The sequence below is a fragment of the Paenirhizobium daejeonense genome (assembly GCF_014280875.1).
GTDB classification, from domain to species: Bacteria; Pseudomonadota; Alphaproteobacteria; order Rhizobiales; family Rhizobiaceae; genus Allorhizobium; species Allorhizobium daejeonense.
Map to the genome: position 1 here is coordinate 1 of NZ_JACLAL010000016.1, position 47,912 is coordinate 47,912.

The 47,912-nt window shown below is 59.9% G+C and carries 43 protein-coding genes; 29 read left to right on the forward strand and 14 right to left on the reverse strand.

Annotation, left to right across the window (positions count from 1 at the left end; translation table 11 throughout):
• Positions 1 to 219 precede the first annotated feature (219 nt).
• The gene (gene hutC / locus H4I99_RS23810; protein WP_163902495.1) at positions 220 to 948 is read right to left on the reverse strand and encodes a histidine utilization transcriptional repressor HutC; all 729 of its coding nucleotides are present in this window, start codon (positions 946 to 948) and stop codon (positions 220 to 222) included.
• A gap of 69 nt (positions 949 to 1,017) precedes the next feature.
• Positions 1,018 to 2,364 (reverse strand): formimidoylglutamate deiminase, encoded by a 1,347-nt coding sequence (locus H4I99_RS23815; RefSeq protein ID WP_163902497.1) that lies wholly within the window; start codon positions 2,362 to 2,364, stop codon positions 1,018 to 1,020.
• 101 nt (positions 2,365 to 2,465) lie between these two features.
• On the opposite strand from H4I99_RS23815, the gene hutI reads away from it, so the two are divergent.
• Genes hutI through H4I99_RS23840 form a run of 5 tightly spaced genes read left to right on the forward strand, consistent with a single transcriptional unit; the run spans position 2,466 to position 8,382 of the window.
• Positions 2,466 to 3,716 carry an imidazolonepropionase gene (gene hutI, locus H4I99_RS23820; protein WP_163902499.1) on the forward strand — a complete coding sequence of 417 codons (1,251 nt, stop codon included), beginning with the start codon at positions 2,466 to 2,468 and terminating at the stop codon, positions 3,714 to 3,716.
• The gene (hutH, locus tag H4I99_RS23825; protein WP_163902501.1) at positions 3,713 to 5,248 is read left to right on the forward strand and encodes a histidine ammonia-lyase; all 1,536 of its coding nucleotides are present in this window, start codon (positions 3,713 to 3,715) and stop codon (positions 5,246 to 5,248) included. The genes hutI and hutH overlap by 4 nt, the downstream gene beginning before the upstream one ends.
• A 1-nt stretch (position 5,249) precedes the next feature.
• On the forward strand, positions 5,250 to 6,050 hold the full coding sequence (gene hutG, locus H4I99_RS23830) for an N-formylglutamate deformylase (RefSeq protein WP_163902503.1): 801 nt from the start codon (positions 5,250 to 5,252) through the stop codon (positions 6,048 to 6,050).
• A 24-nt stretch (positions 6,051 to 6,074) separates the two neighbouring features.
• Positions 6,075 to 7,751: a urocanate hydratase gene (hutU, locus tag H4I99_RS23835; RefSeq protein WP_163902505.1), complete on the forward strand. Its 1,677-nt coding sequence runs from the start codon at positions 6,075 to 6,077 to the stop codon at positions 7,749 to 7,751.
• A 52-nt stretch (positions 7,752 to 7,803) separates the two neighbouring features.
• Positions 7,804 to 8,382 carry a HutD/Ves family protein gene (locus H4I99_RS23840; protein ID WP_163902507.1) on the forward strand — a complete coding sequence of 193 codons (579 nt, stop codon included), beginning with the start codon at positions 7,804 to 7,806 and terminating at the stop codon, positions 8,380 to 8,382.
• A gap of 5 nt (positions 8,383 to 8,387) precedes the next feature.
• Here the strand turns inward: H4I99_RS23840 and H4I99_RS23845 are convergent, their stop codons facing one another.
• The 4 genes from H4I99_RS23845 to H4I99_RS23860 form a co-directional block, all read right to left on the reverse strand.
• Positions 8,388 to 9,092: a DUF6030 family protein gene (locus tag H4I99_RS23845; protein WP_163902508.1), complete on the reverse strand. Its 705-nt coding sequence runs from the start codon at positions 9,090 to 9,092 to the stop codon at positions 8,388 to 8,390.
• Between the two features lie 90 nt (positions 9,093 to 9,182).
• Positions 9,183 to 9,926, reverse strand: a complete 744-nt coding sequence (locus H4I99_RS23850) for a metallophosphoesterase family protein (RefSeq protein ID WP_244625285.1) — start codon at positions 9,924 to 9,926, stop codon at positions 9,183 to 9,185.
• A 414-nt stretch (positions 9,927 to 10,340) separates the two neighbouring features.
• A complete protein-coding gene (locus H4I99_RS23855; protein WP_163902512.1) occupies positions 10,341 to 10,823 on the reverse strand; it encodes a glycosyltransferase in 483 nt (160 codons plus the stop codon).
• Positions 10,820 to 11,269, reverse strand: coding sequence for a glycosyltransferase family protein (locus H4I99_RS23860; RefSeq protein WP_163902514.1), 450 nt, complete (start codon positions 11,267 to 11,269; stop codon positions 10,820 to 10,822). Before H4I99_RS23860 ends, H4I99_RS23855 begins: the two co-directional genes overlap by 4 nt.
• 933 nt (positions 11,270 to 12,202) lie before the next feature.
• Here H4I99_RS23860 and H4I99_RS23865 point away from each other — a divergent pair.
• Positions 12,203 to 13,744, forward strand: coding sequence for an O-antigen ligase family protein (locus H4I99_RS23865; RefSeq protein ID WP_163902516.1), 1,542 nt, complete (start codon positions 12,203 to 12,205; stop codon positions 13,742 to 13,744).
• On the opposite strand, the gene H4I99_RS24850 is transcribed toward H4I99_RS23865, so the two are convergent.
• The 3 genes from H4I99_RS24850 to H4I99_RS23880 all read right to left on the reverse strand — a co-directional run bounded on the left by H4I99_RS24850 (position 13,741) and on the right by H4I99_RS23880 (position 16,165).
• Positions 13,741 to 13,938: a KTSC domain-containing protein gene (locus H4I99_RS24850; protein WP_163902518.1), complete on the reverse strand. Its 198-nt coding sequence runs from the start codon at positions 13,936 to 13,938 to the stop codon at positions 13,741 to 13,743. The two genes, H4I99_RS23865 and H4I99_RS24850, sit on opposite strands and share 4 nt — an antisense overlap.
• Before the next feature lie 186 nt (positions 13,939 to 14,124).
• The gene (locus H4I99_RS23875; protein ID WP_163902520.1) at positions 14,125 to 15,270 is read right to left on the reverse strand and encodes an alginate lyase family protein; all 1,146 of its coding nucleotides are present in this window, start codon (positions 15,268 to 15,270) and stop codon (positions 14,125 to 14,127) included.
• A 277-nt stretch (positions 15,271 to 15,547) separates the two neighbouring features.
• Positions 15,548 to 16,165, reverse strand: a complete 618-nt coding sequence (locus H4I99_RS23880) for a transglutaminase-like cysteine peptidase (RefSeq protein WP_244625286.1) — start codon at positions 16,163 to 16,165, stop codon at positions 15,548 to 15,550.
• Positions 16,166 to 16,423: 258 nt separating this feature from the next.
• Between H4I99_RS23880 and H4I99_RS23885 the strand changes: the two genes are divergently transcribed.
• The 4 genes from H4I99_RS23885 to H4I99_RS23900 all read left to right on the forward strand — a co-directional run bounded on the left by H4I99_RS23885 (position 16,424) and on the right by H4I99_RS23900 (position 21,432).
• On the forward strand, positions 16,424 to 17,626 hold the full coding sequence (locus H4I99_RS23885; protein ID WP_163902522.1) for a polysaccharide biosynthesis/export family protein: 1,203 nt from the start codon (positions 16,424 to 16,426) through the stop codon (positions 17,624 to 17,626).
• 99 nt (positions 17,627 to 17,725) lie between these two features.
• On the forward strand, positions 17,726 to 18,427 hold the full coding sequence (locus H4I99_RS23890; protein WP_164490815.1) for a hypothetical protein: 702 nt from the start codon (positions 17,726 to 17,728) through the stop codon (positions 18,425 to 18,427).
• Between the two features lie 43 nt (positions 18,428 to 18,470).
• On the forward strand, positions 18,471 to 20,750 hold the full coding sequence (locus H4I99_RS23895) for a succinoglycan biosynthesis protein ExoP (RefSeq protein WP_163905988.1): 2,280 nt from the start codon (positions 18,471 to 18,473) through the stop codon (positions 20,748 to 20,750).
• A complete protein-coding gene (locus tag H4I99_RS23900) occupies positions 20,737 to 21,432 on the forward strand; it encodes a hypothetical protein (protein WP_163902525.1) in 696 nt (231 codons plus the stop codon). Before H4I99_RS23895 ends, H4I99_RS23900 begins: the two co-directional genes overlap by 14 nt.
• Positions 21,433 to 21,590: 158 nt before the next feature.
• Here the strand turns inward: H4I99_RS23900 and H4I99_RS23905 are convergent, their stop codons facing one another.
• On the reverse strand, positions 21,591 to 22,100 hold the full coding sequence (locus H4I99_RS23905; protein WP_163902527.1) for a thermonuclease family protein: 510 nt from the start codon (positions 22,098 to 22,100) through the stop codon (positions 21,591 to 21,593).
• Positions 22,101 to 22,263: 163 nt separating this feature from the next.
• Positions 22,264 to 22,515, reverse strand: a complete 252-nt coding sequence (locus tag H4I99_RS23910; protein WP_163902529.1) for a hypothetical protein — start codon at positions 22,513 to 22,515, stop codon at positions 22,264 to 22,266.
• A gap of 558 nt (positions 22,516 to 23,073) precedes the next feature.
• On the opposite strand from H4I99_RS23910, the gene H4I99_RS23915 reads away from it, so the two are divergent.
• The 14 genes from H4I99_RS23915 to glpK all read left to right on the forward strand — a co-directional run bounded on the left by H4I99_RS23915 (position 23,074) and on the right by glpK (position 38,864).
• Entirely contained in the window at positions 23,074 to 24,669 is a 1,596-nt protein-coding gene (locus H4I99_RS23915; protein ID WP_163902531.1) for an ABC transporter substrate-binding protein, read from the forward strand.
• A 180-nt stretch (positions 24,670 to 24,849) separates the two neighbouring features.
• On the forward strand, positions 24,850 to 25,854 hold the full coding sequence (locus H4I99_RS23920; RefSeq protein WP_163902532.1) for an ABC transporter permease subunit: 1,005 nt from the start codon (positions 24,850 to 24,852) through the stop codon (positions 25,852 to 25,854).
• A gap of 16 nt (positions 25,855 to 25,870) precedes the next feature.
• Entirely contained in the window at positions 25,871 to 26,779 is a 909-nt protein-coding gene (locus H4I99_RS23925; RefSeq protein ID WP_099056027.1) for an ABC transporter permease subunit, read from the forward strand.
• A 1-nt stretch (position 26,780) separates the two neighbouring features.
• Positions 26,781 to 27,629, forward strand: a complete 849-nt coding sequence (locus tag H4I99_RS23930) for an ABC transporter ATP-binding protein (protein ID WP_163902534.1) — start codon at positions 26,781 to 26,783, stop codon at positions 27,627 to 27,629.
• On the forward strand, positions 27,626 to 28,489 hold the full coding sequence (locus H4I99_RS23935) for a dipeptide ABC transporter ATP-binding protein (RefSeq protein WP_163902536.1): 864 nt from the start codon (positions 27,626 to 27,628) through the stop codon (positions 28,487 to 28,489). Before H4I99_RS23930 ends, H4I99_RS23935 begins: the two co-directional genes overlap by 4 nt.
• Positions 28,490 to 28,765: 276 nt before the next feature.
• On the forward strand, positions 28,766 to 29,530 hold the full coding sequence (locus H4I99_RS23940) for a DeoR/GlpR family DNA-binding transcription regulator (RefSeq protein ID WP_163902538.1): 765 nt from the start codon (positions 28,766 to 28,768) through the stop codon (positions 29,528 to 29,530).
• A gap of 120 nt (positions 29,531 to 29,650) precedes the next feature.
• Complete coding sequence (locus H4I99_RS23945; RefSeq protein WP_163902540.1) at positions 29,651 to 31,162, forward strand: glycerol-3-phosphate dehydrogenase; 1,512 nt, start codon at positions 29,651 to 29,653, stop codon at positions 31,160 to 31,162.
• A 61-nt stretch (positions 31,163 to 31,223) separates the two neighbouring features.
• Positions 31,224 to 32,306 (forward strand): ABC transporter ATP-binding protein, encoded by a 1,083-nt coding sequence (locus tag H4I99_RS23950; protein WP_163902542.1) that lies wholly within the window; start codon positions 31,224 to 31,226, stop codon positions 32,304 to 32,306.
• Between the two features lie 14 nt (positions 32,307 to 32,320).
• Positions 32,321 to 33,391, forward strand: a complete 1,071-nt coding sequence (locus tag H4I99_RS23955; RefSeq protein ID WP_163902544.1) for an ABC transporter ATP-binding protein — start codon at positions 32,321 to 32,323, stop codon at positions 33,389 to 33,391.
• Positions 33,392 to 33,394: 3 nt separating this feature from the next.
• Positions 33,395 to 34,264, forward strand: a complete 870-nt coding sequence (locus tag H4I99_RS23960; protein WP_163902545.1) for a carbohydrate ABC transporter permease — start codon at positions 33,395 to 33,397, stop codon at positions 34,262 to 34,264.
• A 13-nt stretch (positions 34,265 to 34,277) separates the two neighbouring features.
• Complete coding sequence (locus tag H4I99_RS23965) at positions 34,278 to 35,093, forward strand: carbohydrate ABC transporter permease (protein ID WP_163902547.1); 816 nt, start codon at positions 34,278 to 34,280, stop codon at positions 35,091 to 35,093.
• Positions 35,094 to 35,105: 12 nt separating this feature from the next.
• Positions 35,106 to 35,387: a DUF2160 domain-containing protein gene (locus H4I99_RS23970; protein WP_163902549.1), complete on the forward strand. Its 282-nt coding sequence runs from the start codon at positions 35,106 to 35,108 to the stop codon at positions 35,385 to 35,387.
• 79 nt (positions 35,388 to 35,466) lie between these two features.
• Positions 35,467 to 37,188: an ABC transporter substrate-binding protein gene (locus H4I99_RS23975; protein ID WP_163902551.1), complete on the forward strand. Its 1,722-nt coding sequence runs from the start codon at positions 35,467 to 35,469 to the stop codon at positions 37,186 to 37,188.
• Between the two features lie 179 nt (positions 37,189 to 37,367).
• Entirely contained in the window at positions 37,368 to 38,864 is a 1,497-nt protein-coding gene (gene glpK, locus H4I99_RS23980; protein WP_163902553.1) for a glycerol kinase GlpK, read from the forward strand.
• 3 nt (positions 38,865 to 38,867) lie between these two features.
• On the opposite strand, the gene H4I99_RS23985 is transcribed toward glpK, so the two are convergent.
• The 3 genes from H4I99_RS23985 to H4I99_RS23995 form a co-directional block, all read right to left on the reverse strand.
• Positions 38,868 to 40,493: a cisplatin damage response ATP-dependent DNA ligase gene (locus tag H4I99_RS23985; protein WP_163902554.1), complete on the reverse strand. Its 1,626-nt coding sequence runs from the start codon at positions 40,491 to 40,493 to the stop codon at positions 38,868 to 38,870.
• A 7-nt stretch (positions 40,494 to 40,500) separates the two neighbouring features.
• A complete protein-coding gene (locus tag H4I99_RS23990; RefSeq protein ID WP_163905991.1) occupies positions 40,501 to 41,511 on the reverse strand; it encodes a ligase-associated DNA damage response exonuclease in 1,011 nt (336 codons plus the stop codon).
• Between the two features lie 124 nt (positions 41,512 to 41,635).
• The gene (locus tag H4I99_RS23995; RefSeq protein ID WP_163902556.1) at positions 41,636 to 43,381 is read right to left on the reverse strand and encodes a methyl-accepting chemotaxis protein; all 1,746 of its coding nucleotides are present in this window, start codon (positions 43,379 to 43,381) and stop codon (positions 41,636 to 41,638) included.
• A gap of 312 nt (positions 43,382 to 43,693) precedes the next feature.
• Between H4I99_RS23995 and H4I99_RS24000 the strand changes: the two genes are divergently transcribed.
• From H4I99_RS24000 to H4I99_RS24020, 5 genes are all read left to right on the forward strand, one after another.
• The gene (locus H4I99_RS24000) at positions 43,694 to 44,014 is read left to right on the forward strand and encodes an STAS domain-containing protein (RefSeq protein WP_163902558.1); all 321 of its coding nucleotides are present in this window, start codon (positions 43,694 to 43,696) and stop codon (positions 44,012 to 44,014) included.
• Positions 44,011 to 44,379: a response regulator gene (locus H4I99_RS24005; protein WP_099056040.1), complete on the forward strand. Its 369-nt coding sequence runs from the start codon at positions 44,011 to 44,013 to the stop codon at positions 44,377 to 44,379. Before H4I99_RS24000 ends, H4I99_RS24005 begins: the two co-directional genes overlap by 4 nt.
• Positions 44,376 to 46,412, forward strand: coding sequence for a chemotaxis protein CheA (locus H4I99_RS24010; RefSeq protein ID WP_163902560.1), 2,037 nt, complete (start codon positions 44,376 to 44,378; stop codon positions 46,410 to 46,412). Before H4I99_RS24005 ends, H4I99_RS24010 begins: the two co-directional genes overlap by 4 nt.
• Before the next feature lie 14 nt (positions 46,413 to 46,426).
• Positions 46,427 to 46,930, forward strand: a complete 504-nt coding sequence (locus H4I99_RS24015) for a chemotaxis protein CheW (protein ID WP_244625288.1) — start codon at positions 46,427 to 46,429, stop codon at positions 46,928 to 46,930.
• An 18-nt stretch (positions 46,931 to 46,948) separates the two neighbouring features.
• Positions 46,949 to 47,912, forward strand: a 964-nt coding sequence (locus H4I99_RS24020) for a HAMP domain-containing protein (RefSeq protein ID WP_186663409.1), incomplete at its 3' end; no start/stop codon positions are given.

Sequence of the window (47,912 nt, forward strand, 5' to 3'; positions counted from 1 at the left end):
AGCTCGTCAGGCTCATAACCTGAAGGCCGCAGGTTCAAATCCTGCCCCCGCAACCAAATTCCACATAATAAATCCAAATCTCCTCTCTACATCAAACTCGTCAGAATTTGACCGGCCTCCCAACGGCTAACAAACCATCCCACCTGAACTTCTTGGTCCATACGTCAGGATATATTGGTTTGAGGTAAGAGGTCTCTGGTTGTCGCAGATGCGTTTAAATCAGGCCGAGGCCGGTGTGAAGGTCGCGACGATCGCGTGCTTGTCGCCGGGATAGGTGAAGCGCACGGATGTTACCGGGCCGGAGCCGTTCCAGGTTCTGCGCTGAACAACCAGGCAGGGTGTATGGACGGGCACGTCGAGCAGTTCCGACACGCGCTCGTCGGCTGCGACGGCAGAAATTTTATGTTCGGCTGCGCTCCAGGGCGTTTGCGCTATCAGCCATTCGCCTGCGGGGGTGGCAGAGAAATCCGCCTCCTCGGCCTCGGGAACGGTATCGAGGTTGATCAGCCTTTCCTCGGTGCAGAACGGCATGTCGCCAGCGAAGTGAACGCAGCGCAGTTGGATCAGCCTCGTTTCGGCCGAAACTTCGATTGCCGCGCGATCAAATGGTCCTGCCTTCCGGATGCTCCTGCTCTGGAGGGTGAAGGAATAGGCTTGGTTCATCGAGCGGACTTCCGCTGCGATGGTGTGAATTTCAAGAATTGCCGATTGCACCTGCGGCTGGGCGACGAAGCTGCCGGATCGCTTGCGTCGTTCGATCAGGCCCGCCTTGGCAAGCTGCGTCAGCACCTTGTTCACCGTCATCCGCGAGACGCCGTAGGATTCCGCCAGATCGACCTCGAAGGGCAGGCGGAAACCCGGCGCCCATTCCCCGGAGACGATCCGGTTTTCGATCTCGTTGAGGATCTGCTGGTGAAGCGTTGCTCCGGTCGCTTGTATGTTTGCCATGTCCGTCTCGCTCGGCAGAGCCCTGAAGCCGCGCCGGGCCGGCTCTGTCGTGATTGTTTTCGGGGCAGGCTATGAAGCGAGCAATTCTCGCATCGACGTTTGGAAACGCTGACGGATGGCATCCCGTTTCCGATGTCGTCCTGCAATGACCTGCTTCTCACCGGCCGTCCATACGGTGTCAACCCTGACACCCGAGGCAAAGATCCATTGGTCGATGATCTGTGCCTCCTGAAGGAAGGGAACCGCGCTGGTATCGAGCGCGACGAGATCGGCGCGTTCTCCCGCGCTGATGCGGTCCCCTTCGCCGAGCGCGAGCGCGCCGCCTCGAAGGGCATCGGTGAACATTCTCTGGCCCGTCGACTGTCCCGCATCGGCAATCACGTTTCTGGATCGATGAAGAATGCGTTGGGAATATTCGAGCTGGCGAAGTTCGTGTGCCAGTGAGATGTCGATATTGGAATCCGATCCGATCCCGTATCGTCCGCCGTGCTCGATGAAGCGCCTTGCCGCGAAAGTCCCGTCTCCGAGATTGGCTTCCGTGATCGGGCAGAGGCCAGCGGTCGCGCCGCTGCGGGCCATGCTGTCGATTTCCGCGTCATCCATGTGGGTCGCGTGGATCAGGCACCAGCGTTCGTCCACCGGCGCATTGTCCATCAGCCACTGCACTGGTCGCGCGCCAGACCATGCAAGACAATCCTCGATCTCCTTCGTCTGCTCGGCCACATGGATGTGGATGGGGCCGAAACTAGCGAGCGAGACGACTGTTGCCAGTTCCTCCGGCGTGACGGCTCGCAGGCTGTGGGGTGCAACGCCGAGGCGCGCGCCGGCAAGCGGCGACAGAAGCTCGCGGCAGCGATCCATCAGGCGGGAAAACGAATCCGGAGAATTGATGAAGCGTCGCTGGCCCTCGGCGGAGGGCATGCCGCCGAAGCCGGCATGGGCATAGAAGACGGGAAGCAATGTCAGGCCGATACCGGCCTCAGCACTTGCGCCGGCGATGCGCGAGGCAAGCTCGGCGATATCGCTGTATTGCTCGCCGTTCTGGTCATGATGCAGGTAATGGAATTCGCCGACCCGGGTGAATCCGGCTTCCAGCATTTCTACGTAGAGCTGGGCGGCAACAGCCTCCACATGCTCCGGCGTCATGGACAGCGCGAACTTGTACATGACGTTGCGCCAGCTCCAGAAGCTGTCGTCGGCGGGACCGCGCATTTCGGCAAGTCCGGCCATGGCCCGCTGGAAGGCGTGGCTGTGAAGGTTTCCCATGCCCGGCACGATGACGGCATGTCGCTCGTCGCCGGCTTGTGGGTCGGCATCGACAAGGATCTCCGAGACAAGCCCGGCCGTAATGCCGATCCGCACGTTCTTGCGCCAGCCGTCATGCATGAGCGCGCTTTCCGCAAACAGGATCGTCATGGGTCGTCCTCTTTCATTGCTATCCGGCCTTCGCAAAAGGCGCTTGCCAACCGTTCTTATATGTATATACATATTGATCAGGAAGGAAAGGTTTCGGGCGGATGAAAAGAAAAATATCTGTCGAACAGGAAGCGGCAACCCGGATATTCCGCAATGCGCGCCTCGCGACGCTTCAGGAAGATACAGCCGGTCTGGGCGTCATTGAAAAGGGCACCCTTGTTGTCCAAGCCGGACGCATCGTCTTTGCCGGAGCGGAGAACGATCTTCCCTCGGTTGCTTCGGAACATCTCGAGATCGTCGATCTGGAGGGGCGCTGGGTCACGCCGGGTCTGATCGATTGCCACACCCATATCGTCTATGGCGGTAACCGCGCCCGCGAGTTCGAGATGCGCCTCGAGGGCGCGACCTATGAGGAGATCGCCCGAGCCGGCGGCGGCATCGTTTCTTCCGTTCGCGCCACCAATGCGCTGGATGTCGAAGGCCTCGTCGCGACCGCGCTGCCGCGTCTCGATACGCTGATTGCCGAAGGCGTCACGACCATCGAGGTCAAGTCGGGCTATGGACTGAACATCGAGAGCGAACTGAAGATGCTGAGCGCGGCGCGCAGGTTTCAGGAAATCCGCCCCGTCCGTGTCGTCACTTCCTGGCTCGCGGCCCATGCTGCGCCGGTGGAATACAAGGGCCGCAACGGCGACTATATCGCCGATGTCGTCCTTCCCGGCCTTGAAGCGGCTCGCTCGGAAGGGCTTGTCGATGCGGTCGACGGCTTCTGCGAGGGCATTGCCTTCTCTGTCGAGGAGATGCGGCGGGTGTTCGACAGGGCGAGAGCGCTTGGGCTCCCGGTGAAGCTCCACGCCGAGCAGCTTTCCAATCTGGGGGGGGCTAAAATGGCGGCCTCCTATGGCGCTCTTTCCTGCGACCACCTCGAATATCTCGATGACGACGGTGTAAGAGCCATGGCGAAGGCAGGAACGGTCGCCGTGCTGTTGCCGGGCGCCTTCTATGCGATCAACGAGAAGCGGAAGCCCCCCGTTGGCCTGCTTCGCGATGCCGGTGTGCATATCGCCATTGCCACCGACTGCAATCCCGGCACCTCGCCACTGACTTCGCTGCTTCTGACGATGAACATGTCGGCGACGCTCTTCGGCCTCACCGTCGAGGAATGCATTGCCGGCGCAACCCGCGAAGGCGCACGCGCCCTTGGCCTGTTACACGAGACGGGCACGCTCGAGGCCGGAAAGTCTGCGGATTTCGCGATCTGGGACGTCGAAAGCCTTGCCGAGCTTGTCTATCGCATCGGCTTCAATCCGCTTTATGCGCATGTTTTCAAGGGCCGGAGGATTACGGCATGACCATCACGCTCGTTCCGGGTCGCGTTACTCTTCCGCAGCTCATGTCCATCTACTGGAACGGTGAGGCGGCTGCGCTCGACCGGGCCGCAGATGCCGGAATTGCGAGAGGTGCGGCGCGTATTGCCGAGATCGCGCGGGGCAATGCTCCTGTCTACGGCATCAATACCGGCTTCGGAAAACTCGCTTCCATCAAGATCGACAGTGCCGATGTGGCGACGCTCCAGCGCAATCTGATCCTATCCCATTGCTGCGGCATCGGCGCGCCCCTGCCGGAAAATGTCGTGCGGCTGATCATGGCGCTGAAACTGGTCTCGCTCGGCCGCGGCGCTTCCGGGGTGCGGTTGGAACTGGTTCGGCTCATCGAAGCCATGCTGGAAAAGGGCGTCACTCCGGTCATCCCGGAAAAGGGCTCCGTCGGAGCCTCGGGCGATCTTGCCCCGTTGGCGCATATGGCCGCCGCGATGATGGGCGAGGGCGAAGCGTTTCTTGATGGCGAGCGCCTGTCCAGTGCGGCGGCACTCGAAAAGGCCGGATTGAAGCCCGTCATTCTGGCGGCGAAGGAAGGTCTGGCGCTGATCAATGGCACCCAGACCTCTACCGCGCTGGCGCTGGCGGGACTTTTTCGGGCGCACCGGGCAGCACAGGCCGCGTTGATTACCGGAGCCATGTCGACGGATGCCGCCATGGGCTCTTCGGCGCCATTCCACCCGGATATCCATGCGCTGCGCGGCCATCGCGGCCAGATCGATACCGCGTCCGCACTTCGCGCGCTGCTCGACAATTCGGTCATTCGCCAGAGCCATATCGAAGGCGACGAGCGCGTACAGGATCCCTACTGCATCCGCTGCCAGCCGCAGGTCGACGGCGCCTGCCTCGACCTGCTGCGCTCGGTTGCCCGCACGCTGGAAATCGAGGCAAACGCGGTCACCGACAATCCTCTCGTGCTGTCGGACAATTCGGTGGTTTCAGGCGGCAACTTCCACGCCGAGCCGGTTGCCTTTGCCGCCGACCAGATCGCCCTTGCCGTCTGCGAGATCGGAGCCATCGCCCAACGGCGCATCGCATTGCTGGTCGATCCCGCCCTTTCCTATGGTTTGCCAGCCTTCCTCGCCAGGAAACCGGGCCTGAACTCCGGCCTGATGATTGCCGAGGTCACCTCGGCGGCGCTGATGAGCGAAAACAAGCAGATGTCGCATCCTGCGTCGGTCGATTCCACGCCGACATCGGCCAATCAGGAAGATCATGTTTCCATGGCCTGCCATGGTGCCCGCCGGCTGCTGCAGATGACCGAAAACCTGTTTGGCATCATCGGCATCGAGGCGATGGCGGCGGCGCAGGGCGTCGAGTTCCGTGCACCGCTGGCAACCAGCCCGGAACTCATGAAGGTGATCGCAACGCTTCGAAGGGTTATCCCGACGCTGGAACTCGATCGCTACATGGCAAACGATCTTCAGGCCGCAGCCACGCTGGTGGCGGACGGCTCGCTCGTTTCAAGCGTTTCCGAAGGCCTGCTGCCGGGGCTGGAGGCCTGAGATGACCGTATTCGAAGTCACGCAAGGCAATTCTCCTGTCATTCTGGGCTTCCCGCATACGGGAACCGAGGTGCCCGCCGATCTCTGGGATCGCCTCAACGACAACGGCAGGATACTTGCCGATACCGACTGGCATATCCATGAGCTCTATGCCGGCCTGCTTCCTGATGTGACGACGGTGCGGGCAACCTTCCATCGCTACGTCATCGATGCCAACCGCGATCCCGAAGGCCTCAGCCTTTATCCTGGCCAGAACACCACGGGCCTCGTGCCGGAAACGGATTTCGACGGCAAGGCGATATGGAGGCAAGGCGAGGCGCCCGACGAGGCGGAGACCGCGCGTCGGATCGAGGCGTTTCATGCTCCTTACCACGCCGCTCTCGCTGCCGAGATCGAGCGCGTGAAAGCCATCCATGGCGTTGCCATCCTTTATGACTGCCACTCGATCCGCTCCCGCATCCCCTTCCTTTTCGAAGGCATATTGCCGGATTTCAACATTGGCACGGACATGGGCCGCACCTGCGCGCCGGAGATCGAGAAGGCTGCTGTCGACGCCGCGGCCTCGGCTTCCGGCTACACCTGCATTCTGAACGGCCGTTTCAAGGGCGGCTGGACCACTCGCCACTATGGCCGGCCGAAGGAAGGCGTACACGCCATCCAGATGGAGCTTGCCCAATCGACGCATCTTCAGACGGAAGTGCTGCCCTTCGCCTACGAAGAGGAAAAGGCCGCGCTGCTGCGCATCCATCTCAGGAACATTCTGGCGCGTATCGAAGACGTCGCGCCCCGCCTCAAACGATAACGATCATTCGACAGGGGAACCCGCATGACCTCCAATCCGCGCCATAATATCCGTGATGTCCGTGCCCCGCGCGGATCGGAACTGAATACGAAGAGCTGGTTGACGGAAGCGCCGCTGCGCATGCTGATGAACAACCTCGACCCCGACGTGGCGGAACGTCCCCACGAACTTGTGGTCTATGGCGGCATTGGCCGTGCGGCCCGTACCTGGAGCGACTTCGATACCATTGTCGCGACGCTGAAGACGCTGGAAGAGGATGAGACGCTTCTGGTCCAGTCCGGAAAGCCGGTCGGGGTGTTCCGCACCCACAAGGATGCGCCGCGCGTTCTGATTGCCAATTCCAATCTCGTGCCGCACTGGGCGACCTGGGATCATTTCAATGAGCTGGATAAGAAGGGATTGGCCATGTACGGCCAGATGACCGCCGGCTCGTGGATCTACATCGGCGCGCAGGGCATCGTGCAGGGCACCTACGAGACCTTCGTGGAGGCTGGCCGCCAGCATTATGGCGGAAACCTCAAGGGCAAGTGGATCCTGACCGGCGGTCTTGGCGGCATGGGCGGCGCGCAACCGCTGGCGGCCGTCATGGCGGGTGCCTGCTGCCTTGCCGTCGAATGCGACGAGACACGCGCCGACTTCCGCCTTCGCACCCGCTACGTCGATGAAAAGACCGACAGTCTCGACGAGGCGCTGGCGAAGATCGATCAATGGACCAAGACTGGGGAGGAGAAGTCGATCGCGCTCATCGCCAATGCCGCCGATATCTTCCCGGAACTGGTCCGCCGCGGGGTGCGCCCGGATATCGTCACCGACCAGACGTCGGCGCATGATCCGCTGCACGGCTATCTGCCTTCCGGCTGGACGGTGGCCGAATGGAAGGCCAAGCAGGAGAGCGATCCGAAGGCGGTCGAAAAAGCCGCGCGCGCCTCGATGAAGGTGCACGTCCAGGCCATGGTCGATTTCTGGAATATGGGCATTCCGACGCTCGACTACGGCAACAACATCCGCCAGATGGCGAAGGATGAGGGACTGGAAAACGCCTTCGCCTTCCCCGGTTTCGTGCCGGCCTATATCCGTCCGCTGTTCTGCCGGGGTGTCGGTCCCTTCCGCTGGGCGGCACTTTCCGGCGATCCCGAGGATATCTACAGGACCGATGCCAAGGTGAAGGAGCTTCTTCCCGACAACAAGCATCTGCACAACTGGCTGGACATGGCGAAGGAGCGTATCTCCTTCCAGGGTCTGCCGGCCCGCATCTGCTGGGTCGGGCTTGGCGACCGCCACAGGCTCGGACTCGCTTTCAATGAAATGGTGGCCAAGGGTGAACTTAAGGCCCCGATCGTCATCGGCCGAGACCATCTCGATTCTGGTTCCGTCGCCTCGCCGAACCGCGAGACGGAAGCCATGAAGGACGGCTCCGATGCCGTGTCCGACTGGCCGCTGCTCAACGCGCTTCTCAACACCGCATCGGGCGCCACCTGGGTTTCCCTGCATCATGGCGGCGGTGTCGGCATGGGCTATTCCCAACACTCCGGCATGGTTATCTGCTGCGATGGCTCCGAAGACGCGGCGCGGCGGATCGGGCGTGTGCTCTGGAACGACCCGGCAACCGGCGTCATGCGCCATGCCGATGCCGGCTACGACATCGCACTCGATTGCGCCCGCGAGAAGGGCCTTCGCCTCCCGGGTATCCTTGGAAACTGACAAACCGGAAGGCCTTCCGCTTTCGGGAGGCTTGTCGACAGGAGGTGAGCAAGTGGAACTTCTCCGTTTCGACAATCTGGTGGCCGTTCCTTGGAGGAACGGTGGCGGGCTGACACGCGAACTTGCCATTCATCTCGACGGGGAAATCCATCCGGAATTCCTCTGGCGCGTCAGCATGGCGACGGTCGGTGGGCCGGGACCCTTCTCCCGTTTCGACGGCATAGACAGGACGATCGCCGTCCTGCAGGGTGAGGGGATTGTGTTGGCTTCGGGGGAAGGCGAAACGGTGCTCCGCCGAAACAGTGCCCCCTATTCGTTTGCCGGCGAAACACTGATAGACGCCTCGGTCGTTTCCGGCGAGACGACCGATCTCAACGTCATGACGCGGAGGGGACATTTTGCCCATGTCATGAAACGCCTCGTCATAGGGGAGCCGCTTGCCATCGAGGTTGGATGCGACGAGATGTTGATCGTCTTCAACGGTGAAGTCGATGTCGAGACATCGGAAAATCGCCTGACCGCCCGGCCGCTCGACACGCTGACCGGATTGAAGCGCGGAACTGGCCTGCATCTTCTTCCGTCGGCGCAGGAAGAGGTCTTTCTTATCGAGCTTTACCGTGCATCTGCGTAAGAGCGTTATTGTGCCGCGGTTATCAGCAGGTTGTAGCGTCTGGCATCCATCAGTTCCTGCTTCAGCGAGATCCGGTCTGTGCCGAACATGATGTATTTTTCCTTGCCTGCGCCCATGGCATTCTTCATCCCCGTGAGATCGATCATGGCGATTTCCGGCCGGATGTAGCGGATCAGCTCGAGGGATTGGTTGAACATACCGTCGAGATGAGCGGGGTCGATCAGGTTATACTTGACGCGGATGGTCCTCGCCCTTTGCTCCGCACCTCTGATCTGCAGGAAGATCGAATTCGCGGTGTCGGGAAAGGCGACCGATGCGGTGCATTCCCAGGCGTCTTCAGCCGCAGGCGTGAACGTCGGCGTTGCGTTCGGCGTGACCGATGTAAGGCCAAGGCAGATCTCTTCCCCCGTCCGATTGAAATTCATCGGAATGAGGCGCTCGGTCTCGGAGGACGAGAAAGTCCGGGAGAGAGCTGGCGGTCGGGCAGGTGGCGCATGAACGCGGCCTTTCCTGATGACGACTTCTTCCTCCTTCGGCGAAAGATCGATGTGCAGCAGGGCGGCGAGCTTTGTCAGGTTACGTCCGCCATTGGCAAACAGAACCGTCGCGGCAATCGGGATCGTAAAGACCAGAAGGAAGATCAGGAACGGTATCTTCCACTTTGGCCTTTTCGGCTTGCTCGATCCCTGCGGCGATGGTTCAGGCGTCATTCTTGGAACCACTCGATAACGTGCCCACCACGCCTCATTGGCAGGATGGGCAATGATCGCGGTAACGGCGCATGTGCGGCCCCGACTTCATCACGGATCAAGTAGGGAAGGTACACCATTGGCGATCTTAAGCACCGAAAGCTTACCAGAAACATACGCGCCGGTGTCGAGGCCAATGCGCGAGCGGCCGAAATCAGGTTCCGAGAAGGGCGAATGACCGTGCACGACGGTAAACGGCAACTGTGGGCCAGTGCTGAGAAACGGCTCGCGGATCCACAGCATGTCCTCGTCGGTCTGGTCCTGCAGCGTCACGCCGGGTCTGATACCCGCATGCACGAAAAGAAAGGGACCGACGCGCAGGCTGATCGGCAGGACGTCGATGAGGGACAGGTGCCGCGACGGGACGGCCTGCTGCAGGACACGCGCCACCTCCTCGGGACGCCGGCGCACCCGCGTAAACAGCTCGTCAATGTCTATGCCGTAGGAAAGCATCGTTTGACGCCCCCCGTGATCGATCCATTCCATGTGATTGGCCGGGTCTCTCACAAAAGCGGCAAAGATCGCATCGTGATTGCCGCATAGCGGCAGCCGCCGCATGCGCTTGTCGTTGTTCGGGCCACTCAGAAGATTGAGAACACCCGCTGATTGTGGCCCACGATCGACATAATCGCCAAGATAGACAATCAATCCGGGCGTTTCATTCGAAACGATATCGTCGCGGATTCTGGTCTCTACGGCGAGAAGTTCGTCGAGGCAGCCGTGCACGTCTCCGACCGCATAAAGCGTGTAGGGCGGCAGCGCATCGCCGAGATCGATGCGACGACGTCGGGCCATTGGCTGCGCCGACCTGGATGAACTTCCGAAGAGGGATCTCCAGATACTAAGCATTCACGCAGAAATCCTTGTGTTGTCGAAGGTTATCACAGGTCGTTCCCGGCTGAACCCGCTACGCCGTCGGGGAGCCGTTTCACTGCGGATATCGTGCTTCCGAGGTGAGATGGAGGCAGACGAACAGCACGGTTCATCAAAAACCCCACGAGCAAGCCGAAGCTGTGACAGAGGAGGAGGGTTTCGGCAAGCCGCGATGGATGACGACCCCGGCATTTACCAGGCTTCGCGTCGAAAGCTCATGCGCCTGCTGCAGGTCTTCGGCGGGCGGTATTGTCGCTGGTTCAAAAGGAACCGACGGCGATGCCGCCGGATCATGTGGATGTCTTTGTGGAGACCCGGAAAGAGGTGTCGGCAAGCTCAGCCGAGCATCTCCAGAATTGAGTTGCGGACATAGCCTCGCAGTCGGTCAGCACTTGCCGCGACATCTTCGGAAGGCGTGGCCGGATCGAGCTGTCGGTTCAACAGCTTTTCGAGATCCTGCTTGTTATCCGCCACGTAAATTCCCTCGCGCTGGCGGAGCTGGGAAACGGTGGCAAGCTGATGGTCGTTGCGATGTTCGCCAAGCGAAGAAAGCCGCGGCACCAGGATGATGGGCTTGGCATATTTGTAAGCCTTCAGCACGGTCCCGATGCCCGCATGGGCAACGATGACCGAGCAGGCCTTCAGCTTTCTGTCGAAATCCGATGCCTCCACCGTCGAACTCCATTCCATGTTTTGCGGAACATAGGTGCCGAGGCCAGTCTGCGCGAAGACATCGCGATGGAGCCCGGGAGCCAGTTCGTCGATCATGCGGATCAGGCGGTCGAAGGGAAGTTGGGTGCCCACCGTGACCACGATCATAGCAGCGCCCCGTGATAGCTCGGGCCGGCCGCGTCGCTCAGATGCTCCCATTGGGTCAGCCACTTGTCCGAAATGTAGCGAGCGATTTTGCCGGACATGGAAAGCTGCTCCACATTTGCGAAGCTGTCGATCCAGATCGTCTTGGCGCCGATGAGTTTGCCGAAGGCGATGCAAATGATGCCCGGTGCCGCACCAGTGGAAATGATGACCTTCGGCCGCCGGGAAAACACGATACCCGCGCATTGGCGAATGCAGGTCAGCATGAGCAGCGGCCGACTGCGATTGCAGTCGACGACTACATGGCCATCGACCTTGCCTGCTTGCTGCAGCAGTTCTTTCTTGGTCGTCACGAAAACAGGTGACATGTCCTCGAAGGCTTCGGACACGAGCAACAGCTGCTGCCAGTGGCCTCCGCTAGATGCGACCGCAAGAATAGTGTTCTTCATGCTGGTAACCCGTGAGTTGTTAACATCGAAAATCTAGAAAACTGCCTGTAAACCATCGGTTTGATCGGACAGTTGCGAAACCGGTTGACGTTGATGGAATGAATCCAGCCGGACAAAGCCTGTCCGACAACGCATTGGGTAGGTTCGGCGCGAGCATCGTTCCGACCGGAACCGATATTCAACTGCAGAAGAGCGGCCATTTTTGGGTCTATGTGATCATTGTCACGTGGGGGCAAGGTTTGATGGAACAAACGATTCACTGTCGGCAATAGGAAACCGGCGTGGGTTCTTGCCTGCCTGATCATCCCGGTTGTGGCGGTGTGCGGGTGCGGCATGTCGACGGTAACCCTTGTCGTCCACTCTTTACAAAGCGAGTTACACTCACGGCGCGTAAAGCGGCCGTTAACCGTGAAGTTTTCCGATTTTTATACTGTCTTTGTTTCGCATCCGCGAAAGCTTGTCAATATGTTGCGTCGCAATATCATTTTCGCAACCGACGCTACAACGATCGTTACAATTGAATTTTTCGTTGATTTTGTTGAATATTATCGAACTCTGACCTTGGTTTCCACGCTGCGGTGCGGCTGTTGCTATCGTGGACGATGCCGTTGTTGATAAGTTTGGTAGGTTGCGCTGCAGATTTATTTGCAGCGCAAAAGTTGCTTTGTTTGCGTCGTCCCGAAAACGGACGTGGAAGGGAGATGCTGAGACGGGGGAAAGGATGAATCCCTGCGGAAGTTCCTTCACGCCGTCCAGGCTACCTTCTTACTGATGTTACTTTGGGCTTCGGTGCCGCACGCAAAGAGGCCGGCGGGGATCTCCGTAAAGCCGGATACGGATGGCAGGTTCACGGAAATATATGCGGTACTGAAGTTTGACAAAGTGGAAGAGATAATAGAGGAGTGCTGCGACTATTCTTGAGGCATATCTTCAATGCAAACCAGCCAAAGACGTCTTGCCGCGGGTCCCGGTGAAAAGGTCGGGGCGGGATCTCGTCTGACCGATATCCTGAGATTGGCCTTCTGGTTTAGCATTGTTATTTCTCTGCTGAACTACGGGGCATACGATTCTGTTACGGTAGCCATTGAAGCCGGGTTTGTGTATCTGCTGCTGGTGCTGGGGGTGTTCTCGCTCGGTATTGCGGGTAATGTTCGCATGCCCGTTGTAACGAGCATTGCGGCGCTCCTCCTTCTCCTCGCATGGATCGTTTTCCAGACTGCGCCCTTGCCCGAAGGTTGGCCAGTCCATCCTGCATGGATGGAAGTCCGTAAGCTCGATCCCGACGTGCATGCCAGCATTTCCGTGACGCCGGGGGATGACTTTGGCGCGTATCTCAAGATTGCGCTGCCGTTTGGCGTGTTCCTGCTTTCGCTGCTGTTGTTCCGGAAGGATGGGGAAGCCGAACGGGCTCTCAGGCTCTACGGTGTCACCGGCGGGATTATTGCCATTCTGTCGATCCTGCAGTTCGTTTTTGCGCCCGGGATGCTGCTTTTCGTAGAGAAGACGGCCTATCTCGACAGCCTCACGGGCTTTTTCGTCAACCGTAACACCGCGGCGACCTTCTTCGGAATTGTCTCGCTGCTTCTGCTGACCTTGTTGTGGCGGTCCACAAAGGATGTCGATGTCCGCCGTTTCGTCGCCACGCTCGCGCAGCCCCGGCCTGAAGCAAAGGGATGGAGCCTTGAACGGAAACATGGCCTGCTTTACGCAGGTTTGCTGGCGGCAAGCCTGCTCGCCCTTCTGCTGACGAAGTCTCGGGCCGGTGTCGGGTTGACTTTCGTCAGTCTGTCCCTCCTTGGTATTCTCCTCGGCTCCACGCGTTATAGCCGGACGCAGCGAGCGAGCTTTGGCGGCCGGCCAAAGGTTGGAATTGCCCGGCGCCTGTGGATTCTCGTCGGTCTGCCCTTGGCTTTTCTGGTCATTCTTGCATTTCTCGGCGGGAACGTGCTGCTTCGTGCCGAGGTGCGCGGCGCCGAGGACCCACGCTTTTGCACCCTCCCGGGAATCGTCGCGAGCGTGAAGGACCATTTTCCCTGGGGGTCGGGTCTGGCCTCATTCCAGGAGGTCTTCCCGGCCTATCGCGATCCCGCATGCGGCGTCTTCGCGGCCTGGGACAAGGCACACAACGTCTATCTCGAGGGAACGCTCACTCTCGGAATCATGTTTCCGCTGGTTGCGGTCATCGTGATGGGAAGCCTCATCCATATTTTCATTCGGGGAATCCGTGAGCGTCGGGAATACAGGTTCGCCGGTTGTCTTGGGCTTGCCGCGCTGCTTCTCGTCGGGCTGCATTCGGCGTTCGATTTTTCGCTACAGATTCCCGGCTTCTCGCTCGTATTCGCCCTGCTGATGGGGCCGGTCGTCAGTATTTGTCTAGGCCGGGGCGCGGGTGCCTTCCCTCAGTCGTCCCAGCAGGCATCGGGGCGCTATCGCGTACGGGCCAGGCACGGGCATCGCAAGTCGGAGAACGTTTAACCCTTAGCCAGAGGACTGATGTGACGGGTGTAGTACCAACCGGGGGAATCGGCCGTTATCAAGTTCTCATACATCGAGCGGGGAGCGACCAGTGACTTTGTCTCGCCGGAATGGAGATGAACATAAAGTAGATGCGAGCGGTCATCGTAAGCCGCTGAGGCGATAAGCCGAGATTTGACTTCTGTCTTTTCCATAGACGTCCCATTTTGCCAAAAAGGGCTCGTTCACTCTAAAGCGCTGAGCGCTCTAGGCTTTCCTCCAGAAGCGGAGCCAGTGTGTATGGTTTACGGAGGGTTGTCAATTGCAGGGAAATCTCCTTCATCAACCGGCGGCCGAGCGCTCTCCGCAGGCGTGAATGCGCTTTTCGGGGCGTGGGACTTTCACTCCGCTCGGAGGAAGCCGATCAGATAATCACTTTCTCTCGGGTCGAAATTCGATGCGACCTTGCGCAGCAACGTCATCAGATTGGGGTTGTTTCTGGCGAAATGTTGGCTGAGTAGCGGCATCCATTCCACCATGTCGGGTTTTTTGAGCTGCTCCTGCCCGGTCCGTTTCGCGATGGTGTCCGGCTTCTCATATCCCTCTGCCGTGAAACGCGCCGCCGTGGCTAGACGTTTCTCGTCTTCGCTGGAAAGTGCCCGCCCGTTTTCGTCGGCTATGGCAACAAGCAACGTCAGGGCCTTCATTGCGAAAGCCTGGTAGTGGAGCGCTCTGCCTCCTCGGGAAAGCTCCGCGGGGAAGCTGCCATCGGCGCTGCTCTCGGAAAGACCTGTGTGCAGGACGTTCATCGCCCAATCGAGTTGGCGGTTATCCTGCGTGAGCGTGGCGACCAGCCCGACTGCGGAGGCTCCCCAGTAGCGGGTGTTGGCGTTGCGATCGAGCCATTGGTTCTTTTTTGGACGTGGCGCGGAAGGGGGGGTGAATTCAGCGATGATGGCGTCCCCGAGCTTTCCGAGCCAGCCTTCGATCAACGCGCGCTGTTCCCTTGGCGGCGTGTCGAGCTGGAGCGCCACAGAATAGGCGTCGGTAAAACTCTTCATGCCGAAGGCTGTAATAAGGATCGCCTGTCGGCGACCCTTGGGATCGTTGTCATCGAGGTTGCCGAGTAGAGCGTCCGCTTTTGCCCAGACGACAAGCTGGCGCATGATGCAGGGTCCGATGCGCATACGATCGTTGGGCGATGTTACAGCGCGCCGCACCATCTGCCTGAGCGAAGCCCGGGTTCTGTCCACCAGTCGGTTGCGCTTGACGTAGGCGGCCATCGCCTGCTTGTCGATGACCGATTGTGTCGATCCCGGCTTGTAGAAGGTGCCGATGTTCGACATGTCCACCATCGGAGGAACCGGCTTTTCGCAGACGAAAGGCTTATCGTAATGGAGCGTCGCCGCGGAATTTTCAGGCAGGACGAAAGGATAGCTGAGGCTGGCCGCCGCCTCTGTCGTTCCGACTGCTGTGAGAAACGAGAGGCCAATTACCCATACTCTCAGCCTGTGCGGGAGCTTTCGAGGTTTCGGAGGTGCTGCCACTCTAACTACCCTTCCTGATGACGGCTATGGCGCCGGTCCGGATTTTCGCGTTCATCGACGAACTTCAGTCAGGGGTAGTGTTGGATAGAGGCGGTATAGTGTCAAGAAGTGCCAGATCATGCCTGATCTTTAGGATGCAGGGCACAACGTATGAGCTGCGTGTCCCGGCCATGACGCCGGAACCTGACGCTTCCGGCATCGTGATTCGTGTTCTTCACGGACTGGACGCCCCGTCTGTCAGGTGCGCCCAAAATTGGCCGGAGCCGGTAAAACAGGCCTATCGGCGTCTGACATCGAACCACTGACGCGGATTTTCGCCCGATTGAATCTTCAGCAGGCGCAGGTCCGTGCGCCGCCATTCCTTGATTGCGACCGTCCTGTTGTCGAGGATCAGGTCGCCTTCGGAGGTGGCAACCGCGAGAACGGCGTGGCCTTCACCCTCCGAAGTACGCGCAACCACGAGTCGCAGCGCCGTGCTGGGCCAGCCGGCTTCCATGAGTTGGCGGCGCTTGGTGAGAGCGTAGTCCTCGCAATCGCCTGATGTTCCGCCGACCTTCCATACATCATTGCCCGGTTCGTCGTTTTCCGGGCGCATGGAACGATTGACTTGGCGGTTTATACGCTGCAATTCCAATTTCTTGGCCGCCGTGAGGTCCACGACGCCACCGCCTTCGGAATTCCTGACTTCGCAATCGTCAGGATTCTGCACGCAAAATCGTACATGGGCATAGGGCGCCAGAGTTTGTTTGCTGACAGCTATAAGCTGTATTGTTGCGCTTCGACCTAAGTCTTTCGTTAGTCCTCCGAGTGGAACCGCATGGGAGGCAGGTGCAAAGCCGAGAGTAATCATTGCACCGAATGCGACGGACAGCGCTTTGTTATGGTTCATTTTCATCCCCGTCTCTTTTACACTTGTTCAGTGGCTTTCTGGGGGACACATTACAGACGCTGAATTTAATCCTGCTTAAGCCGATTGTTGGCATTTTACGGTTTTTTGCGGTTGCTGCGTGGACTCATTGCTGCAGTGCGTATAAGGTTCCTACTCAAAATGGGGTACTGCGGACATCAAGGCCGATTCCGGATTGATTGCAGTATTCGTCTGCTCCTTCGGCAGATACTTGGACTGCATGTTTCTTGAGTTGAGGGGATTAACTTGAAGCTTTTCGCCGCCGGCCTGCTCTTGTCTACGTCAGTTGTTGCTCTTTCAGGATGTACGGCCACTTCAAGCTCCGGTCCCACCGGACGGGCAGTGGAGGAGCGGGCGACGGTCAAGGTGACCAATGCCTCGTCCAAGCGTTCCGTTGGCATCGATTATGCGTTGGTCGATATCAATAGTTCCCTGCTGGCCTATGCCTCTGAGACGACGACCGAGGCCGGTCTCGGCAGCCTCGGCAGCAGCCGCAGTGGTGCGCCGAGTCTGCCGCTTGGCGCCGGCGACATCATTCAGGTGGCTATTTTCGAATCCCAGGCGGGGGGGCTCTTCATCCCCGCCGATGCCGGCAGCCGTCCGGGTAACTATGTAACGCTGCCGGAGCAGACCATTGCTCGCGATGGCACTATCAGCGTTCCCTACGCGGGTCGCATTCGTGCTGCGGGTCGCCAGGTCGAGGAAGTGCAGGCTGAGGTCGAGGATCTGCTGTCCAGCAAGGCGATCGAGCCGCAGGTCGTTATCACCAAGGTCAGTAGCAAGTCGGCCCAGGTGGCCGTTCTCGGCGATGTCAATGAACCCACGAAGGTTCAGTTGACCGATGCAGGCGAGCGCGTTCTCGATGCGGTTTCCGAGGCCGGTGGCTTGAAAACGCCGAATGCCGAAACCTACGTCACCGTACAGCGGCGCGGCCGCACGGCGCGGGTGCGTTTCGACAAGCTGCTCGCCAATCCTTCCGAGAATATCTACGTGGCTCCGGGCGATACCATCATCGCCGAACGCGAACGCCGGACCTTCCTGGCCTTCGGTGCGGCCGGCACGAACGGAAGGTTCGATTTCGAGGAAGAAAACCTGACCCTCGGCGAAGGCCTCGGCAAGGCCGGCGGTCTTCTCGATTCTCGTGCGAACCCGGCGCAGGTCCTGCTTTATCGTCAGGCGCCCCGCAAGCTTTTGGTCAGTCTCGGCGTCGATGTCTCCAAGTTCAAGGGCGACGATATTCCGGTCGTCTTCAGGGCGGATCTGCGCGACCCTGCTGCGTTGTTCGCCGTCCAGAAGTTCCCGATGCAGGACAAGGACGTTATTTACATCTCGAACTCCGATTCGGTTGAAATCATCAAGTTCCTCAACCTGGTCAACTCGATTTCTTCGACGGCTTCCGGCGTAAGTTCAGACGTGGTTTCGACAAGAGATTCCATCAAGGATCTCTAAGATGACAAAATTGCAGATTAACTGAGAACTAGTTTTGCTGTTGCTCGATAATGTCGCTGACATGTATGGGCAGATCGAGCAGATAAAAGGAGCAAAAGCGTGATGGACATGAAGACTGGCAAGTTTCTACTTCTGGCACTTGTGGGCGCCTGTGCAGTTCCCGTCACTGCGGGCGTGGCTTTCGCGCAGGATGCGTCGCAGACGACGGCACCGCGTGTAGGTGGACCTTCCCGTCTCGGCACGGCTGAGGTTCAGGCCTTCCTCAGCGCACCGGAGACTTTGCTTGGCGAAACGATCACTCCAGCATCGCTTTCGCTGCAGGTTCGCGGTTTGGCGATTTCCAGCGAGGAAACCCTGGCGCCTTTGCTTGCGCTGGTCTCTTCGGCAAATAACCAACAGATCGGCAGCATTGCTTCCGGTCTTGCCCGCGCAGTGCGCGTCTTGAGCGCCAGCACCGATCCGGCGGATCTTGCTCTTGCCTCCCGCATTCAGGAAGAGTCGGCAAAGGTTACCAATACGGTCTTCCAGGCGGCGTTTGCCAGCGCGACCGGTGAGGTTGAAACAGCCGCGCTCGGCGGGGCCGCTGCGGGTGGCGCAGGCGGCGGTGCGGGTGCGCTCGGCGGAACCGGAAGCGCTTCCGGCACGGCCGGTGGCGGCGCGGTCTCTGCGCCGACGACGCAGGCCCAGGGCGGGACGAGCTTCTCGGGCGCATCAGGCGGTTATTTTGCGAGCTCTGGCGGCGGCGGCACGACGGTCAACGTCGTGAGCCCGACGATCATTGTGAACGTGACCGGCCTCTGATTTTTTCGGTCCAACAAACGGGCGAGGCGAGATCGTGCAGCTATTGAACCGTGAACTATACGGGGAGTCAGTCGTCAACGGATCTCAGCGTGAGCCCGACTCCGAAGTCATAGACGTCGAAGCCGTACTGGCCATCCTGCGACGACAATGGGTTGTCGTCGCAGCTTGCATGGCGGCAGGTCTTCTTTTGGGCCTCGTCTACCTGATTTCGGCCGTGCCTCTTTATACTTCGCAGATCAGCGTTCTGATTGACCGGAGTAACAAGCAGTTTGCAGATCAACTTACCTTGGGCGGTGGGGTTCTGGATGACGAAGGCTCCGTCCTGAGCCAGGTTGAACTTCTCAAATCGGAGACAATTGCGCTTTCTGTCGTCGATAAGCTTAAGCTCGTCGATGACCCGCAGTTTCAGGCATCGTTCGGCTCGCTCTACAAGTCGGTCTATCGTTCTGTCGTAAAGATCTTCAGCGTCTCTCAGTGGTTCTCGTCCGATGATATTGATACCGGCGCCGATATCGAGCAGCGCAAGCGCGATGCTGCAGCCGGCGTACAAGGCAATATCGACGTAACGCGCGTCGGCAGATCCTATGTTTTGACCGTCGAATATGTTTCGCCTTTCCCGGGTCTTTCCCAGAAGATCGCGAACGCTCTCGGTGACGCTTACCTCGAAGACAGTCTGAATTCGAAATACGAAGCCACGCGCCGGGCCAGCAACTGGCTTCTCGAGCGAATAGCGGAACTTCGCCAGCAGGCGCTCGATACCGACCTCGCGGTTCAGAAGTTCAAGAGTGCGAACGGGCTCGTGACCGCCGGCGATCAGCTGGTTTCCGACCAGCAACTGTCCGAATTGAACAGCGCCCTGATTGTTGCTCAGTCGGATGTTGCGAAATCGAAGGCAAAACTGCAGCGGATCGAGCAGATCATTGCCTCCGGCCAGACCGATGCGATTGTTAGCGACGTTCTCGACAGCAGCATTTCCAACGAGCTGCGCACGAAATACCTCAACGCGTCGAAGCTCGAGGCGCAGATTTCGGCCAAGCTTGGACCGCGCCACGTGCAGGCTGTCAGACTTCGGGCGGAAATGGATGAATACAAGCGGTTGATGTTCGATGAGCTCAATCGTATCGCGCAAGGCTATCGAAGCGAAGTGGACGTTGCGGAAGCCCGGGAGAAGACCTTGGCTGCAAGCGTTGCAGAAGCCACAGGCGTTAGCGCAACGGCCAACGAAACCATGGTTCAGCTTCGTGAACTCGAACGCGAAGCCGAGACCTATCGGAACCTCTACCAGACATTCCTGCAGAGATATCAGGAAGCTGTGCAGCAGCAGTCCTTCCCGCTGACCGACGCACGCATCATTTCCCGCGCTTCGGAAGCATCGCGACCGAGTCATCCGAAGAAGATTGTCGTTCTGGCGGGTTTCCTGGCGCTTGGAATCTTTGCCGGCGCTGGTGTCGGTGCATTCCGAGAATTCCGCGACCGCTTCTTCCGTGTTGGTGACCAGATCCGTTCGACGCTGGGTCTTGAATTCCTGGGTACGGCTCCTCTGATGGCGGAAAACGCCGCCTACAAGGCGGAGCCGGTCTCTGATCCCCGCACGGTGGCCAAGTTCGGTCCCATCTACGATTATGTCGTGGATCATCCCCTATCGTCGTTCGCCGAAACACTGCGTAACAGCAAGATCGCCGTCGATCTTGCCTGTTCGACGAAGAAGACGAAGGTTATCGGTATCATCTCAACGCTACCGGGCGAGGGTAAATCTACCATTGCCGTCAATTTTGCAGAACTGCTGGCGGCTCAAGGCGCAAGGACCACCCTGATCGACGCCGACCTTCGCAATCCGGGTGCGACCCGCGCCCTTGCTCAGCATGCGCAGGCGGGCATTCTCGAAGCAATTCTCGGTAATCAGGATCTGGGGCGTCTCTGCCTTGTCAATCCGAGGACTGGGTTGAGGTTCCTTCCCGCCGTCATCAAGCAGCGCGTTCCGCATTCCTCGGAACTCTTGAGCTCTCCCGGCATGAAGTCGATCATCTCGCGCCTCTCGGAAGTCAACGACTACATCATCGTCGACTTGCCGCCACTTGCGCCGGTCGTCGATGCCAGGGCCTTTGCCGGAACGGTTGATGCTTTCCTCTTCGTCGTGGAATGGGGCAAGGTCAGCAGGCGTCTCGTTCGCCAGTCGGTCGAAGCGGATAACTATCTGTTCAACAAATGCGTCGGTGTCATCCTGAACAAGGTCGATCAGGGCAAGCAGAAGCTCTATCAGAAATACGGTTCTTCGGAATATTATTATCGGACCTATTCGAAATACTACAATGAGAATGCATAACCGTATTTCGGGTAGTCATTTCACCGGTCTTGTTCTCGTCTGCCTGTCGCTGGCCGTCATGTACCTGTCCTTTCAGGATCTGAGGCAGAGACTTCGCTTCGTGGATGCCGGGAGACTGGCGAGTTGGATCGAGAGAGGAGGGATCGTGGGGTCGGAGACGATCTTGCGAACCGGCGGTCGTCTCGAATCGCTGACCGCCCAAGGTGTTTGTCAGTCAGATGCGGTCAAGGCCGGCGCAACCCTGGCGTTGTCGCGCCTTGATCACACCGATCAGATCAACGCGTTTCCGCAATGGGTGGAAACTGCGGATCGCACGGACGCCTACCTCGTACATGCTTTGTCCTGTCTTCCCACGAACGGAAACCTCTGGTTGCGGTTGGCGATGGTTCGTCATGCCGTTGCGGAAGTTCCGGCATCTCTTGAGCATCTGGTTCAGCTTTCCCAGCTTTATGCACCGGCAGAGGCCGATGTACTGCGCGCACGACTATTGATGTTCAATCGCCTTTCGCCGGTCGGCATGTCTGCATTGGCTCCGATCTGGAAGACCGATGTCAACGTGGCCTGCGGCCAGCATTATTCCTGGGCCGTGCGAGGCCTGCCCCCGGCACGGGGTGAAATCCGCACCTATCTATCGGAATTGACAGCAAACGGATCCGCTTTCGATTGGTGCAAACCGTCCTAGGCAGTTCGGCTGACCTTGGCCTCCTGCAATGTGTGGCGAGCTGTATTCATGGACGCAGTCAATGCAAAGCCGGTCTTGCAGATGATCTTATCCTCATGCGGATGTCGGGAACCGATTTGTCAACCTGGCTCCAGGGGACGTCTTCCGGGCGAAGACGGCTAACCCGAAAGCGCGGCGTGAAGCATGTCCCTCAGATCGCTGCCGTCAACAATGCACTCAACTTCCTGACCGCTTTCCGCGCCTCGAATGACCCGGCATTCCACCCTTTGATTCCGCAAGACATTATCAAGCGCCTTGAAGGCCTTCAGCCCGCAAGCCTGCCGGCGTCCCGATCTCGTCATGCAGATCCTGTCGCGTTCGATCGGTGCGACACCGGCCAGCCGGAAGTCCGTTCCGTCATACCGGAATGTCGTATTGTCCATCACCCGAATCCGGTTCGCGGTTCGCAGTTTCACGGGATAAGGGTCCGTGGCTGGAGCGATCCGTTCATAGGTCTGGATTGAGCGATCGATGACAACGGGATTCTGCGTCCATACGACCTGTGAGGAAATGTCGAGATGATGGGACGGGGTGGAGCCATCCGTCCATGAGGATGCCAGGTATACCAAGCTGATTACCAGCATGATTGCCGCAGCAAGTCTGGAAAGAAGTTCAAGCAGCGCTGGCATCTGTTGTTCCGGCAAGGACGATTGTTTAGAACATACAATGCCGTCCGTTCAGGACCGGTTCCGAAGATTATTCCAATTTAAGCAATCTCGCGGATTTCCGTCGTGAGAATGTCGGTGCGTTGTGATGCAGGCGGCTACGGTCTGTGCTGCGCATCCGCCAGGGTTACTGGCAGTCCTCGGACCATGTGCGCTGTTCGCCGCGGAATGTGCACGCACTGTTACCCTGACGGGTATTCTTGCGATAATAGTCCCGTCTTGCCCGCTGTGAATCATTACCGGCACACCGGTCTGGCATGCGCTGGCAATCGACGTAGTTCTTGTTACTGACGCGCGGATTGCGAGGATCGATCACGTCGGAATACGCGGGAAAAGAAACCGCCACTGCGGCGGAAAGAGCAAGTACCCAAAGCTTCACGATAATTCTCCCCACACGGTTTTCTTCATTCTCTATATGGGCAGTTCAGCCAGAATTTCCATTCGGCTTTCTTGCTGAGACGTCTAACCGATAATAGTCGGCGTGCGAGCTTGCCTGCCGGTGGCGTCGAACGCTGGCAGGGCGCTTCATCATGTCACGTGTAGATGAGATGTTGGTGCAGAGGAGACGCACGACGAGCGACATGCCTGACGGCGGGATAGCATTCGATTTCCGACGAAATTAATGGAATTTCGACGGTGCGAAACGTTTAACAAAACTGCGCAGTGGCAGAAATTTGACTAAGTTGGTTCAAAACTGCGGCAGAATCTCTCTTTACATCGATTCTTTTACCGATAAGAAAAAAGACAGAGCGCCTGCAGGGCCAGACCGGTCAGTGATGAGACTGTTCAAATCGCGACCGCTTTTGGATCGGCAGGGCGCCCGCCCGCGTGGGGTTTGCCACGTAAAGAACGGCGTCGCGCGAAAATTGGGGTGCGCTACGCCAGAAAGAAACAGGCGAAACCGGAACAACCGGATTTCACCAATGGGAGACTACCAATGAAATTGAAGTTTGGCTTTGCTGCGGCTCTGCTCGCGGCCACGTTCCTTTCCACGGCGGCCAGCGCCAAGACCTTCGTTTACTGCTCCGAAGGTTCGCCGGAAGGCTTCGACCCGGGTCTCTACACCGCCGGCACGACCTTCGATGCGTCGGCCCATCCGGTCTACAGCCGCCTGCTGGAATTCGAGCCGGGCACGACCAACCCGGTTGCCGGTCTCGCAGAAAGCTGGACCGTCTCGGAAGACGGCAAGGAATACGTCTTCAAGCTGCGTCCCGGCGTGAAGTTCCAGACGACCGATTTCTTCACTCCTACCCGCGAGCTTAACGCTGACGACGTCGTCTTCTCGATCGAGCGCCAGATCAAGGCCGATCATCCCTGGCACCAGTATGTACCGGGCACGTCCTGGGAATATGCCGCCGGAATGGGTTTCCCGGAACTCATCAAGTCCGTCGAGAAGGTCGATGATCTGACGGTGAAGTTCGTCCTCAATCGCGCTGAAGCCCCGTTCCTTGCCAACATCGCAATGCCGTTCGCTTCTATCCTGTCGAAGGAATATGCCGACAAGCTCGATGCTGAAGGAAAGAAGGAACAGTTGAACCAGATGCCGGTCGGCACCGGTCCGTTCACCTTCGTAGGTTACCAGCAGGATGCCGTCATCCGCTACAAGAAGAACGCCGACTACTGGGGTGGCGCTCCGAAGATCGACGACCTCGTCTTCGCAATCACCACCGACGGTGCCGTTCGGTATCAGAAGCTGAAGGCTGGCGAATGCCACCTGATGCCGTTCCCGAATGCTGCCGACGTCGAGACCATGAAGGCCGATCCGGCTCTGAAGGTCATGGAACAGGAAGGCCTGAACGTCGCCTATCTGGCCTATAACACGACCCAGCCGCCCTTTGACAAGGTCGAAGTCCGCAAGGCGCTGAACAAGGCGATCAACAAGAAGGCGATCGTTGATGCCGTGTTCCAGGGCATGGCAGCTCCGGCCAAGAACCCGATCCCGCCGACCATGTGGTCCTATAACGACAAGATCGAAGACGATACCTACGACCTCGACGCCGCCAAGAAGATGCTCGAGGAAGCGGGTGTCAAGGATCTGTCGATGAAGATCTGGGCCATGCCGGTATCGCGTCCCTACATGCTGAACGCGCGTCGCGCGGCCGAAATCATGCAGGACGACTTCGCCAAGATCGGCGTCAAGGTCGAGATCGTTTCCTACGAGTGGGCCGAATACCTCGACCGCTCCAAGGCCAAGGACCGCGATGGCGCCGCCATGCTCGGCTGGACCGGCGACAATGGTGACCCGGACAACTTCCTCGACACCCTGCTCGGCTGCGAAGCCGTGGGCGGCAACAACCGCGCCCAGTGGTGCAACCCGGAATTCGACGCTCTCGTGAAGAAGGCAAAGGTAACCTCCGACAAGGCTGAGCGCACCAAGCTCTACGAAGAGGCTCAGGTCATCTTCAAGCGCGAAGCTCCTTGGGCAACGCTCGATCACTCCCTGTCCGTCGTTCCGATGCGCAAGGAAGTTTCCGGCTTCGTCCAGAGCCCGCTCGGCGACTTCACCTTCGAAAACGTCGATATTGCCGAGTAATCGTCAAGACTGAATGGATCACCGCGGAAGCCCGGCGCTTCCGCGGTGATTGCATGAGAGCCCGGCGGTTGTTACCGTCAGGCCCCAAAGGCTCAGGAAGGCAGATGTTGCTTCCGAGCAGGACCGGCCCGGGATGGCCGGCGATTACAGACCTCCAAGAAAAACATAAGCGGGTCCATCATGTTTGGCTTTCTCCTGCGACGGCTTGCCGTCCTCATCCCGACATTCGTCGGGGTCTCGATCATAGCCTTCGCCTTCATCCGGCTCCTGCCGGGCGATCCGGTAGCGTTGCTGTCCGGCGAACGGGTCATGTCGCCCGAGCGGCATGCCCAGATCAGCCACCAGCTCGGCCTCGACCGGCCGCTGGTCATCCAGTATTTCGATTATCTGGGCGGTGTGCTGAAGGGTGATTTCGGCTCCTCGATCGTTTCCAAGTCTCCGATCCTTGATCAATTCTTGTCGCTGTTTCCGGCAACGGTCGAGCTGTCCTTCTGCGCCATCGTCATTGCGATTGCGCTCGGCATTCCGGCTGGTGTCATCGCGGCGATCAAGCGCGGTTCGGTGTTCGACCAGTCGATGATGGGGGTCGCCCTCGTCGGCTATTCCATGCCCATCTTTTGGTGGGGCCTGCTGCTCATCATCCTGTTCTCCGGCATGCTGCAGTGGACGCCGGTATCTGGCCGCATCTCACTGATGTATTTCTTCCCGCCGGTAACTGGCTTCATGCTGATCGACTCGCTGCTGTCGGGGCAGAAGGGCGCTTTCACCTCGGCGCTCAGCCATCTGATCCTGCCGTCGATCGTGCTGGCCACCATTCCGCTCGCGGTCATCGCCCGCCAGACGCGTTCGGCCATGCTCGAAGTGCTGTCGGAAGACTATATCCGCACGGCGCGAGCCAAGGGCCTTTCGCCGTTCCGGGTGATCGGCCTGCATGCCCTGCGTAACGCCATGATCCCGGTCATCACCACGATTGGCCTGCAGATCGGCGTCATGCTCGCCGGCGCAATCCTGACCGAGACGATCTTCTCCTGGCCGGGTATCGGCAAATGGATGGTCGATAGCGTCTTCCGTCGCGACTATCCGGTGATCCAGGGTGGCCTTCTTCTGATCGCCGGCATCATCATGGTCGTCAATCTCATTGTTGATCTGCTCTACGGTCTGATCAACCCGCGTATCCGCCACTAAGAGGTGAAAAAACTCCATGGCTGAGACAACTCAGGGACAGACGGTTTCCAGCGCGGCGATGCGCCGTCAGATGCTGGCCGAATTCTGGTTCTATTTCTCCGAAAACCGCGGGGCGGTGATCGGCCTCTTCGTCTTCCTCGCGCTCGTGCTGATCGCGGTCTTCGCGCCGCTGGTCGCACCCCACTCCCCGTTCGAACAGTATCGCGACGCCATCCTTGTGCCGCCATCCTGGCTCGAAGGCGGCAACAGCACCTATCTTCTGGGTACGGATCCCGTCGGTCGCGACATCCTTTCACGTCTGATCTACGGCGCCCAGTACTCGCTGTTCATCGGCGTCTTCGTCACCACGCTGTCGCTGACAGGCGGCATTCTCGTCGGTCTGATCGCCGGTTATTACCGCGGCTGGATCGATACCGTCATCATGCGCCTGATGGACATCATCCTGGCCTTCCCGTCGCTGCTTCTTGCGCTGGTGCTGGTCGCGATCCTCGGACCGAGCCTGACCAACGGCATGATCGCCATCGCACTCACCCTGCAGCCGCATTTCGTGCGCCTTACCCGCGCTGCGGTCATGGCGGAGAAAAGCCGTGACTACGTGACCGCCGCCCGCCTCGCAGGTGCTGGTCCCTTCCGGCTGATGTTCCGCACCATCCTGCCGAACTGCACCGCGCCGCTGATCGTTCAGGCGACGCTGTCCTTCTCCAACGCGATCCTCGATGCCGCCGCCCTCGGCTTTCTCGGCATGGGTGCCCAGCCTCCGGCCCCGGAATGGGGAACCATGCTCGCCGAAGCCCGCGAGTTCATCCTGCGCGCCTGGTGGGTCGTCACCTTTCCCGGTCTTGCAATCCTCATCACCGTGCTCGCCATCAACCTGATGGGCGACGGCCTGCGTGATGCGCTCGACCCGAAACTGAAGAGGTCCTGACATGGCGCTTCTCGATATTCAGAACCTGACCGTCGAATTCGAAACGGCCTCCGGCTGGTTCAAGGCGGTCGATGGCGTATCGCTTTCGGTGGAAGCCGGCGAAGTGCTGGCGATAGTCGGCGAATCCGGCTCCGGAAAGTCGGTCTCGATGCTCGCCGTCATGGGCCTTCTGCCCTGGACGGCGAAGATCACCGCCGACAGCATGCTCTTTCAGGGCAAGGACATCATGCGGATCTCACCTGCCGAACGGCGCAAGCTGATCGGCAAGGATATCGCCATGATCTTCCAGGAACCGGTGGCAAGCCTCAATCCCTGCTTCACCGTCGGTTTCCAGATCGAGGAAGTGCTGCGCATTCACATGGGCCTCGGCAAGACGGCCCGTCGCGAGCGCGCCATCGAGCTCTTCCGGCTGGTCGGCCTGCCCGATCCGGCCGAGCGGCTCAACCACTTCCCGCACCAGATGTCCGGCGGCCAGTGCCAGCGCGTCATGATCGCCATGGCGATCGCCTGCAATCCGACGCTTCTGATCGCAGACGAACCCACCACCGCGCTCGACGTGACCATCCAGAAGCAGATCCTAGATCTTCTGATGGACCTGCAGACGAAGAACGGCATGGGCCTGATCATGATTACCCATGACATGGGTGTCGTGGCCGAGACCGCCGACCGGGTGATCGTGCAGTACAAAGGCCGCAAGATGGAGGAGGCCGACGTACTCTCGCTCTTCGAAGCGCCGAAGAACGCCTATACGCGTGCCCTTCTTTCCGCCTTGCCGGAAAACGCGACCGGGGATCGCCTGACGACCGTTTCCGACTTCCTTGCAGGTTCGACCGCAGGAGAAAACGCATGAGCGACAAAACCACGACACAGACGCCGATGCTTGAGATCCGCAACATCAAGCGCGATTATCACGTGCCGACCGGCCTCTTTAAACCGGAGAAGGTCGTTCATGCCGTCAAGGGCGTGTCCTTCAAGCTGGAAACCGGCAAGACGCTCGCCATCGTCGGCGAAAGCGGCTGCGGCAAGTCCACCCTTGCCCGCATCCTGACCTTCATCGACGAACCCACAGCGGGCGAACTCCTGATCGAGGGCAAGACGGTCGACACCCGTCCGGGTCATCTCACCGCCGAGATGCGCCAGAAGGTGCAGATCGTCTTCCAGAACCCCTATGGTTCGCTCAATCCGCGCCAGAAGATCGGCGACGTGCTGGGCGAGCCGCTGGCGATCAACACGAGCATGACTGCTGCCGAACGCCGCGAGCGCGCGACCGAAATGCTGGTAAAGGTCGGCCTGGGACCGGAACACTATAACCGCTACCCGCACATGTTCTCCGGCGGCCAGCGCCAGCGTATCGCCATTGCGCGCGCGCTGATGCTGAAGCCGAAGCTGCTTGTGCTGGACGAGCCGGTTTCCGCTCTCGACCTTTCGGTGCAGGCGCAGGTGCTGAACCTGTTGGCGGACCTTCAGGACGAATTCGGCCTGACTTACGTCTTCATCAGTCACGATCTTTCGGTCGTGCGTTACATCGCCGACGAGGTGATGGTGATGTATTACGGCGAGGCCGTCGAATATGGCAGCCGCGACGAGGTCTTCTCCGATCCGAAGCACGATTATACCCGGACGCTGTTTGCCGCCACACCGCGCGCCGACGTGGACACGATCCGCGCCCGCGTTGCCGCAAAACGGGCCGGTGCTCCGAAGGTCGCCTGATAGCGTCCCGGCTATTGAACCAGGAAATTTGACAGGCCGGTGCGAAAGCGCCGGCCTTTTCTCTTCGCTAAAGCGTTTCGCGATCTTTCAGATTCGCTCCGTACGCCTTAAGCTTTTGTTTCATTGCATGTCGTTCCCGCAAAATCGTGGCACACTTTTGCGCGACATGCTCCATGTCACATGCTTTTCGCATTCCTCCCGCGACATACTTGCCCGGCTTTCGTTTTTCCGTAGGATGAAGAAAAACGAAAAAGAGAAATGAGAGGGAGGATCATCATGCTGCTTACCCCGCGTCAGGCGGAAATCGTTGCGCTCGCCAAAGAGCAGGGCCGCGTTCTGGTCGACGAACTCGCCAACCGGTTTTCCGTCACCCCCCAGACGATTCGCAAGGATCTGAACGACCTCTGCGACGGCCGGGCGTTGACGCGCATTCATGGCGGCGCGATTTTTCCGACAGGCAACGAGAACGTCAAATACGAGGCGCGGCGGTCGATTGCCGCCTCGGAAAAGCAAGCGATCGGCCGGGCAGCGGCCGCTCTCATCCCCGACAACTCGTCGCTTTTCATCAATATCGGCACCACCACCGAGGCGGTTGGCGAAGCGCTCATCGACCATCGCGAACTCATGGTTATCACCAATAATATCAACGTTGCCAATCGCTTGAGGGTCTTTCCATCGATCGAAGTGGTGATTGCAGGTGGCGTTGTTCGTGGCTCCGATGGGGGTATCGTCGGCGAAGCAGCGGTCGATTTCATTCGCCAGTTCAAGGTGGATTTCGCCGTCATCGGGGTGTCTGCGATTGATGGTGACGGCGCACTTCTCGACTTCGACTTTCGCGAGGTGAAGGTGGCGCAGGCCATCATGGCCAATGCTCGCCATGTCATATTGGTGAGCGATTCCAGCAAGTTCGAACGCACGGCTCCCGTGCGGATCGGCCATCTCTCGCAGGTGCACACTTTCATTACAGATCGCTGTCCGCTGGATGCCATCCGGACGATTTGCGCTGAAAACGACGTCAATCTGATTGAGACCGCATCGTGAGGCGCGGACTCGTGAAGGGTCGATAAATCTTCGTTTGACATTCGATTTTATTTCGAATTAGATAATCACACTTTCGCAATTGCAAAAAATTGTGCAATGCGAAATCGGGTGGGGATGATAATGTCAGGCGATACGGTTTTCGATCTCTTCGTGATCGGTGGCGGCATCAATGGCTGCGGCATTGCCCGCGACGCTGTTGGTCGCGGCTATTCCGTGGCGCTCGCCGAAATGAACGACTTCGCCTCCGGTACATCGTCCGGCGCGACCAAGCTCATTCACGGTGGCCTTCGCTATCTCGAACACTACGAGTTTCGTCTGGTGCGCGAGGCGCTGATGGAGCGCGAAGTGCTGTGGGCCATGGCCCCGCACATCATCTGGCCCATGCGCTTCGTCCTGCCGTTCCAGAAGGGTGGCATCCGCCCCGCATGGCTGATCCGCCTCGGACTCTTCCTTTACGATCATCTCGGCGGTCGCAAGCTTTTGCCGCCGACGAAGACGCTGGATCTTCGAAGCGATGTCGCCGGCAAGCCGTTGAAGCCGCTTTTCTCTCGGGCCTTCGAGTATTCGGATGGCTGGGTGGACGACGCGCGCATGGTCGTGCTGAATGCCCGCGATGCAGCCGACCGAGGCGCCACCATTCTCAGCCGCTCCAGGGTCGTGTCCGCGCGTCGGGAAGGTGAAGTCTGGGTGATCGAGGTCCGCAGTGAGCAGACCGGTGCCGTGACGACCTTCCGGTCCCGCATGCTGGTCAATGCCGCCGGTCCCTGGGTGGATCAGGTTCTGGCCGGCGCCTTCGGGCGCAACAATGTCCATAATGTCCGCCTCGTGCAGGGCAGCCATATCGTGGTGCGCAAGAAGTTCTCCGATCCGCGTGCTTACTTCTTCCAGAATCCGGATAACCGGATCATCTTCGCGATACCCTACGAGAAGGAATTCACGCTGATCGGCACCACGGACCGCGATTATTCTGGCGATCCGAAGAGCGTGAGAATCAGCGACGAGGAAACGGCATATCTTTGCAACGCCGCAAGCGAGTATTTCGCCGAGCCGGTGCTCCCTGAGGATATCGTCTGGACCTATTCGGCCGTTCGCCCGCTTTATGATGACGGCGCTTCCAAGGCGCAGGAAGCGACCCGCGATTATGTGCTGAAGCTCGACAGCGATGCGGCCGGTCCGCCGCTCCTGAACGTCTTCGGCGGCAAGCTCACCACCTATCGGCGGCTTGCGGAGCATGCGCTAGAAAAGATCGGCGAGGCAATCGGCATCAAGGGCTCGTCCTGGACTGGCAAGAGCCGTCTGCCGGGGGGTGATTTCGCTCCGACCGGCTACGAATCGGAAGTTTCGAAGCTCATAAAGCGCGCGCCGTTTCTGGCGCGGCCGCATGCCGAACGGCTCGTCCGCTGTTACGGCACGCTTGCAGGCGCAATCATCGGCAACGCGGCGCGGCCGGAGGATCTTGGCCGCTTCTTCGGAGGCACGCTTTACGAAGCGGAAGTGCGCTGGCTGATCGAAAAGGAATGGGCGCGCACGGCAGAGGATGTGCTGTGGCGGCGTACAAAGCAGGGATTGCTCCTGACGGCCGGGGAGGCTGCGGGACTTGAGGAGTACATGGCGGGCGTCGTCGTTTACTGACGAACCCGCACCAGACTGATCTGCATCTATCACCGACGGTTGGAGGAGGCCCGAGGAAACAATGCTCGAATTGCGCAATGTGTCGAAGATGGCGGGAGGCGAATTTCATATTCGCCCCACCGACCTGGCGTTACGGCGGGGAACGCTGAACGTCCTGCTCGGGCCGACGCTCTCCGGCAAGACCTCGCTGATGCGTCTCATGGCCGGCCTCGACAAGCCGACCGAAGGCACGATCCATTTCGACGGCGAGGACGTGACCGGCGTGCCCGTGCAAAAGCGCAACGTCGCCATGGTCTACCAGCAGTTCATCAATTATCCGGCGCTGACTGTTTATGAAAACATCGCTTCGCCGATGCGGATTGCCGGCAAGGATCGGGCGACCATCGATCGTGAAGTGCGCAAGGCGGCCGAGCTCCTGAAGCTCACCCCCTATCTCGACCGCACGCCGCTCAATCTTTCCGGCGGCCAGCAGCAGCGCACGGCGCTGGCGCGAGCAATCGTCAAGAAGGCCAATCTGGTCCTGCTCGACGAGCCGCTGGCAAACCTCGACTACAAGCTGCGCGAGGAACTGCGCGAGGAACTTCCGAAGATCTTTGCAGAATCCGGCGCGATCTTCGTTTATGCCACGACTGAACCATCCGAGGCGCTTTTGCTGGGTGGCAATACCGCAACGCTCCGCGAGGGCCGCGTCACCCAGTTCGGGCCGACGATCGAGGTCTATCGCCGTCCGGTCGATCTCCTGACCGCCAAGACCTTTGCCGATCCGCCGCTCAACACCATCGATGCCGTGAAGGCCGATGGCGTCTTCCGGGTTGGCGGGCAGGCAGCACTGCCGGTGCCGCCGCATCTGCTCGGCGTAGCGAATGGCCCGGTGACCGTCGCGTTCCAGCCGCATCACATTGCGCTGCGCCGTCAGCATGATGGCGTTGCGAGGGTGAGCGTTCGCACGCTGATTTCCGAGATTGCCGGGTCGGAAAGCTTCATTCACGTCGATTTTGCCGGCGCCCGCTGGGTCATGCTTGCCCATGGCATCCATGACATCGAGCCGGACCGCGAGATCGAGGTCTATGTCGATGCGCGCCATCTGATGGCGTTCGATGCCGAGGGTCACGCGCTGGGCGCGCCGATCCCTGAGACGGCGTGAGGGGGGCACAGATCATGGCACGCATCAATCTCCAGCATATCCGTCACGCCTACAGCGCCAAGGCGCAGGCTGCGGGTGACTATGCGCTCAAGGAAGTGCATCACGAATGGGCCGACGGCGGTGCTTACGCCCTGCTCGGCCCCTCCGGTTGCGGCAAGACGACGTTGCTCAACATCATTTCCGGGCTGTTGCATCCGTCCGACGGACGCATCGAGTTCGACGGGGTCGATGTGACCGAGCTTTCGACAGAACATCGTAACATTGCGCAGGTCTTCCAGTTCCCGGTCGTCTACGACACGATGACGGTGTTCGACAATCTCGCCTTTCCGCTACGCAACCGGCATGTGCCGGAAGCGGAAGTACAGCGCCGCGTCGCCGAAATCCTCGAAATGATCGACCTTGGCGGCATGGCGAAGCGTCGGGCGCAGGGCTTGACCGCCGACCAGAAGCAGAAGATTTCGCTTGGCCGCGGTCTGGTGCGCTCGGACGTCAATGCGATCCTCTTCGACGAGCCGCTGACGGTGATCGATCCGCACATGAAATGGGTGCTGCGTTCGCAGTTGAAGCGGCTGCATCGCCAGTCCGGCTTCACCATGGTCTATGTCACCCACGACCAGACCGAGGCGCTCACCTTCGCCGACAAGGTGGTGGTGATGTATGACGGCCAGATCGTGCAGATCGGCACGCCGGCCGAGCTTTTCGAAAAGCCGAGCCACACCTTCGTCGGCTATTTCATCGGCTCTCCGGGCATGAACGTCATGCCGGTCGCGGTCGAGGGTTCATCTGCCCGCATCGGCGATCAGATCATTCCGCTTGCCGGCGCGCCCAAGGTCGGCGCCAGCGGCAAGATCGAGCTTGGCATTCGTCCGGAATTCATCCGTCTCGGACGCGAAGGCATGCCGGTGCAGGTCAACAAGGTCGAGGATATCGGCCGCCAGAAAATCGTTCGCGCCACATTCTGCGGCCAGCCACTGTCGATCGTCGTTCCGGAGGATGACGAGGTGCCGACGGAGGCGCGCATCACTTTCGAACAGAAGGCGATCGGCATCTACGCCGATTCCTGGCGCGTGGGCACGGAGGGCTGAACCATGGAAAAGACCTGGAACAACAAGGCCTGGTTCATGGTGCTGCCGGTGTTGGTGCTGGTGGCCTTCTCGGCGGTCATTCCGCTGATGACGGTGGTGAACTATTCGGTTCAGGACACCTTCGGCAACAACCAGTTCTTCTGGGCCGGCACGGACTGGTTCACGCAGATGCTGGAATCAGACCGTTTCTGGGACGCTCTCGTCCGCAACCTGTTCTTCTCGATGGTGATCCTCGCGATCGAGGTGCCGCTCGGCATCCTGATTGCGCTCAACATGCCGAAAACGGGTCTCGGCGTTCCCGTCTGCCTCGTCCTGATGGCGCTGCCGCTGCTCATTCCGTGGAACGTCGTCGGCACCATCTGGCAGGTCTTCGGCCGTGTGGATATCGGTCTGCTCGGCCATACGCTGACGGCGCTCGGTATTTCCTACAACTATACGCAGGATCCGACGGCAGCATGGATCACCGTCATCGTCATGGACGTGTGGCACTGGACGAGCCTCGTCGTGCTGCTCTGCTATGCCGGCCTCGTTTCGATCCCCGATGCCTATTATCAGGCGGCCAAGATCGACGGTGCCTCACGCTGGTCGGTGTTCCGCTACATCCAGCTGCCGAAGATGAAGCGCGTGCTTCTGATCGCCGTGCTGCTGCGCTTCATGGACAGCTTCATGATCTACACCGAGCCCTTCGTCGTCACCGGCGGCGGCCCCGGCAACTCCACGACCTTCCTGTCGATCGACCTCGTCAAGATGGCGGTCGGCCAGTTCGACCTCGGACCGGCAGCGGCCATGTCGATCATCTATTTCCTGATCATCCTGGCCCTGTCCTGGATCTTCTACACCGTCATGACCATCAACGACGCACCGCAGAATTGAGGGAGGCAGGACCATGAACCACGATACCCGCGGCAAGCTCTCCTTCCTCGTTCCGACGATCTACATCCTCTTCCTGATCCTGCCGATCTACTGGCTGGTCAACATGAGCTTCAAGGAAAACAGCGAGATCCTCGGTGCCCTGTCGCTCTGGCCGAAGAACCCGACGCTCAGGAACTACGCGGTGATCTTCACCGATCCCTCCTGGTACAAGGGCTACATCAACTCGATCATCTACGTGGTGATGAACACCGTGATCTCGGTCACGGCGGCCCTTCCGGCGGCCTACGCCTTCTCGCGCTACCGCTTCCTTGGCGACAAGCATCTGTTCTTCTGGCTGCTCACCAACCGCATGGCGCCGCCGGCGGTCTTCGCGTTGCCTTTCTTCCAGCTCTATTCCGCCTTCGGCCTGATCGACACTCACATCGCGGTGGCCATCGCCCACTGCCTGTTCAACGTGCCGCTCGCCGTCTGGATCCTCGAAGGCTTCATGTCCGGCGTGCCGAAGGAGATCGACGAGACCGCCTATATCGACGGCTATTCCTTCCCGAAATTCTTTGTGAAGATCTTCATGCCGCTGATCGCCTCCGGCATCGGTGTCGCCGCCTTCTTCTGCTTCATGTTCTCGTGGGTCGAGCTTCTTATTGCCCGCACACTGACCACTACGGACGCCAAGCCGATTGCCGCGATCATGACCCGTACGGTCTCCGCTTCGGGCATGGATTGGGGCGTGTTGGCCGCCGCCGGCGTGCTGACCATCATTCCCGGCGCGCTCGTCATCTATTTCGTCCGCAACTACATCGCCAAGGGCTTTGCCCTCGGCCGCGTGTGACAGGAGGCTGCTATGGATTTCTCATGGATGGCCTGGACGCTTCCGACGGCCCTCTTCTTCATCATCATCTTCCTGCTGATCGCAGCGATGGGGGTGTGGGAGTATTTCTCGCCCGGCGGTAATCCGCGTGTCGGCATATTGCGCTTTGAAACCACCCGCGGCGACCGACTGTTCGTGTCGCTGCTCGGTTCGGCATTCATTCATCTTGCCTGGCTGGGACTTGGCGGTCCCAGCCTCTGGTGGGCTCTCGCCTTGTCAGTGGTCTACGCGATCGGCGTATTCCGCTTTGTGTGAGGCAGAAAGAACGGGTGGCGGGGAGGTTCGCCATCCACGACGACGAAAACTGCAATCGCAAACCCTTGGGAGGACAATCATGCGACGGCATCTTTTGACGACGACGGCAGCCATGCTGCTGGCATTGACCGGTACGGCTTTCGCCGGCATGGACGAGGCAAAACAGTTCTTGGACAAGGAAATCGGTGACGTTTCATCGCTTTCGCGCGCCGACCAGGAAAAGGAAATGCAGTGGTTCATCGACGCTGCCAAGCCCTTTGCCGGTATGGACATCAAGGTGGTCTCGGAAACCATCACTACCCATGAATACGAATCCAAGGTTCTGGCGCCCGCCTTTACCGCGATCACCGGCATCAAGATCACTCATGATCTGATCGGCGAAGGCGACGTCATCGAGAAGCTGCAGACACAGATGCAGTCGGGCGAGAACATCTATGACGCCTATGTCAACGATAGCGACCTGATCGGCACCCATTGGCGCTACCAGCAGGCCCGTTCGCTGACCGACTTCATGGCCAATGAAGGCAAGGACGTCACCAACCCCGGCCTCGACATCGACGACTTCATCGGCAAGTCCTTCACCACTGCCCCGGACGGCAAGCTCTACCAGCTGCCCGACCAGCAGTTCGCCAACCTCTACTGGTTCCGTTACGACTGGTTCAACGACGCCAAGAACAAGGAGGACTTCAAGGCTAAGTACGGCTACGACCTCGGCGTTCCGGTCAACTGGTCGGCTTACGAGGATATCGCCGAGTTCTTCACCGGCCGCGAGATCGACGGCAAGAAGGTCTATGGACACATGGATTACGGCAAGAAGGACCCGTCGCTCGGCTGGCGCTTCACCGACGCCTGGCTGTCGATGGCCGGCAACGGCGACAAGGGCATCCCGAACGGGCTGCCGGTCGACGAATGGGGCATCAAGGTCGACGAGAAGTCGCGTCCGGTCGGCTCCTGCGTTGCCCGTGGCGGTGACACCAACGGCCCGGCTGCGGTCTATTCGATCCAGAAGTATCTCGATTGGCTGAAGGCCTATGCTCCGGCTTCCGCCGCCGGCATGACCTTCTCGGAGTCCGGTCCGGTGCCGTCTCAGGGTGAAGTCGCCCAGCAGATGTTCACCTACACGGCTTTCACCGCCGACTTCGTCAAGGACGGCCTGCCGGTCGTGAATGCGGACGGCACGCCGAAGTGGCGTTTCGCTCCGTCTCCGCATGGCGTCTACTGGAAGGATGGCATGAAACTCGGCTATCAGGACGCCGGTTCCTGGACGCTGATGAAGTCGACTCCTGACGACCGCGCCAAGGCCGCATGGCTCTACGCCCAGTTCGTCACTTCGAAGACGGTCGACGTCAAGAAGAGCCATGTCGGCCTGACCTTCATCCGTCAGTCGACGCTGGATCATCAGTCCTTCACCGATCGCGCGCCGAAGCTCGGTGGTCTCGTCGAGTTCTATCGTTCGCCGGCTCGCCTGCAGTGGTCGCCGACGGGTACGAACATTCCTGACTATCCGAAGCTCGCCCAGCTCTGGTGGCAGGCAATCGGCGATGCCTCTTCCGGCGCCAAGACCGCGCAGGAAGCCATGGACTCGCTGTGCGCCGAGCAGGAAAAGGTTCTTTCTCGCCTCGAACGCTCCGGCGTTCAGGGCGACATGGGTCCGAAGCTCGCCGAAGAGCATGACATCGAGTATTGGCACAAGGATGCCGTCGCGAAGGGCAACCTCGCACCGCAGCTGAAGATCGAGAACGAGAAGGAAAAGCCCCTTACCGTCAACTATGACGAACTCGTCGCCAGCTGGAAGAAGTAAATCCCGGTAAAATCGGGAAAAGACCGGGGCGCTTCTCGCGCCCCGGTCGCCTGTTGTTCGGGAATGAAGACGTTTCCGAAAAATGCGTAGCGGTCTTGCGTCCGTAATGGCGCCGGACAAGGAGAAAGAGCAAGGCAGGCGATCTGGTTTCACCTGTCATGCGAAAGGGAGCGAATTCCATGGGTGGTTACATCCTCGCCATCGACCAGGGAACCACATCCAGCCGCACCGTGGTCTTCGATGGAGACATGACGATCGCCGGCGTGGGGCAGCAGGAATTCACGCAGCATTTTCCGTCCTCCGGCTGGGTGGAACACGACGCCGAGGAAATCTGGCGAAGCGTTCTCGCAACCGTTCGAACAGCGCTTGCCAAGGCAAGCGTATCCGCTGCCGACATCACCGCGATCGGCATCACCAACCAGCGCGAAACGACCGTCGTCTGGGACCGCAGGACCGGCGAGCCGATGCATCGCGCGATCGTCTGGCAGGACCGCCGCACGGCCCGTTTCTGCGAGGAGTTGAAGGAAAAAGGTCTCGAACCGAAGTTTACCGAAAAGACCGGCCTGCTGCTCGACCCCTATTTTTCCGGCACCAAGCTTGCCTGGCTGCTGGAGAATGTCGAGGGACTGCGCGCCCGCGCCGAGGCTGGCGAGGTCTGCTTCGGCACAGTGGATAGCTGGCTCATCTACAAGCTGACGGACGGCAAGGTGCATGTCACCGATGCCACGAACGCCTCCCGAACCCTTCTTTACAATATCGGCGAAAACCGCTGGGACGACGAGTTGCTGTCGATCCTCGGCATTCCCGCCGCCATGCTGCCGGAGGTCAAGGATTGCGCCGCCGATTTCGGCGTGACCGATCCGGCGATTTTCGGGGTCGCTATCCCCATTCTGGGCGTTGCCGGCGATCAGCAGGCGGCGGTGATCGGCAATGCCTGCTTCGAGCCGGGCATGATGAAATCCACCTATGGCACCGGCTGCTTCGCGCTGCTCAACACGGGCACCGACCGGGTCGCCTCGTCGAACCGGCTGCTGACGACCATCGCCTATCGGCTGGACGGGGTGACGACCTATGCGCTGGAAGGCTCGATCTTCATCGCCGGTGCGGCGGTGCAGTGGTTGCGCGATGAACTCGGTTTCATCGGCGTTTCATCCGAGGTGGGCGCGCTGGCCATGAAGGCGGACCCTAACCAGCGCGTCTACCTCGTGCCTGCCTTCACCGGCCTTGGCGCTCCCTACTGGGATGCGGAAGCGCGCGGCGCGATCTTCGGCCTGACGCGCAGCACCGGGCCGGAAGAATTCGCCCGCGCGGCGCTGGAAAGCGTCGCCTACCAGACCCACGACCTGTTGGAGGCGATGAAGAAGGACTGGAAGGGGGCGGCCGACAAGACGGTGCTGCGCGTCGATGGCGGCATGGTCGCCTCCGACTGGACCATGCAGCGGCTCGCCGACATCCTGGCAAGCCCGGTCGACCGGCCGGTGATCCTGGAAACCACGGTGTTGGGCGCCGCATGGCTCGCCGGTTCCCGCGCCGGCATCTGGCCGGATCGCCAGGGCTTCGCCGAGCATTGGCGTCGTGATCACCGTTTCGAACCCGTCATGCCCGAGGCCGAGCGGCTCACTGCAATCGCCGGTTGGCATGACAGCGTCTCCCGCTGCCTGACCAAGCGGCGTTGACACTCAGCTTGCCCTGTTGATCATGGCGACCAGCGTTTCCAGCCGGTCGGCCTCGCACGGCAGCTTGTCCTGCCTCAGCCGGGCGATGCGGGGGAACCGCATGGCCACGCCCGACTTGTGCCGGCCGGACCGTGAAATGCCTTCGAAGGCCACTTCCACGACGAAGCCGTGATCGGGCTCGGCGCGAAGCGCTCGCACCGGGCCGAACCGATCGACGGTGTTGTTGCGAACGTAGCGGTCGAGGACTTCGAGTTCCTCATCGGTAAAACCGAAATAGGCCTTGCCGACGGGAACGAGCATGTCCCCCTGTTCCGGGTCCGCGGTCCACACCCCGAAGGTGAAATCGGAATAGTAGCTCGAACGTTTACCGTGGCCGCGCTGCGCATACATCAGCACGGCGTCGGCATTCATCGGGTCTCGTTTCCATTTAAACCACGGCCCCTTGGCGCGCCCGGCCTGATAGCTGCTGTCGAGCCGCTTGATCATCACGCCCTCGATCACGGGATCGGGAGGCGTGGAGCGCAGACGGTCGAGTTCTTCCCAGGAGGAGAAGGGCACGAGCGGTGAAAGGTCGAAACGCGTCGGTGCGGCATTCTCGATCATGCGGGTGAGCCGCTGCCGCCGGTCGAGAAATGTCTCGCCGCGAATGTCGGCGTCGCGATCGAAGAGCATGTCATAGGCCCGGATGAAGGCCGGGTAGTCGCGGATCATCTTGCTGGAAACGGTCTTGCGGTTCAGCCGTTGTTGCAGGTCGGAAAAGGTACGGGTCGGCTCATTCGAGCGCAGGGTCCCACCGATCAGGAGTTCGCCGTCGATCACGCCTTCGAACTCGGCGGCCTCCAGTACATCCGGGAAGGATGCGGAAATGTCGTCACCTGAACGGGAATAGAGCTTTCGCCTTCCGCCGAAATGGGAAAGCTGCACGCGGATGCCGTCCCATTTCCATTCGGCGGCGAAGTCTTTCGGGTTCAGACCCTCCAGATCGCGGTCGCCGACGGGATTGGACAGCATGACCGAGTGAAAGATCGCCGGCGTCGCAAGAACCGGCTTCTCACCCCGGCCTTCCAGCCAGGCGAATAAAGGCTCATAGGGCGGATCGAGCCCATGCCAGAGCGTCTCGATCTCGGTCACGTCCTTCTGGCCGAGTTGCGCAAGTGCCTGCTTGGCAAGGCGGGCCGATACACCGATCCGCAGGCCACCGGTCACCAGCTTCAGAAAGGCGAAACGGCCGGATGTGTCGAGCGCGTCGAGAAGCCCCCGGACGACGCTGCGCGTGTCGCTGCGGCTGGCGGTCTGCAGGGCATGGATCACCTCGGAAAGCCGGGGCTGGTTTGCCGGCGAACGCTGCACCAGTCGGTCGCCATCCCAGACCAGCGAGATGGTTTCGGCGAGGTCCCCGACGTAATCGTAGGAATAGCGGAACAGCTCCTCATCCATCCGCTCCAGCACCAGCTCGCGCAGGAGAGCCGGCTTCACATTGGCAAGGTCGAGCGTACCGGCGAGAACGGCGAGCCCGTAACCCCTGTCGGGATCGGGGGTATCGCGGAAATAGTCGGTGAGCAGCGTCAGCTTGCCGTTGCGCGCGGGCGTCAGAACGAGGCGGTCGAGCAGGTCGGAGAAGGCTTTCATGACGCAGTCAATCCCCCTCGTCCTCATAACCGACAAGATGCAGCGGCCGGGCCGCGATACCGTTCAGCTCGCACCAGCGGACCAGCGCCTCCTCGCGGCCATGGGTCACCCAGACCTGCTCGGGTGCGATCTCCCGAATCGTCGCGGTCAGTTCCGGCCAGTCGCAATGATCGGAAATGACGAGCGGCAACTCGACGCCCCGCTGCTTGGCGCGCTGGCGGATCATCATCCAGCCGGAGGCGAAGATCGACAACGGATCGTGAAAGCGGCGCGCCCAGCGGTCATTGAAGGCGGATGGCGGACCGATGACGACCTTGCCACGAAATCCGTCCGCGGCCATCGCATCGTCGGTCGCCGGCCTGATTTCGCCAAGCGGAATGCCCTCGCTCGTATAATACTCGCTGAGCCGGGCGAGTGCGCCGTGGATATAGACCGGCTCGTCATATCCTGCGCGGCGAATGAGCGAGATCACCCGCTGCGCCTTGCCCAGCGCGTAGGCGCCGACCAGATGGCTGCGATCCGGAAACTGCGAGAGCGAGGTGATGAGCCTGCCGATTTCCCGCATGGGATCGGGGTGATGAAAGACCGGAAGCGCGAAGGTGGCTTCGGTAATGAAGACATCGCATGCGACCGGCACGAACGGCGCGCAGGTGGGATCGCTGCTGCGCTTGTAATCGCCGGAAACGACGATTCGCGTCCCTTCTTTCTCGATCGCAATCTGGGCTGATCCCAGTACATGGCCGGCGGGATGAAAGCTGACGGTGACGCCGTTCACATCCAGGGATTGGCCAAATGCAATCGCCTGTTCGCTGTGACAGAAATCCGGCCCGAGGCGAATGCGCATGATGTCGAGCGTCTGTCGGGTGGCGAGCACTTTTTCGTGACCGGGCCGTGCGTGGTCGGAATGGCCATGCGTGATCAGTGCCCGCGAAACCGGTCGGACCGGATCGACGTGGAAATCGCCGGATGGGCAGTAGAGGCCTTCCGGCGTCGGGTGGAGGAGGGCTTCCGGCTTGATCATCCTGTTTCACATAGGGTGGAGGTGATTGTCCCGCCAGTGTCCTCCGGGTGTAAAACGAATGCGGGACCTGCATCCGATAATGCAGGTCCCGCAAATGACTCAGTCTCTTGTTCGAAATGCCTCAGAAGAAGGCGGATTCGAAGAGATCCTCATCGTCATCCGCGGATGAAGCTGCAGCGACCGGAGCGGTTGCAGTTGCTGGAAGCGGAAGAACGGCGGCGTGAATTTCGCGTTCGGCGACCATGGTGTAGGTGCGGTAGATCTGGCTGCCGATGCCCTCGATGGCAGGGCCGAGATCTGAAAGATCCGGCTGGGCGCCCTGGGCTGCCTCGGCAATCTCATCCGCGCAGCGTTCGAGAATATCGCCGAGCTCCGCCTTGTAATCGAGCTGGACCATGGCCTTTTCCATGCGCTCGGCGGCGTCGCGTCCGTCCTCGCCAAGGCGGGCAAGATCCTTCTCCATGCCGTCTCCCGCGCTCTGGATGCGCGATGCCGCCGAATGCAGGCGCTGGCCGAGGTTAGCCTCCCCGTCGGAACCGTCGGTTCCCTCGGCCATTTCGGCAGCTGCCTCCTGAAGCGCGTGCAGCGCGGTCAGGATCGCTTCCGCCGTCTCGTCCATCTGGCCGGCGAAATTGCGCAGTTCCGCCGTCACCACATTGATGGCGCGGCCTTCCTCGCCGATGCGGCTGCAGCGAAGGTTGGTGTTCAGCGCCATATACTGGATATCTGTGCGCACCACGCGGACGATCTCGATGCCGGACACCAGTTCGCCGACCAGTTCGGCGGTGCTGCGGCTGAGGTCGGTTGCTTCGAGCGATGCCGCCTCCACGGTTGTCACGATCTGCTGGGCCGCGGCCACGTTCTGTTCCAGCTGCCGGATTGCCCGGCTGTTGCCGCTCTCGCCGTTCCCGGCCATCAGGTCGCGTAGCGACAGCATTTCGCCGATATCGCCGCTGAAGCTTCCCATGGTGTTGACGATCTTCGTCGTGTCGCGACCGAAATCTCCGCTCGTCTGTTCGAGCTGGCGGGCGACCAGACAGGTGATGGCGAGCGAAAGCCTGTTTTTCTGGTCCTCGGAAAGCGAGCGTCCCTCGCCGGTTTCGAGATAATCGCCAAGGATCGCGAAGGCCGACTGGCAATGCTCGATGCGCTGTCGGGAAATATCGCCGATCTGCATGGCGGAAAGCACGGTTGCAAGTTTCATCTGCACACCGCCTGCAAGCTTGCGCACACGCTGGGCGGTGGCGCCGAGCGTGCGGTGCTGCTCGGTCAGGAGTTCGCTACTCTGGGCAAGATCCTTGACAATGCCGGGAACCACGGTTTCGAACTGCTGCAGGATCTCCCTGCCGCGGGCCGCTGCCGGATCGAGGCGCTTGCCGAGCTGGTCGAGCGTCTCGGCAAATTTGTCGACCTGGTTTGCGCCATACTGGATGCGCTCGATGATTTCCTCGGCAAAGCCGGCAAAATCTGCGATGCCGGCGCCGGTGATCTTGGCGGTGATGGCGAAGGTGCGCAGGTAGCGCAGCGTCTCGCGCATCGTCACGACCTTGTCGCGCAGACCCTTCTCGATCGTTGAAATGGTGGCGAGCGCCGTCTGCCGGCGGCTTTCCCGCTCGGGGAGCGCCGAAAGCTCCGTCATGGTCGCCTTGAGTTCACGGCCTGTGGCATCGGCGCTGCCACCGTCAAGCGCGCCGGTTACTGCATCCAGCGTCGCCGCCAGCTTGTCGATCGATTCCAGCACCGAAAGCAGGATGGTGCCGCCCTCGAGAAAGCGTTTTTCGATGGCCGTGCGGGCCTGCTCGAGATCCGTCGAAATCGTGCTGGTGGTGGGAGCTGCGAAGTTATGGGTCAGTCTGGCGTGCTGCATTCTGTCTAATCCCCGCCCGTTTCAGGTCTTCTCGGCGCATTTTGAAATCCTGCGCTCTTTTGAAAGTCGAATTTGGCTACTCACTATTTCGGTGGCTTTTGGACAACCGAGGCCATGCTGCCCGAAGAAGTTTAAGTCATCCACAACGGGGGGACATATTTGTCGCCATTGGTAAAAGTCGGCTTTTCGACTTTGATCAAAATCTAACGAATATCGGGGAGTTAAAATTCATCCCAGTCCGTTTACGAGACATTAACCGTCCGATGCGAGCGTTTTGCAATGCAGTAACTGCTTCGCATGCTTGGAGAAACGATGTCGCCCGGTGCCGCAATATTTAAACTGGATGGTCCATGTACGATCCGAAACGCGACAGATATTCATAAGGATTTATTAGATTTCATTTGTATTAACGATCGCATTTCGCTGGAAATAGCAGGGAGTGCGGACGTAGATGTCAGTTTCGTGCAGTTGATCGAGGCTGCACGCACTTATGCCGCTGGTCGCGGCAAATCCCTGGCTCTGAGCCATCCGGCAAGCGACAGGCTTCTCGATGTTCTCGATCGGGCTGGCCTTCTCGATGATCCCAAATCCGCAACATCCAGTTTCTGGCTCAATGGAGGAGACCTTCGATGAGCGCCAAAATTCTTACGGTGGATGACTCCGCAAGCGTTCGACTGACCACACGCATCGCGCTGACCAATGCAGGCTATCAGGTGACTGAAGCCGTCGACGGAACCGATGGCCTTGCCAAGGTGAACGGCGGGCAGTTCGACCTCATCATTACCGATCTCAACATGCCAAACATGGACGGGCTGACCATGATCAGGGAACTGCGCAAGGTCCCTGCCAACACCGGTATCCCGATCATCTTCCTCACAACCGAATCCGATGGTGACATCAAGCAGCAGGCTAAGGCCGCCGGTGCAACCGGCTGGCTTACCAAGCCTTTCGATCCCGAAAACCTCGTGAAGGTTGCAAAGAAGGTCCTTGGCAGATGACAGATGTCGATCCAATCGCAGTCTTCCTGATGGAAGCGACTGAATTGCTTGAACAGGTCGAGGCGGGGTTGCTCGACCTCACCAGCCGATTGGACGACAGGGACCAGATCGATGCGGTCTTTCGAGGTCTGCACACCCTGAAGGGGTCCGGTGCGATGTTCGGCTTCGACGCGCTGGCGGCCTTCACTCATCACTGTGAAACGGCATTCGACCGCGTGCGCAAGGGCGATGTGCCCGCCACCCAGGAACTCGTGGCTGCCGTTCTTGCCGCACAGGACCATATGCGGACTCTGCTCGAGACGCCGAACGGCGATCACGAGGAAAAGAGTGCCGAACTTCTCGCCGTATTGCACGCGGCCGTCGCCGGTTCGGGCGGATCGGTCGCCGAAACACCCGTAACAGCTGCCACACAAGCGGTGCAGCAGGACAAGGAAACAGGGGGCGCTTGGCGCATCCGTTTCAGTCTGCCGCGGGATTCCATGGCGAATGGCACGAACCCGCTCGGCCTGCTCGACGAATTGCGCGATCTCGGCGAGTGCCGGATTGTTGCCGACACAAGCAAGGTTCCCCCGCTCGACGCGCTCGTACCGACGGAAATGCATCTCGCTTGGGATGTCCATCTCGTTACACAGGGCGGACGCGAAGCGATCGAGGATGTTTTCATTTTCGTCATGGACGATATGGAATTGTCGATCGAGCGCCTCAAGGATGAGGCTCCCGAGCCGGTCGCGGCCAAGGCACCGGTTCCTGCATCGCCCGCTATCGCACAGCCGGTAGCTCAGGCTCCCCAGGCTCCCGCCAAGGCAGCCGAAGCCACGACGTCTGCCACCGATAACAAGCCGCAGCAGCAGGCGAAGGCTGCGGAAAACGTGCGCGTTCCCGCCGAACGGCTCGACGAGCTGATGGATCGGGTGGGCGAACTGGTGATCGCCCAGTCGCGCCTTTCGCAGCTTGCCGATGCGACGATGGAAATCCAGCTGCGTGCGGTTTCTGAAGATATCGAACGCCTGTCGGGCGAACTACGCGATACGATGATGGTTCTGCGCATGATGCCGGTGGCAAGCCTTTTCGGTCGCTTCCGCCGTCTGGTACATGATCTTTCCCGAGAGACGGGCAAGAAGATCGATCTGGTCACCGAAGGGGAGACGACGGAAGTCGACAAGACCGTCATCGATCGGCTGGCCGATCCCCTGGTGCATCTGGTTCGCAACTCCATCGACCATGGTTTGGAACTGCCCGAAGATCGCCGAAACGCCGGCAAGGCCGAAACCGGTCGGATCATCCTTTCCGCGCATCAGTCGGGCGGCGAAGTCATCATCACCATCAGGGACGATGGCCGCGGTATCGACCGTACCCGTGTCAGGGCCAAGGCTGAATCTTCCGGCCTCGTCCAGCCGGGAGCGACATTGTCGGATCAGGAACTGTTGCAGATGATCTTCCAGCCTGGCTTCTCGACGGCTGCGACGATCACCAACCTCTCCGGTCGCGGCGTCGGCATGGATGTCGTGAAAAAGACAGTCGAGGCGCTTCGCGGCACGATCGAAATGACCAGCACGCCGGGCGAAGGCTCGGAGATCTCGCTGCGCATTCCACTGACGCTCGCAATCATTGATGGTCTTCTGGTGCGGGTCGGCAATGCGCCTTACGTCATTCCGCTTTCGGCAGTCGAGGAGTGCCTCGAACTTTCGGTCGAGGACGACATGCGTTCGCGTGGCCGCAGTTTCATCTCGCTGAGGGAAAGCCTCGTGCCGTTTATCCGGCTTCGCGAGCTTTTCCACACCGGCACCAAGCCTGATCCCTTCCAGAAGATCGTCGTCATCTCGACCGGCACAGAACGCGTCGGCCTGGTGGTTGACCAGATCATCGGCGACCACCAGACGGTCATCAAGTCATTGTCGAAGCTGCATCATGACGTGGCGACCTTCTCCGGCGCAACGATCCTCGGGGATGGCAGCGTCGCCCTTATCCTGGACGTCACCCATCTGGTGGCCTCGGGTCAACATCAGGAGGCGCAGTTGCGCGCGGCAGGATGAGCGGAGCACTGAAGATGGTAACGACCGGTTATTGGGGCGAAGCCGACGAAGCGGAAGTCCTGACCTTCGAACTGGCGGGCGAGACGTTCGCTTTCGATGCGGTCATCGTTCAGGAAATTCTCGATCTCCTGCCGGAAACGGCGGTGCCGGGGAGCCGACCATTTGTCGGCAGCGTCATCAATTTCCGCGGGAAGGTTATCCCCCTCGCGGACATAAGACTCGCATTTGGCATGGAAGCCACACAGCCTACGATCGATAGCCGGATCATCGTGATCGAACTGGATATCGAGGGCGAACCGACCTTGGTCGGCGTCCGGACTGACAAGGTGAATGAAGTCACCACACTCAATCGCGCCTCCAGCGAGCCGCCGCCAAGCGTCGGCATGCGTTGGCGTCCCGACTTCATTCACTGCCTGGTGAAGAGGGACAGCGATTTTATCATTCTGCCCAATCTGGAAGCGATCTTTTCCCAGAAGGTCGACCGCTCCCACCTCCACCTCGCCAATCTGTCCGCGTGACACAAGGATTCCGCCTTCATGCGCTTCACCATTAAACTGAAACTCGCACTGGCCTTTTCGGCAGTTATTATATTGCTTGCCGGTGTCGCTTTTTATGCGGTCACCAGCCTCTCCAGCCTCAATCAGGCGCTCGATTCCGTCATCAAGGGGCCCGCAAGGCAGCTGCAATACGCCATGCAGGTCAATATCGAACAGGCCGAACAGATTCGCGCCCAGCGTAACGCCTTGCTGCGCGCGACGGCGGAAGAAACGGAAGCCGACTACCGCAACGCAGAGCAGCGCACGCAGAACCTCGCTGACGTCATCGAGAAGGGTCTTCCGAACGCCAGCGAGGAAGGTCGCCCAATGTGGCTCGAACTGCAGACCACCACCAAAGCTCTCGGTGAAGTGACGAAGAAGATCGAGCAGATCCACAAGACGCAGGGTCGTGACTCGGCACTTGCCTACGCGACTGTCGAACTGGGCAAGGTCTCGCTGCCGTTGCGCGAACTCGCCATCAAGCTGCAAGACCAGGCCGTCGCCAACATGGAAAGGGCGCAGGTAGATGCAGCCCATAGTTACGAGCAGACACGTACCCTGCTGCTGACCGTGGCCGCCGTAGCCTTTGCCATCGCGCTCATTGCCGCAATCTGGCTGTCGCTGACGATCAGCCGGGGTCTCTTGCGCGCCGTGACTGCCGTCCGTCGCGTTGCTGAAGGCGATCTGACCAGCACGGCGCAGGTCACCACTCGCGATGAAGTCGGTGACCTTCTGACCTACGTTAATGAAATGGTGGAGCGCCTCCGTGGCGTGGTCGGTGACGCGCTTTCCGCGTCTGACAACGTATCGTCCGGTAGCCAGGAGCTTTCGGCGAGCTCGGAGCAGCTTTCGCAGGGTGCGACGGAACAGGCGGCTTCTGCTGAAGAGGCCTCTGCTTCGATGGAGCAGATGGCTGCCAATATCAAGCAGAACGCGGACAACGCCGCCCAGACGGAAAAGATCG

What these genes read in the sequence shown, in the direction of transcription:
- H4I99_RS23880 (WP_244625286.1), bottom strand. Translation starts at nt 16,165, where the DNA reads ATGAAAATGAACCATAACAAAGCGCTGTCCGTCGCATTCGGTGCAATG.
- H4I99_RS23855 (WP_163902512.1), bottom strand. Translation starts at nt 10,823, where the DNA reads ATGATCGTGGTCACGGTGGGCACCCAACTTCCCTTCGACCGCCTGATC.
- H4I99_RS24000 (WP_163902558.1), top strand. Translation starts at nt 43,694, where the DNA reads ATGTCGCCCGGTGCCGCAATATTTAAACTGGATGGTCCATGTACGATC.
- H4I99_RS23935 (WP_163902536.1), top strand. Translation starts at nt 27,626, where the DNA reads ATGAGCGACAAAACCACGACACAGACGCCGATGCTTGAGATCCGCAAC.
- H4I99_RS23930 (WP_163902534.1), top strand. Translation starts at nt 26,781, where the DNA reads ATGGCGCTTCTCGATATTCAGAACCTGACCGTCGAATTCGAAACGGCC.
- H4I99_RS23955 (WP_163902544.1), top strand. Translation starts at nt 32,321, where the DNA reads ATGGCACGCATCAATCTCCAGCATATCCGTCACGCCTACAGCGCCAAG.
- H4I99_RS23865 (WP_163902516.1), top strand. Translation starts at nt 12,203, where the DNA reads ATGCAAACCAGCCAAAGACGTCTTGCCGCGGGTCCCGGTGAAAAGGTC.
- H4I99_RS23860 (WP_163902514.1), bottom strand. Translation starts at nt 11,269, where the DNA reads ATGAAGAACACTATTCTTGCGGTCGCATCTAGCGGAGGCCACTGGCAG.
- H4I99_RS23920 (WP_163902532.1), top strand. Translation starts at nt 24,850, where the DNA reads ATGTTTGGCTTTCTCCTGCGACGGCTTGCCGTCCTCATCCCGACATTC.
- H4I99_RS23945 (WP_163902540.1), top strand. Translation starts at nt 29,651, where the DNA reads ATGTCAGGCGATACGGTTTTCGATCTCTTCGTGATCGGTGGCGGCATC.
- H4I99_RS24850 (WP_163902518.1), bottom strand. Translation starts at nt 13,938, where the DNA reads ATGGAAAAGACAGAAGTCAAATCTCGGCTTATCGCCTCAGCGGCTTAC.
- H4I99_RS23985 (WP_163902554.1), bottom strand. Translation starts at nt 40,493, where the DNA reads ATGAAAGCCTTCTCCGACCTGCTCGACCGCCTCGTTCTGACGCCCGCG.
- H4I99_RS23815 (WP_163902497.1), bottom strand. Translation starts at nt 2,364, where the DNA reads ATGACGATCCTGTTTGCGGAAAGCGCGCTCATGCATGACGGCTGGCGC.
- hutH (WP_163902501.1), top strand. Translation starts at nt 3,713, where the DNA reads ATGACCATCACGCTCGTTCCGGGTCGCGTTACTCTTCCGCAGCTCATG.
- H4I99_RS23960 (WP_163902545.1), top strand. Translation starts at nt 33,395, where the DNA reads ATGGAAAAGACCTGGAACAACAAGGCCTGGTTCATGGTGCTGCCGGTG.
- H4I99_RS23975 (WP_163902551.1), top strand. Translation starts at nt 35,467, where the DNA reads ATGCGACGGCATCTTTTGACGACGACGGCAGCCATGCTGCTGGCATTG.
- H4I99_RS23965 (WP_163902547.1), top strand. Translation starts at nt 34,278, where the DNA reads ATGAACCACGATACCCGCGGCAAGCTCTCCTTCCTCGTTCCGACGATC.
- H4I99_RS23950 (WP_163902542.1), top strand. Translation starts at nt 31,224, where the DNA reads ATGCTCGAATTGCGCAATGTGTCGAAGATGGCGGGAGGCGAATTTCAT.
- H4I99_RS24015 (WP_244625288.1), top strand. Translation starts at nt 46,427, where the DNA reads ATGGTAACGACCGGTTATTGGGGCGAAGCCGACGAAGCGGAAGTCCTG.
- H4I99_RS23915 (WP_163902531.1), top strand. Translation starts at nt 23,074, where the DNA reads ATGAAATTGAAGTTTGGCTTTGCTGCGGCTCTGCTCGCGGCCACGTTC.
- H4I99_RS23905 (WP_163902527.1), bottom strand. Translation starts at nt 22,100, where the DNA reads ATGCCAGCGCTGCTTGAACTTCTTTCCAGACTTGCTGCGGCAATCATG.
- H4I99_RS23940 (WP_163902538.1), top strand. Translation starts at nt 28,766, where the DNA reads ATGCTGCTTACCCCGCGTCAGGCGGAAATCGTTGCGCTCGCCAAAGAG.
- H4I99_RS23925 (WP_099056027.1), top strand. Translation starts at nt 25,871, where the DNA reads ATGGCTGAGACAACTCAGGGACAGACGGTTTCCAGCGCGGCGATGCGC.
- H4I99_RS24005 (WP_099056040.1), top strand. Translation starts at nt 44,011, where the DNA reads ATGAGCGCCAAAATTCTTACGGTGGATGACTCCGCAAGCGTTCGACTG.
- H4I99_RS23970 (WP_163902549.1), top strand. Translation starts at nt 35,106, where the DNA reads ATGGATTTCTCATGGATGGCCTGGACGCTTCCGACGGCCCTCTTCTTC.
- H4I99_RS23900 (WP_163902525.1), top strand. Translation starts at nt 20,737, where the DNA reads ATGAGAATGCATAACCGTATTTCGGGTAGTCATTTCACCGGTCTTGTT.
- hutG (WP_163902503.1), top strand. Translation starts at nt 5,250, where the DNA reads ATGACCGTATTCGAAGTCACGCAAGGCAATTCTCCTGTCATTCTGGGC.
- H4I99_RS23850 (WP_244625285.1), bottom strand. Translation starts at nt 9,926, where the DNA reads ATGGCCCGACGTCGTCGCATCGATCTCGGCGATGCGCTGCCGCCCTAC.
- glpK (WP_163902553.1), top strand. Translation starts at nt 37,368, where the DNA reads ATGGGTGGTTACATCCTCGCCATCGACCAGGGAACCACATCCAGCCGC.
- H4I99_RS24010 (WP_163902560.1), top strand. Translation starts at nt 44,376, where the DNA reads ATGACAGATGTCGATCCAATCGCAGTCTTCCTGATGGAAGCGACTGAA.
- hutU (WP_163902505.1), top strand. Translation starts at nt 6,075, where the DNA reads ATGACCTCCAATCCGCGCCATAATATCCGTGATGTCCGTGCCCCGCGC.
- H4I99_RS23845 (WP_163902508.1), bottom strand. Translation starts at nt 9,092, where the DNA reads ATGACGCCTGAACCATCGCCGCAGGGATCGAGCAAGCCGAAAAGGCCA.
- H4I99_RS23995 (WP_163902556.1), bottom strand. Translation starts at nt 43,381, where the DNA reads ATGCAGCACGCCAGACTGACCCATAACTTCGCAGCTCCCACCACCAGC.
- hutC (WP_163902495.1), bottom strand. Translation starts at nt 948, where the DNA reads ATGGCAAACATACAAGCGACCGGAGCAACGCTTCACCAGCAGATCCTC.
- hutI (WP_163902499.1), top strand. Translation starts at nt 2,466, where the DNA reads ATGAAAAGAAAAATATCTGTCGAACAGGAAGCGGCAACCCGGATATTC.